Origin of the sequence: Bacillus cereus group sp. BceL220 (assembly GCF_051776965.1) — a bacterium.
Classification (GTDB): Bacteria; Bacillota; Bacilli; order Bacillales; family Bacillaceae_G; genus Bacillus_A; species Bacillus_A cereus.
Genome location: NZ_JBPWBC010000005.1, coordinates 172140 through 229810, shown reverse-complemented (window position 1 = coordinate 229810; position 57671 = coordinate 172140). Strand labels below are relative to the sequence as shown.

The window sequence follows — 57671 nt, the reverse complement described above, 5'->3', positions numbered from 1 at the left end:
AAAAGAGCGTATTAATTTATTGAAAGCATACGGAGCAGAAGTAGTTTTAACACCAGCAGAACAAAGAATGCCAGGAGCAATTGCGAAGGCGTTAGAATTGCAAAAGCAAATACCGAATAGTTTTATTCCGCAACAATTTGAAAACCCAGCTAATCCGAATATTCACCGTTATACGACTGCGCTTGAAATTTACGAACAAATGGATGGAGAGCTTGATGCTTTTGTTGCAACGGCAGGAACAGGCGGAACGATTACAGGGACTGGTGAAACGTTAAAAGAGAAATTGCCAAACTTATATATTGCAGTAGTGGAACCGAAAGGATCTCCCGTTTTATCCGGTGGTGTACCAGGTCCTCATAAACTAGTAGGAACAAGCCCAGGATTTATTCCGAAAAACTTAAATACAGAAGTGTATAACGAAATTATTCAAATTGCAGATGAAGAGGCTTTAACGACAATGAGAAACTTAGCTAGACAAGAAGGATTATTAGTTGGGCCATCTTCTGGAGCATCTGTTTACGCTGCAATCATGATAGCGAAACGCCTAGGCGTTGGTAAAAAAGTTTTATGTATTGCGCCTGATACAGGTGAACGTTATTTGAGCATGGGGTTATTTGAATAAAAAGGATAGAAACACCTTAATAGTGAATAGCTGCTATTAAGGTGTTTGTTTTATGGAATGAAGAGGGGGAGAAGAACAATGAAACTATTAAAACCAATCCATGAATATAGTGAGCATATTACGGCGTATAGACAAGCGTTTTTACACTCAGGGGAACAACCACATGGAAGTAGTTCTTTACAAAACTTTGATTCTCTTGATGAATGGTTTGAAAAAGTGAGTAAACAAGAACTAGGAGAAAATTTACTAGCTAATCGAGTGCCATCTAGTCAGTTTTTAAGTTTTGAAAAAGGGAAACTTATAGGTTTTGTGAATATTAGACATAGATTAAATCCAGAATTATTACGGGAAAGCGGTCATATTGGATATAGTGTCCATCCGAATAAACGTCGCCACGGTTACGCTACGAAACAACTACAACTTGCATTAGCTGAAGCGCAAAAATTAGGATTGCAGAAAGTATTAATAACTTGCGATAAATCCAATATCGGTTCTGCTAAAACGATTCAAAAGGTTGGAGGTGTGTTAGAAAATGAAGTAGTTTCTTCTCGTACTGGTGAAGTTATTCAGCGCTATTGGATAGAAATATGATTAAGTAGGAATTTGAAAAGGTAATGCAAGCTGTAATATCGAAATAGATAAATGAAATATAGGGGATTACTGCAATTTTAGGGGGGAAATGAAATGGGATTAAAAGAGAAAGCGATAGAGATGTCAGAGATTTATAGGAAAAATCCGAAAGTAGAAGCTATTATTTTAGCGGGTTCAGTAGCTAGAAAGCTTGAAGATGAACATTCAGATATAGAATTACATATTTTATGGTCAACACCGCCGGAAGATGAGGATCGTAGGGCCCCTATTTATCATATTGATGGGAAAATATTATCGTATCATCCGTATGAGGAAGAAGAATGGTCGGAAACGTATTTAACGAAAGAGGGAATTAAATTAGAGATTAGTAACTTTTTAACAGAGACAGTAGAGAAAGTGATTTCGGATGTGGTGGATCAATATGATATAAGTTATGAAAAACAATGTGTTGTATCATCCATTCATGATGGTGTTAGTTTGTATGGAGAAGGGAAAGTGAATGAATTAAAAGAAAAAGTAGCGGCATATCCAGATGAACTAGCAAAACGGATGATTTCAGAAAATCTATGGTTAAGTAATCGTTGGCACAATCGAAAGGCGCTTTTAAAACGGAAAGATTGGCTTATGCTTTATGACGTTATTTGCGAAGTACAAAGGAACGTATTCGGTGTTTTATTTGGTTTGAATAAAATGTACGTACATCATCCAGCGTTTAAATGGATGCCTAATAATGTGGAACGAATGACTATTAAACCTGAAAAATTATATGAACGTATGGCGGACACATTAATAGGGAATCCAGAAAAAAGTGTGCAGGAGTTAGAGTTGCTAATAGAAGAAGTGTTGCAACAAGTTCATACATACGCGCCAGGAGTAAATGTGGATGAGCAAGAAAAATCTATTTTTTATTTTGTGAAATAGAAAATAGTAATAAGGGGGAAGTTATGGGTTTTTTTAATAGGTTTTTTAAAAAAGTTGAAAAAGTAAATGAGCAAGAAGCTACTCTTCATGAATTAAGTGAAGAATTGTATGTTGAATCACCGGTAGAGGAAGCGACTAGTTACTGGGTATCAATGGCACAAAATATAATTGTTAATGCTGTAAAAGCGGCTGACAATGATGTGGAACGTGCCTTCGTGTTATTGAATTTGAAGAAAGGTGAGGCTTCATTTGATATTTTTTATCAAATAAATGGGCAATTGTATTTCTGGGATCAGCTAGAAAATGAGACGATAAGAAATAGAATTCAGAACGAGTTGTTACCGCAAGCTCCAGAAGTTTCAAATGCAGTAAATGAGCAATTTCGTGGAGCTGATCACCCTATAATTTCGTTCGCACAATTGCAGTTTGAATGGGAAACGAAAGCCTGGTTCTCACATATAATTTGGGAAGATAGCCTTGCTGCTCAATTGCCCAAAACTCAAATTCTAAATGAATGGTTTCGTGTAATTAAAGAAGAAACGAAAAATAGACCACTGGATAGTGATGCGAAATTTTCTTGGTATCCATCAAACTCTTAAAAAATGAATACAGAGAGACAGGTTATGTTTCTAGATGATTTGTATTATTGAATAAGTATCAATAATACGTAATTCTTTTTCTATTGCCTGTTAGAATTCGTTATGTACTAAGCTACTTGTTTTCTAAACTAAAACTTATATTTCGAATTTTTAAATAGATTGTAATACATAAAAATTCAAAATATAAGTTGACACTATTTTTAATGTGTGATAAAAATGATAGTAATCAATTCGGAAAATAATATTTGGGCAATGAAAGGGTATAGTAGTGAATATCTCCCTATTTCAGAGAGCTGATGGTTGGTGTGAATCAGTATATAGATTATTCATGAAGTTCGTCCTGGAGCATCTTTCATAAATCTCGCATTATGAGGAAATGAAAGACGGTAGTTTATACCGTTATCAAATAAAGTGGTGAAGATTTTTTCACAACTAGGGTGGTACCGCGATATTTATCGTCCCTACGTATTTACGTAGGGACGTTTTTTATTTAGGTCCTAACTTTGGTGTGTCTTCATAACTAGGGTGGTACCGCGATATTTTATCGTCCCTACGTTTTTGCGTAGGGGCGTTTTTATTTAGGTGGTTTCTTAGTGTTCTTCACAACTAGGGTGGTACCGCGATATTTTTGTCGTCCCTACGTATTTACGTAGGGACGTTTTTTTATTAGGGAGGAAGTGAACGTATTAGAAAAGAGTATTGATAGAACAATATAAATACCGAATTGTAACAAAGAAAAAGAGATAGAGAGGAGATTAACAAATGAATTCACAGCAATGGACATCGAAATTAGGTTTCGTATTAGCTGCAGCAGGTTCGGCAATTGGTCTTGGGGCGATTTGGAAATTCCCATATATGGCCGGCATTGGAGGAGGCGGAGCGTTCTTCCTAATTTTCATCGGTTTCACATTATTAATTGGTTTACCGCTATTATTAGCTGAATTTGTTATTGGAAGAAGTACACAAAAAGAGGCTGTCGATGCATATAGAGAGATTGCTCCTAAAACGTTATGGCCTTGGTTAGGTAAATTAGGAATTGTAACATGTTTCATATTACTTTCTTTCTACAGTGTTGTAGGAGGCTGGATTTTATTATATTTATGGAATGCAATTACAGGTAGACTATGGGAAGGAAATGGAGCATACGAAGCTACGTTTGGTGAAATCATTTCCAATCCATATTTAGCAGTTGGATCACAGCTATTATTCATCCTTATTACTATTTTCATCGTAAGTAAAGGTGTACAAAATGGTGTTGAAAAAGTAAATAAATATTTCATGCCAGCATTATTCGTTTTATTCTTTGTATTAATCGTTCGTGCACTTACATTAGATGGTGCTGGAGAAGGCGTTCGTTTCTTCTTACAACCTGATTTCTCACATGTAACATCAGAAGTTATATTATACGCAATGGGGCAATCGTTCTTCTCATTATCTGTCGGGGTAGCCGTTATGGTAACGTATAGCTCATACTTACCGAAAGAAGAAAGCTTACCACGTTCAGCATTTTCTATCGTAGCCTTAACTCTTGTTATTACATTACTTGCAGGACTTGCAATTTTCCCAGTTGTGTTCGCATTCGGAATGGAACCATCTCAAGGACCAGGACTATTATTTATCGTATTGCCAGCTATTTTCAGTAAAATGGCGTTCGGAAAATTATTCTTCATCGTTTTCTTATTACTATTCTTCTTCGCTACGATTACATCAGCAATTTCGATGTTAGAAATTAGTGTTGCGTCGTTAACATCAAAAGGTAAAGGGAAACGTGAAAAAATGGCCTTAATCGTAGGGTTATTAATCTTCGTTGTTGGGGTACCATCAGCATTATCATTCGGTATATTAAGTGATCTGAAGATTTTCGGAAAGACAGTCTTTGATTTAGCGGACTATGCAGTAAGTAACGTATTAATGCCACTTGGTGTATTATTAGTTTCTATCTTTGTTCCTTTAAAAATGAAGAAAGATGTATTAATGAAAGAGCTAGGTGTAAGTAAAAATAAAGGTTATAAACTATTCGTATTATGGTTATTCTTACTTCGCTTTATCGCACCAATTGCGATTATTATCGTATTCTTAAATGTACTTGGCATTATATAAAAAGAAAGGTGGCGTATCATACAAAGATACGCTACCTTTCTTTTTATTTTGCTCTTTTTTGCAATTCATTTACTGTTACGAACTGATAGCCCTTCTTAGATAAAGAATCTAAAATACCTTCAATCGTTTTTAAATTGTCATCAGACTCATCATACATAGAATGCAGTAAAATGATAGAACCTGGTTTTACATTTTTATTAACATATTTAATTTTATCAGCCGCAGATTTATAAAAAGTATCGGGCTCAAGATCCCATATAATCGTTTCAATATTATTTTTATTTAAATAATAGGGTAGTCCAATTAATTTTTTTCCGTTAGGCGGTCTAAAATCAATTTCGTCTGTAAATCCTGTTTGGCGGATTAATGAATTCGTTTTTTCTATTTCATCTTTAATAAAAGAAGGTGTTTTGAAAATCATTCTTTTATGAGAATATGTATGGTTTCCAAGCTGGTGCCCAGATTGCGCGATAGCTTCTCCTAATGATAGACTTTGCTCTAATTCATTTCCAATTAAAAAGAAAGTAGCTTTAGCGTTGTATTTATCTAGTAGCGGTAATATTTGTTTTACATTGTTAGTAGGGCCATCATCAAAAGTTAAAGCAATCACTTTTTCATTTGTTTCTACGCGTTGTGTTAAATCTCCAAATAATTGAAAGCTTCTTGCGTTCATCAATTTGTATGTTCCGAATAATGCCGTGATAATAAAGAATAGTGTAACGATTGTAATGATAATTTTTTTCTTCATAATGTAACCTCACAATGATTTTTAATTCAGTTAAAAAGTATTATATCAAACTAAGTAATTTCGTGCTTTAAGAAGGGTGTGGATGCAAGGAGAAGGAATTTATCATATAATAAAATGCAAAAGGTATATTAGGAGGTGTTTATATGGCGATTATAATTCAATTGCCAGACACTGCAACGTCTCATGCAAAGCCAAGTATGGAAATGGCGATACTTTGCGTGAGGTAGACAAGTAATATACAATCGCCTATATGAGCTCGTATCATTTTTTATATTTGGCTTTGCACCTTATTGAAATGGACCATAAAAAATAAGGGGCGAGCAGAAATGAAATACGTAAAAGCTAATGCTGTTTTACCAGAGAGTTTAATTACTGAAATTCAAAAGTATATACAAGGTGAAACAATTTACATTCCGAAACAAGAAACGAAACATTATAAATGGGGTACACGATCTGGCGGAAGAAAACAACTAGATGAAAGAAATAAAGCAATTAAAGAAGCTTTTAAAAGTGGGATTGCTATTCATCAACTTGCAGAAGAATATTTTCTTTCTGGGGAAACGATTAAAAAGATTGTGTATTCTAAATGAGCATAAAAGAGTCTAGTTCAAATATTATTTTGAACTAGACTCTTTTTGCTTTGTATGTATTGGATATATAGGGTGTGAATGGGCATGATAATAGAAAAAATGAATCGCAATAGTATTGTATAGAAATGTGAATAGGAATAAAAACGTTATATTTCATATTACAGAAAGGTGAACACATATGAATCATCTTGGACAAATAACGATAGAACTTTTTGTTGGTTTTTTTGTTTTATTAATTGCTACTAAAATATTAGGGAAAACACAAATATCACAGCTAACCCCTTTTGATTTTATTTCTGCGATTGTAATCGGAGAACTAGTTGGAAACACTGTATATGATCCTGAGGTGAGAGTATGGTCTATTTTATACGCTGTGTTTGTATGGGTAATATTAATTTACGCAATAGAAGTAATAACACAAAAATTTAGAAGGACAAGAAAGTTCTTTGAAGGATACCCTTCTATTATCATTCGTAATGGGCATATTGATAGAGAACAATTAAAATCAAATCATTTGGACATTAACCAATTACAACAAATGTTAAGACAACAAAAAGATATATTTTCAATCCGAGAAGTTGAATATATGATATTGGAGCCTAACGGAAACATAAGCGTTCTGAAAAAAAGTAAATACGAATCTCCTACTATAAATGATTTAAGTTTAAAACATAAGCCTGTATACTTACCAATTTCATTAATTAGTGATGGAAAAGTAGTTAAGGATAATTTGAGGGAAGCGGGATTTGATGAAGGATGGCTTTATAAACAAATTAAGCAAAAAGGAATTACTAAATTTGAAGACGTATTATATGCGGAATGGAAAACAGATGATGGCTTCTTTTGTCAGGAAATGCAGCGGTAGAGAATAAGTGATATATGTAATGTTTGTTTCTAAGTTATCTTTTACATATCAAAAAACGTAATCATTGTATACAATAAAACTAGATCAACAATTTGTATGGAGTGATAAAGATGGAAGCGTTTATTAGAAGTGATCAATATAATTTTATAAAATCACAAGCTTATATTTTAGCAAACGGGCATGCAACGGCAAACGATAGAGGTGTAATTCAAGCGTTAAAATCACTTGCGATTGAAAAGATAATACATGTATTTGAGAATTTAACCGATGAACAGAAAGAGTTAATTGATACGGTATTAACAGTTCAAAATAGAGAAGATGCAGAATCATTTTTAATGAAAATAAATCCGTATGTAATTCCGTTTCAAGAAGTTACAGCACAAACATTAAAAAAATTATTTCCTAAAGCAAAAAAGCTAAAACTTCCCGATATGGAAGAACTGGATATGAAAGAATTATCTTATTTAAGCTGGATTGACAAAGGATCAAGCAGGAAATTTATTATAGCGAAAAATGATAAAAATAAGTTTGTTGGTCTGCAAGGAACGTTCCAAAGTTTAAATAAAAAAAGTATTTGTTCATTATGTCATGGGCATGAAGAAGTAGGGATGTTTTTAGTTGAAATTAAAGGTGATGTACCAGGAACTTTCGTTAAAAAGGGAAACTACATTTGCAAAGATGGTGTAGCTTGCAATCTGAATATGAAATCGCTAGATAAATTGAACGATTTTATTGACCGCTTGAAGAAATAACGAGAAAACCTCTAGTATTTAAACTGGAGGTTTTTATTTTTTGAAGAAGTAAAATGAGCTTTCTTTGTAAATGTAGATTTATAATGAAATTTGATAAAAATATCTATTATGATACAGTTGCTTATATGCAAGGAGGTAAAACATGGATTACATTTTACCGAAAGAAAAATTGAAGCGATGGCCAAAAGATACGATAGCGGCGGGGCGTGGTCATACTGTTGGTCTTAAATCGGATGGCACGGTAGTAGCGGTGGGCCGGAGTAAAGAAGGAGAATGCAATGTATGTGGCTGGCGAGATATTGAAGCAGTTGCAGCAGGCAATGTTCATATGGCGACGAACACAGGTAATGCTCATACAATCGGTCTTACATGTGACAATACTGCGATAGCAGTGGGTTGGAATAAGCATGAACAATGTGATGTAAACGATTGGCATAATATTGTAGCGGTTGCGGCAGGGTGGCGTCGTACTATTGGTCTTAAATCGGATGGCACGGTAGTAGCGGTGGGCCGAAATAAAGAAGGAGAATGCAATGTAAGCAGTTGGCAAGGTATTGTGGCAGTCACAGCGGGTGACTGGCATACAGTCGGTCTTAAATTGGACGGCACATTGACGACTGTGGGGAATAATCGATATGGTCAATGCAATGTAAGTAGCTGGCGAGGTATTGTAGCGGTCAAGGCTGGGTATCTTCATACTGTTGGTCTTAAACGAGACGGTACGGTGACAGCAGTGGGGAATGATAAACATAACCAGTGTGATGTAAGTGGCTGGCGAGATATTGTAGCAATAGCGGCTGGTACGAATCATACAATCGGACTTAAATCAAACGGTACCGTGGTGGCAGTGGGTTGGAATGAGTATGGTCAATGTAACGTAAGTGATTGGAGAGATATTGTAGCGATAGCGGCTGGTTGTGCACATACAGTCGGACTAAAATCAGACGGCACGGTGATCGCGGTAGGTAATAATGAATTTGGCCAATGCGATGTAGGTAGCTGGCGCGACATTCGGTTGCCTGGCAAATAGTCAATTTACAATAAATCATTAGTAATATTATTCTATTTTAGGAGTAATTATGGAATAGGATATGTAGAAAATAATTAAACTTAAATCTGCTGAATAAGAATCTCTTTTGAAAAGGGATTCTTATTATTTTTCATAAAATGAGGGTATAAATGGAATTTTTGAACAAATTTTATTTTAAAATTACAGTAGAAGATATAAATTAAAAAGTATAGAGGAGATAAAGGAATGCTTAAAAGGTTTTTACTTTCTTTACCGGATGTTTTACTTATATGTATCGTTCTCTACATAATGTACACAAATTCTTTTAGTTTTGGACAGATGCTAGTAATTTCCATTGCAATCGGAATTATTGGTGGTCTTGCTATTAGAATTTGTAAGGATGTATTCACGTATATAAGATGGACAATTAAACAAAGAAAAAATTGAATATGTTTAATAGTTATTAGGAGGGAATGAAATGACTAAGAAAAAGAATAGAGTGAAAAACGAGATAGTACTTTGGTCACTAACAGCAATTGTTCTATTAATTGTATGGTACTTTTATCAAAAATAAAAACGCATCGTACTCAAAAAGCACGATGCGTTTTTATTATTTTTTTTGCCAATTTTCTTTTATAAAGTCTTCACGACCAGATTCCTTTTGCTCAGTAGCATATTTCTCTGGATTCTTTTTATAGAAATGTTGGTGGTATTCCTCTGCTTCGTAAAAAGGTGCAGCAGGACGAATTTCAGTCACGATTGGATCTTTAAACATACCGCTTTCTGCAAGAGCTTGTTTTGATTTTTCAGCAAGCCCTTTTTGTGTTTCGTTATGATAAAAAATAGCGGTACGATAAGATGGACCACGGTCAAAAAATTGTCCGCCATCATCAGTTGGATCGATTTGTGGCCAATATAAGTCTAGTAATTTTTGATAAGGAAAAATAGAAGGATCGAATGTAATTTGAACAACTTCTAAATGTCCAGATGTTCCAGCTTTTACTTGTTCATATGTTGGGTTTTCTACATGACCTCCTGCATAGCCAGAAAGTACTTTATGAATACCAGGAAGTTCATCAAATGGTTTTACCATGCACCAAAAGCAACCACCTGCGAAGGTTGCGAGTTCGTATGTTTTTTCGGACATTGCTGTAATCCTCCTAAATGTATATGTTTTATATAGTATTATATAAATTGTTTTATTGCGCAATAAAAAAGATTTGAAAATATATGTTTTTTATAAACAAGATCCTCCGCTCACATCAATTAATTGTCCAGTAACCCAGCGGCTGTCTGGAGAAGCAAGAAATGCAGCAGTATCGGCAATGTCTTCTACTTCACCTAAGCGATTGAAAGCGGAAATAGTAGTAGCGTACTGCTTCATCATCGGGTCGCTCAAGAGTTCTGCATTCATATCTGTTTTAATAAATCCTGGAAGTATTGCATTCACCGTTATTCCTCGTGCTCCAAGCTGTTTTGCTAGCGTAAAAGTCATTGTATTAATAGCGCCTTTCGTCATACTATATGCAACAAAATCAGGTAAAGAAATGCGGGTCGCAGCGGATGAAATATTAATAATTCGGCTATTGTCACGTAAACGTGGCAGTGCTTGTTGAATGATAAAGAATGGTGCTTTTGCATTTACTGAAACCATTCTATCAAAAAATTGTTCAGTCGTTTCTTCAATAAAAGCACCAGGACCAATGCCAGCATTGTTTATTAAAATATCAAATTGTGTTTCACCAGTGCGCTTTTGTAATTCAGTATCTAAAGCTTTATAAAGGTTTTCTACACCGTGTAAGGATTCTAAATTTGCGCCGATAGAAAAAGCTTGGCCACCATTTGATTGAATTTCATGAACAGTTTCTTCAGCGTCATCTTTTCGATTACCGTAATGAACAGCAACCAATGCACCGTCATTTGCTAAACGTTTAGCGATTGCTCGTCCAATTCCTCGGCTTGCTCCTGTAACTAACGCTACTTTCCCTTTTAACATAGTTTCCTCATCTCCTCATAAACTTTATAAGTTTTTCTTTATGTAGTAATGCAAACATACTTAAGTAATATATGAGTGTATGTAAGTAATGCATTCCAATTTTGATTTGAGAAAAAATAAATAGAATGAATTTTGATTTTTTTGAAAAAACATGTTGACAAGGAAAAGAACAACGTCCTATAATACGTGTAACAAATAAAAGTTAATTAAGAATTTTCTAACTTTATATGTTGTATATGCAAAGAAGAGGAAAGTAGATGATTATGATCGTTTCAGAGAGCTACTCCAAGGCTGTGAGGGTAGTAACAATCGAATCATTGAAGATCACCTCGGAGCATCGCTTGCGAAAGGGAAACTGAGTAGAGGGCGGCGGCATCGTCTCCGGTAAAAGGACGGAGGTCTGATTGGACCTACAAAGCTTATATTTCGTGAGAAGTATAAGGAAGCTGAGTGGTAACGCGAAACTCTCGCCTCAGCAATCAAAGCTACTAAATTGTAGTAGTTGATTGCTGAGGCGAGAGTTTTTATTTTTAAAAATAGAAGAAGAGAATGCGTAGAAGAGGAGAGTAAATGATAAAGATTGTTTCAGAGAGCTGCCCCGAGGCTGTGAGGGTGGTAACAATTCACTCATTGAAAATCACCTTGGAGCACTACTTTTGAAAACTAGTAAAAAGTAGCGGGGTTGTTCCCGATAGAAAAACAAAAGTCTAATTGGACTTGCAGAGCTTATATTTCGTGAGAAGTATAAGGAAGCTGAGTGGTACCACGATTCCCTCGTCTCAGCAATGGATTGCTACAAGTATGTAAGTAATCGATTGTTGAGCCGAGTATATTTTTAAGGTTTATATACTGAATATTCTGTTAAAAATACTCATCTCAGCAATCGATGTAGAAATAGATTGCAAAAAATAGAGAAAAAAAGAGGAGCGATGTGAGATGGGAAACCAGTACATTTACATGAATGGGGAATTTGTAGAAAAAGAAAAGGCAGTTGTTTCAGTATATGATCACGGTTTTTTATACGGAGACGGTGTATTTGAAGGGATTCGTAGTTACGGAGGAAATGTATTTTGTTTAAAAGAACATGTGAAACGATTGTATGAATCAGCGAAATCTATTTTACTAACAATTCCAATGACGGTAGAAGAAATGGAAGAAGCAGTTTTACATACACTCCAAAAAAACGAATATACTGATGCTTACATTCGCTTAATTGTCTCAAGAGGAAAAGGTGACTTAGGGCTCGATCCGAGAAGTTGTGTGAAGCCGAGCGTAATTATCATTGCAGAACAATTAAAGTTATTCCCACAAGAATTTTATGATAATGGGCTAAGCGTTGTATCGGTTGCATCAAGACGTAATACGCCAGATGCGTTAGATCCACGTATTAAGTCAATGAATTATTTAAATAACGTACTTGTAAAAATTGAAGCAGCACAAGCAGGAGTGTTAGAGGCTCTTATGTTAAATCAACAAGGATATGTTTGTGAAGGTTCTGGTGATAATGTTTTCGTTGTGAAAGATGGAAAAGTATTAACCCCGCCATCCTATTTAGGAGCATTAGAAGGTATTACGAGAAATAGTGTTATCGAGCTATGTGAGCGACTGAGTATTCCGTGTGAGGAAAGACCATTCACTCGCCATGATGTATATGTAGCGGATGAAGTATTTTTAACAGGAACAGCAGCGGAGTTAATTCCAGTTGTAAAAGTTGATTCCAGAGAAATTGGAGATGGGAAACCAGGAAGTGTAACGAAACAATTGACCGAAGAATTTAAAAAATTAACGAGAGAAAGAGGAGTACGTGTTCCCGGGCTGACGGAAAGCTTAGCGTAAATAAGGAGAGGAGTTAATGGAAATGAAGCAGCAGTATACAGCGTATGAGAAATTACAGTATGAAGAAATGACAGGCGCTGGGCACGTGATTCAATGTTTGAAGAAATTGGGTGTAACGACCGTTTTCGGCTATCCAGGCGGAGCGATTTTACCAGTATACGATGCGTTATACGAAAGTGGTTTGAAACATGTTTTAACTCGTCATGAACAAGCTGCCATTCATGCGGCTGAAGGATATGCGAGAGCTTCTGGAAAGGTTGGGGTAGTCTTTGCTACCTCTGGCCCAGGGGCGACAAATTTAGTTACGGGTTTAGCAGACGCTTATATGGATTCGATTCCTTTAGTTGTCATTACCGGGCAAGTTGCAACGCCTTTAATTGGTAAAGATGGATTTCAAGAAGCGGATGTTGTCGGAATTACAGTACCTGTTACGAAGCATAATTACCAGGTTCGTGATGTGAATCATGTATCACGAATTGTGCAAGAAGCTTTTTATATCGCCAAAAGCGGGCGCCCGGGACCAGTATTAATTGATATTCCAAAAGATGTTCAAAATGCAAAAGTCACCAGTTTCTTTAATGAAGAAGTTGATATTCCGGGGTACAAACCAGAACTTGTACCAGACAGCATGAAACTTAGAGAGGTGGCTAAAGCAATTTCAAAATCTAAGCGTCCACTTCTTTATATTGGAGGAGGTGTCATTCATTCAGGTGGATCCGATGAACTCTTCGAATTCGCAAGGGAGAACCGTATTCCAGTCGTTTCAACTTTAATGGGACTTGGTGCATATCCACCGGATGATCCATTGTTTCTAGGGATGCTTGGTATGCATGGGACATACGCTGCTAATATGGCGGTAACAGAATGTGATTTACTACTTGCATTAGGTGTTCGCTTCGATGATCGTGTAACAGGAAAATTAGAACTTTTTTCTCCGCACTCGAAAAAAGTACATATTGATATTGATTCTTCTGAGTTTCATAAAAATGTAACTGTAGAACATCCGATTGTTGGTGATGTAAAAAAAGCGTTACACATGCTGTTACATATGTCTATTTATACACAAACAGACGAATGGCTTCAGAAAGTAAAGATATGGAAGGAAGAATATCCACTTTCTTATAAGCAAAAAGAATCTGAGTTAAAACCACAGCATGTGATCAACTTAGTAAGTGAATTAACGAATGGTGAAGCGATTGTCACAACAGAAGTAGGTCAGCATCAAATGTGGGCTGCTCACTTCTATAAAGCAAGAAAACCTCGGACGTTCCTTACCTCTGGAGGATTAGGAACAATGGGGTTTGGTTTTCCAGCGGCAATTGGTGCTCAGCTAGCTAAAAAAGAAGAACTTGTCATTTGTATTGCAGGTGACGCTTCTTTTCAAATGAACATTCAAGAACTACAAACAATTGCTGAAAATAACATCCCTGTAAAAGTATTTATCATAAATAACAAATTTTTAGGGATGGTAAGGCAATGGCAAGAAATGTTTTATGAAAATCGTTTATCAGAATCAAAAATTGGATCACCAGATTTTGTGAAAGTAGCAGAAGCTTATGGAGTAAAGGGATTAAGAGCAACAAATTCAACCGAGGCAAAACAAGTGATGTTAGAAGCATTTGCTCACGAAGGTCCTGTCGTAGTTGATTTTTGTGTAGAAGAAGGTGAAAACGTATTTCCGATGGTTCCGCCAAACAAAGGGAATAACGAAATGATTATGAAGAGGTGGGAAGAATGAGTCATACTTTTTCACTCGTTATTCATAACGAGCCAAGCGTCTTATTACGTATAAGTGGGATTTTTGCTCGGCGTGGTTATTATATTTCTTCTTTACATTTAAAAGAAAGAGATACTAGTGGTGTTTCTGAAATGAAACTCACAGCAGTTTGTACTGAAAATGAAGCGACATTACTTGTTAGTCAGTTGAAAAAATTAATTGATGTTCTGCAAGTAAATAAATTATAAGGAGTGTATGGAATATGAAAACATATTATGAAAAAGATGCAAATGTAGAGTTATTACAAGGAAAAACTGTTGCAGTAGTTGGTTATGGATCACAAGGTCATGCGCAAGCACAAAATTTACGTGATTCTGGTGTAGAGGTTGTAGTTGGTGTTCGTCCTGGTAAGTCGTATGAAGTAGCGAAAGCGGATGGATTTGAAGTAATGTCTGTTTCAGAAGCGGTTCGAACCGCACAAGTTGTACAAATGTTATTGCCAGATGAACAGCAAGCTCATGTGTATAAAGCAGAGGTAGAAGAGAATCTTCGTGAAGGACAAATGTTACTTTTCTCACATGGATTTAACATTCACTTCGGACAAATTAATCCGCCAAGTTACGTAGATGTAGCGATGGTCGCACCAAAAAGTCCAGGACATCTCGTTCGCCGTGTATTCCAAGAAGGAAATGGTGTTCCGGCATTAGTCGCAGTACATCAAGATGCTACGGGCACGGCATTAAGCGTAGCACTTGCGTATGCAAAAGGTGCAGGTTGTACACGTGCAGGTGTAATTGAAACGACATTCCAAGAAGAAACAGAAACAGATTTATTCGGAGAGCAAGCTGTACTTTGTGGCGGGGTAACTGCACTTGTGAAAGCTGGTTTTGAAACATTAACAGAAGGCGGATATCGTCCTGAAATTGCATACTTTGAATGTTTGCATGAATTAAAGCTAATTGTTGACTTAATGTACGAAGGTGGATTAACGACTATGCGCCATTCTATTTCAGATACGGCAGAGTTTGGAGATTATGTAACAGGATCGAGAATTGTTACAGATGAAACGAAGAAGGAAATGAAGCGTGTTCTTACAGAAATTCAGCAAGGTGAATTTGCGAAGAAATGGATTTTAGAAAATCAAGCAGGGCGTCCGACGTATAATGCAATGAAAAAAGCAGAGCAAAATCATCAATTAGAAAAAGTAGGAGCAGAGCTTCGTGAAATGATGAGCTGGATTCATGCACCGAAAGAATTAGTAAAGAAATAGAGTAAGAGAGTATAAATGAAAAATATGTAAGAGGGGATTTGACAAGATGAGAAGTGACATGATTAAAAAAGGTTTTGATAAAGCGCCGCACCGTAGTTTATTAAAAGCAACTGGTTTGAAAGATGAAGATTTTGATAAACCTTTCATAGCAATTTGTAATTCTTTTATTGAAATTATTCCAGGGCATAAACACTTGAACGAGTTTGGGAAACTTGTAAAAGAAGCCGTTCGCGCGGCAGGTATGGTACCATTCGAATTCAATACAATTGGAGTTGACGATGGTATTGCGATGGGACATATCGGTATGCGTTATTCTCTGCCGAGTCGTGAAATTATTGCAGATTCAGTAGAAACGGTTGTAAATGCACACTGGTTTGACGGCATGATTTGTATCCCAAACTGTGACAAAATTACACCAGGTATGATGATGGCTGCACTTCGTATTAACATTCCGACTGTGTTTGTTTCAGGCGGCCCGATGGCGGCTGGAAAAACGTCAAAAGGAGAAGTTGTTGATTTAAGCTCTGTTTTTGAAGGGGTAGGAGCTTATCAATCTGGGAAAATTTCAGAAGAAGAATTAAAAGATATTGAAGATCATGGCTGTCCATCTTGTGGCTCTTGTTCGGGTATGTTTACCGCGAACTCTATGAATTGTTTATGTGAAGTGTTAGGTTTAGCTCTTCCTGGTAACGGGAGTATTTTAGCAATTGATCCAAGACGCGAAGAGTTAATTAAACAAGCAGCAGAGAAATTGAAAATTTTAATTGAAAGAGATATTAAGCCGCGTGATATTGTAACAGAAGAAGCAATTGACGATGCTTTTGCACTTGATATGGCGATGGGTGGATCAACGAATACAGTATTACATACGCTAGCACTCGCACAAGAGGCAGGACTAGATTATGATATGAATCGTATTGATGCAGTTTCAAGACGTGTACCCCATTTATGTAAAGTAAGTCCAGCCTCAAATTGGCATATGGAAGATATTGATCGTGCGGGCGGGATTAGTGCAATTTTGAAAGAGATGAGCCGGAAAGAAGGAGTACTTCATCTTGATCGAATAACTGCTACTGGGCAAACATTAAGAGAAAATATTGCTGAGGCAGAGATTAAAGATAAGGAAGTTATTCACTCTCTCGAAAACCCTCATAGTGAGGAAGGAGGATTGCGTATATTAAAAGGCAACCTTGCGAAAGATGGAGCAGTTATTAAAAGCGGTGCAACAGAGGTAAAGCGTTTTGAAGGACCTTGTGTTATTTTTAATTCACAAGATGAGGCACTTGCTGGCATTATGCTTGGGAAAGTGAAAAAAGGAGATGTAGTTGTCATTCGTTATGAAGGACCAAGAGGTGGCCCTGGTATGCCAGAAATGTTAGCACCAACATCAGCAATTGCTGGAATGGGATTAGGTGCTGAGGTTGCATTATTAACGGATGGACGTTTCTCTGGAGCTTCACGTGGAATTTCAGTAGGACATATTTCACCAGAAGCAGCAGCTGGCGGGATGATTGCACTTCTTGAACAAGGGGATATTGTATGTATTGATGTTGAAGAACGCTTACTAGAAGTAAGAGTGAGTGATGAGGAATTAGAAAAGCGTAAAAAAGAATGGAAACGACCAGAACCGAAAGTAAAAACTGGCTGGCTCGGACGTTATGCACAAATGGTAACATCGGCGAATACAGGGGCTGTCCTGAAAATCCCACATTTTGATTGAGCCAATTTAAAAGAGATAAGGATGATATATAATGGTGCAAAAGGTAAAGGAGAGAGTGAAAATTGAAGATATCTTAATGGCTCATAATTGCATGAAAGATATCGTTATTAAAACACCGTTACAACGTGATACAGTTTTATCTGAGAAATATGATTGTGACGTTTATGTAAAACGAGAAGACTTACAATTAATTCGCTCTTTCAAAATTCGTGGTGCATACAATTTGATTCAAAGTTTACCGAAAGAAAAGTTACAAAACGGTGTTGTTTGTGCAAGTGCTGGTAATCATGCGCAAGGAGTTGCTTATACGTGTAATTTATTGAAGATTCCGTCAAAAATATTTATGCCCACAACAACACCGAAACAAAAAGTATCACAAGTACAATTTTTCGGTGGTGATTTCGCAGAGATTGTATTAGTTGGTGATACATTCGATAGCTCTTTCCAAGAAGCACAGTGTTATTGTGAAGAAAATAGAATGACATTTGTTCATCCGTTTGATGATCCGTATGTAGTTGCTGGTCAAGGGACAGTGGCAGTTGAAATTATGCATGATATGGAGAAACCGGTTGATTATATCTTTACAGCAATCGGTGGTGGTGGATTAGCATCAGGAGTTGGTACATATGTAAAAGGTGTTAGTCCTACTACAAAGGTTATTGGTGTAGAGCCAATGGGAGCTGCATCTATGAAAGAGGCTTTTCTTCAAAATGAAAATGTAGCATTGGAGAAAATAGATAGCTTTGTTGATGGGGCAGCTGTTAAAAAAGTAGGAAAGTTAACATTTGAAACTTGTAAAGATGTAATTGACGATATTATTTTAGTACCAGAGGGGAAAGTTTGTACGACGATTTTAGAACTGTATAAGAAAAATGCGATTGTAGCTGAACCGGCTGGTGCACTCTCTATTGCAGCGCTTGATTTATATAGAGATGAAATAAAAGGTACAACAGTTGTATGTACGCTAAGTGGTGGAAATAATGATATTGATAGAATGCAAGAAATGAAAGAGCGTTCGCTCATTTATGAAGGACTGAAACATTACTTTATCATTGAATTTCCGCAGCGTTCAGGTGCGCTAAGAGAATTTCTTGATAAAGGATTAGGACCAGAAGATGACATTACGCGCTTTGAGTATATTAAGAAACATAATAAAGAAAATGGTCCAGCATTAGTCGGCGTAGAATTAAAACATAAAGAAGATTATGAGCAATTAATTACTCGCTTTAAAGAAAATAATATTCAATTTATGGAACTTAATAAAAACCCTGTTTTGTTTGATTTGCTTATTTAATAGAAGGAAAGAGTTAGAATGTAAATAAAAAAGATAGATACAAGCGAGGGAATATAGTGCTTGTTCTATCTTTTTTATAGTTAAACTAGGTACTCATTAAATTCAAGAAGAATAAAGCTAGCTAACCAAAAGAGTATCGCAATACGAATGATTACATACATTGTAAATTCAAAAGGAGTAAGATTTCTCACTCGCTTTATTTTTTTAAATAGTCTCACAGAATAAAAGGAACATAAAAGTAGAACTGCTATAGACATTTTATAAACGTTCTCTAACAAACTTACATTTTCTAATAAGTCTTTCAGCATGTTTATCACCTATTCTGTAAAGTATATTACAGAGAAATAGATCTTGAGCTGTCTAGTTTCGTTTGTTTTTTATTTTCCCTGTATCATCAATTTCTACATCAGTTGAAATTGTTTGTAAATATTGAAGAGCTTTTTTCTTTTCTCCCTCATTTACAGGGGAAACTTGGTTGTTGCGAATGATATAAGGATTGAATGACATTTGGACATCCTTTCCTTTAAAAGTTAAAGTTAATACGCCAGTTTCAGCGCTTTTCCCATTCACATAACTCGGGAATAAAAAGTTACCTAATGAGTAAGCGATAGGAACTTTATTATAATACTCAAACCCTTGTAACCAATGTGGATGGCTTCCGACAATTGCGTTAGCTCCTGCTTCAACCATTTTAGGTACATATTGCTTTTGGTATTCTACCGGACGATTTGATTTTTCAACGCCCCAATGCATATAGACGATTAAATAGTCTGCATCTTGTTTTTGTTCTTTAATTGTTTTTGTTACAAGATTTAAATCATAGCCATTCGCAACGCCAGGTTTATTCTCACCAGCTACCCAATTAGAATCAGGCATAAATCGAACGAAGGAAAGAAATTTAAACTTTTTCCCTTTTACGGTCATTTCTCGTGCTGTATATGCATCTTTCGCATTTTTTCCGGCTCCAATGTAAGGGAACTTTAATTTTTCTACGTGAGAAATCGTATCTAATAATCCATCTTGCCCATAATCAAGTGTGTGGTTATTCCCAATATTTACGATGTCATATCCAGTGTTTTTAATAGCTTGTAGTGTAGATGGATCACTTTTAATCCAAAACAGTTGCCCAGGTGCTTTCTTTTCTTTCGTTGTAAATGCCGACTCTAAATTCACAAAAGAAATATCAGCTTTTTTTATTTCTTCTTTTACATGTTGGAATGGGTAATCAGCCCCATTTTTTTCGATTATAGGACGTAATTGCCAATCGAACATTGTATCACCAGAGAAGGTGAGTGTGATTTCTTGGTCTTCTATTTTCTTTTCGCTTTTTGAAGCGGTTTTACTAGATTTGTTTTGCAAATCGGGTTTGTCTTTTGCTTTTGAAATAAAAGAGTAATTGATTAATAAAACAATCGGTGTAATGAAAAAGGCTATTAACAAAAATCGTTTTAGTAAAGTTTTCATATATACCTTCCCTTTTAATATTATCCCGCAATTAAATTAACACTGAATCTATTAAAGGTAATTAAAGTTACAAAAAATAGCGGGTTATGTAGTGGAAAACATTTGTTAATATTCTCAATATTAAGTTAACATATAGATAACCTGTAAATCAATGTATAAACCAAAATATAGAAATAAAGAATTCGAAGGGTGAAGAATGAGAAATGGTTATATTAGGAGCAGTTGTAAATGGGATTTGTATTATATTTGGTACTTTACTTGGTAAATTATTTAGTAGGATTCCAGAAAGTATGAAAGGGACGATAATGCACGCAATCGGTTTAGCGGTTACTGTGCTTGGGCTTCAAATGGCATTAAAAAGTGAAAACTTTCTTGTTGTCATACTGAGTTTAGTGATTGGTACGGTAATTGGAGAATGGTTACAATTAGAAGAAAAGTTAAAACATTTAGGGGATTGGCTAGAAAATAAAGTTGGATCGAAAGGGAAAGGTAGCATATCAGAAGGTTTTGTAACAGCTACTTTAATTTTTGCAATTGGCGCGATGGGGATACTTGGTGCACTTGACAGTGGGATTCGCGGAAATCATGATATTTTATTTACAAAGGCGATTATCGATGGATTTATTTCTATTATATTAACGACAACTCTAGGAATTGGCGTAGTATTTTCGGCGATTCCAGTTGTTTTATATGAAGGTGGTATTGCAGTTTTTGCAACACAAATTAATAGTTTTGTCCCGAAAGAATTAATGAACCAATTTATAGTGGAGATGACGGCTACGGGCGGCATTATGATATCTGCTATTGGATTGAACTTGCTTAGTATTATTAAAATCAAGGTGGCAAATTTACTTCCAGGTATATTGGTAGTGGGTGTAATTGTTTCAATTATTTATGGTTACGGTTTGTTAGTAAATTAGTAGAGGATGGAAATACATATGGAGGAATTTCAATTTACAAAACGTGTGCATAAAATATTGGAGATTGCAGCAAAAGAGAGTGAGTGTAACATAATTCACCCGGTCCATCTGTTTATAGGTATGTGTAAAGAAGGTACAGGAGTTTGCGCTGAGTTATTTATGTATTTGTTTCATAAAGTGAGTCCAGATTTTTTAGAAAAACTTTCGTTACGAAAACGATTCGAGTTACATAATCAAGAATATAAAAAAATAGGGCAATATAAACTATCTTATAAAGCGATAGAAATTTTACAAATAGCGAAGAAACGTATGGAACGCTTTCAGCAAGTAGTAATTAATGAAGGACATATTATGTATGCATTATTTCGTATAGATACAGATATTGGTGAATTTATACATACACAAATGCAAGAAGATATATTACGTATTACAGCTGCCCCGAGAGACTTAGTGGTAGATTTAAATCGTTTTAAATCTATTTATAATACATTATTTTGTTATATAAGAAGAGCTAGTCCTTCTGATTTTGATAAGTTATCACGATTTGTAGCGGATGAATTTGGTGAACGGTGGTTACAGTCGGTTGTTTATGGATTTCGGACATATAACGAAAAGTTACCTATCTATATTGCACAGCAGGAGGAAGTAATAATTGGTTTCGCCTGTTACGATGTAGTGAGAGGAAAGAAAGGATTGTTTGGTCCGATGGGCATAGCGAAACAAAATCGTGTGAAAGGTGTAGGAAAAGAATTATTGCATCATTGTTTATATAATATGAAGCAAGATGGATATGAATATGCGATTATTGGACAAGCAGGTCCCATTGAGTTTTACGAGAGAAATTGTAATGCTCGTTTAATACCGATAGATAATAATTAACCAACTTCATTTAGGGGAGTTGGTTTTATTATGAAAATGATGTAGAGATGTAGTGGTTTTTACTGGAAAATAGCGGGTTTTGTAGTAAATCTTGCATATAAAGCAAATTACTAAACTTTTTACAAGAAAGGGTGTAGAATGGGTATCTAAAGAAAGAAGGTGTGAAAATGGCCAGCTGGAAACGGAATTTAATGATTTGTTGGCTAGGTTGTTTTACCACTGCAGCCGGTATGAGTTTAGTAATTCCTTTCTTATCTTTTTATATTGAGGAATTAGGAGTAACTGGCACTTCAAGCATTGCACAGTGGTCGGGACTTGCATTTGGTGTAACATTTTTAATGGGTGCGATCGTATCACCAATATGGGGGAAGCTTGGTGATATACATGGACGGAAATTGATGCTTATTCGTGCTAGCCTTGGTATGGCGATTATTATGACGCTTATGGGATTTGTAACGGATGTGTATCAACTAGTCGCACTAAGATTTTTAATGGGAGCAGTATCTGGTTTCCTTTCAACAGCGATGACATTTATTGCAGCAGAAACTCCGAAAGAACATTCAGGTTGGGCGATTTCCACAATTTCAACTGGTGGTGTGAGTGGTTCGTTACTTGGGCCGTTACTTGGAGGTTATTTGTCTGAGTTAATTGGAATGCGTCATGTCTTTCTTGTTACAGGAGCTTTTTTATTCCTTTCCTTTCTCATCGTTTTTTTCTTCCTGCATGAAGAAAATCACTCTGCTCAAGCAAAAAAAACACAGCCGAAAAAAGTATGGACGATGGTCCCAGCGAAGCATTTAATTATTAGTTTATTTGTAACAACATTTATTATTCAACTTGCTAATATGTCAGTTCAACCCATTGTTACATTGTACGTGAAAAATTTAGTAGGTCCTCATACTGCACATATTGAAACAATTGCGGGAGCAGTTATGTCAGCGACAGGATTAGCAGTTATTTTGGCAGCACCAAGACTAGGAAGATTATCAGATCATATCGGTCCTCAAAAAACGTTAGTTGTAGCGTTATTTGCAGCAGGAATTATTTTTATCCCGCAAGCATTTGTAACCTCAGCTTGGCAACTATTAATTCTTCGATTTTTATTAGGTATCGCCCAAGCAGGATTATTGCCTTCCGTACAAACTCTACTAAAACAACATACACCAACCCATGTTACGGGACGAATATTTGGATATAATCAGTCGTTTCAGTTTTTAGGAAATATGATTGGTCCAGTGCTCGGGGGACAAATTGCAGCGCATGCAGGCTTCCAATATGTTTTCCTCTCTACATCATCACTATTATTTATTGCGTGTATTTGGGTTTATTTTCATAATAAGAACGAAGAAGTATCAGAGAAACAACGTTTGGAAGTTAGTTAACTAAGTGAATGAAAAAGAAAAAGGATGAAGCAACATGTGCTTCATCCTTTTTCTTTAAAATCGAAGACAGAGATAACTTAATGTACCAAGCTCATAACTACGGTGAATGACTTCACCGCTATTCTCGCCACTTCCCATTGCAATAAACAAAGGAACAAAATGCTCTGCTCTTGGTACTGCTAATTGTGCATGAGGAGCATTATTCTCCCAATTAAACAATGCATCTTTATCGTTATTCTGCATATGTTTAATAATCCAATCATCAAATTCAATTGCCCATTTTTCAGGAGTAGTTTGATTCCATTTCAGTGCTCGTAAATTATGAACGGTAACGCCACTACCGATTACTAAAATATCTTCTTGTCCGAGTCCTTTAAGTGCTTCTCCAATTTCAAATTGTTCTTTTGCAGAAAGGAATGGATTTACTGATATTTGCACGACAGGAATATTTGCTTCTGGATACATGCGGTACAGGAGTGTCCATGAACCATGATCTAAACCTCTCGTCATATTATGATGGACTGGAATACCTTTGTTTCTAAATTTTATTTCTAACATAGATGCAATGCTAGAAGAGCCTTTCGCACGATATTTGATTTCGTATAACTCAGGGGGGAAACCTCCAAAATCATAAATTGTTTCATACTCGTTATCTGATGAGGAAATCGTTAATACTTCACTTTCCCAGTGAGCAGTGAAAATAACAATTGCTTTCGGTTTATATGTTTCTCCAAGTGTTTTTAAAAATCGTGTATAGTCTGTATCTTGAATAGCGAGCATAGGCGAACCATGTGCTAAAAATAGTGATGGCATCATAATAGTAGAAACCTCCTAAAAATTATATAATTACTTTATGTAAGTAACTATATAATTTTATTTTTGATTCGTCAAGAGATTAGTTTGAAAGCAAGTCTGAAAAATACATCATTTGTCATAATGAAAGCAATTACATATAATATAAAATAAGAAAAGTGAATGGATATTCATTTTTCTTAAAGGTATACATAATAAATTTGGGGGCTGACGAAATGAATGTACAGGAAAGTTTCGTTACGGCATTGGATGGATCGGAAATTTATTTGCGTAAATGGTTACCAGAAGGAGATCCGAGAGGAATTATTCAAATTGCACATGGCATGACAGAGCATGCAGGGGTGTATACAGAATTTGTAGATGCTTTATTGGAAGCAGGTTATGGTGTTTATGCGCATGATCATAAAGGACATGGGAAAACAGTAAAAAAAGAAGAAGATTATGGTCATTTTGAACCAAATATAGGGTGGAATCAAGTTGTATCGGATGTTATCTTTGTTTCAGAAAGGATAAAAGAAGAGCAGTCAAGTCCTTTGTTTTTACTTGGACATAGTATGGGTTCTTTTTTATCAAGACGTTCTGTACAACTTAGAGGCGAATTATATGATGGATTTCTGATTTCAGGAACAGGTGGAGATCCAGGGCTTTTAGGAGCCGTTGGTCATAAAGTAGCGACAATCGAAATGAAATTGCGCGGGGCAAAAACGAAAAGTCCAATGTTAAACTTTTTATCTTTCGGAAACTTCAATTCGAACTTTAAGCCAAATCGTACAAAATTTGATTGGTTATCTTCAGATAATAATCAAGTTGATAAATATATTGCGGATCCGTTATGTGGTTTCATTTGTACGACGAGTTTTTACCGAGAATTATTTTCTGGAGTATTAGAAGTAAATAAACTAGAAGAATACAAGAAGACGCCAAAGAATCTTCCAATACATATATTCTCTGGTGATCGTGATCCTGTTGGCGATATGGGGAAAGGTGTAAAAGAAGTATATGAAAACTATAAAAAATGTGGTGTGAAAGACGTGACACTACGTTTATATGAAAATGGTAGACATGAAATGTTTCATGAAGTAAATAAGGATGAAGTATTTAAAGATTTAATTTCGTGGTTAGATGCGCATAATAAATGAGAAAGATAATCCCAAACTGTTTGTAGTTTGGGATTATCTATTATACAGAAATAGGGGCAATAAATTCTTAAATTCACTTTACTTAATAAAAAATAAATCTTATTCTATATAATTAAACAGATAGCAAGCTCTGTGTAAGTAAGGAGATGAATGTATGAGATTTGGAATTATCGGTCCATCAGAAGATGAAATTACGCCTTTTATTGAAGAAATGTCTAATAAGGAAATAACGAATCTTGCGATGTTAACATTTCACAGTGGGAAATATGAGAATGTAGAAGTTGTTGCCTTATATTGTGGTGTATGTAAAGTTAATGCAGCTATTGCAACTCAAATATTAATCGATAAATTCAATGTAACGCATATTATTGTCACAGGTGTTGCAGGAGCAATCGACAAAGTATTGAAAATTGGAGATACAGTAATTTCAACAGAAATAGCATATCATGATGTTGATGAAGGGATATTAACTGAATATCATCCTTGGATGGAAAGTGTATATTTTAGAACGGATAGAAACCTGCTTGAATTAAGCAGAGAAGTGGTTGAGAACAATCAATTCGCTCAAAATGTTTATTTTGGAAAAGTTGTTACTGGAGAAGCGTTTATTAGTGAGAGTGGTCGTACAGAAATAATCTCTAAATACAATCCACTTTGTGTAGATATGGAAACTGCAAGTATAGCCCACGTCTGCTATGCAAATACGATTCCGTTTTTAGCAGTGAGATCAATAACAGATACAGAAGAAGCTTCTGGCATAGAAGTGTTCGAAGATAATTGTGTATCTGCTTCGCATAATTCAATTTATTTTGTTAAAAAGTTACTAGAGTCGTTAAAAAAATAAAGAAATATTGTATGAGAGGAAACCTCACTTTTCTGAAGTGAGGTTTTTTGTAGTAACGAAGTAATAGTGAATAAAACTAATTTTAAAAGTAACTTAAAATCAAACTTTTTATAAAGCAACAGATGCCTGTTCATAATAGTAGTATAATAGTGAATGAGGTGTTAATAGAATGGAAGATAGAACGTTAGGTTTATTACTAGATGTTGTTGGTGAATTATTTTCAGATGAAATTTCAATTGCTGTTTCGAATACGAAAGAATATATTTACTATCGGCCAAGTAAACGAATTGATTTAAAGATTAGTGTCGGGGATCCTATAAAGGAAGGAACGATTGCTCATAAATCGATGGTGATGAATCAAAAAACATCTGAGTTTATTAATCGGGATGTTTTTGGTATTCCTTATCATGGAATGGCTGTACCATTTTCAAACAATGGAAAGCTTGAAGGGTGCGTAACGGCAATTTATCCAGCTTTAACGGATGGAAAGTCAGTCGTTACTTTAAAAACAACAGACGGCTGGATTCCGGTTCCTTTTTCAAAGGTTATGTATTTAGAGGCTAAAGATAAAAAGACGTATGTGAATTCAGAAGAGTTATCAGGAACACATAAATACTCTCTACAAGAATTCGAATACTTGCTTCCGAAAGATTCATTTATTAGATGTCACCGTTCGTTTATTGTAAATGTTAATCATATTAAAGCGATTTATCCTGATACCCATTCTACTTTTGTACTTTCGATGGATAATGGTGAGAGGGTACCAGTTAGTCAATCATACGCTAGTTATTTTCGTAAGCTTCTAGGATTCTAAATTTTTCTGCTTTAGAACCTAGATTTGCTGTTCTGTCTGAATTTTCAGCATTGTATACTAAAATCCCTATTTTGATAGTGTTAATGTGTAAAATAATTATGAATATTCAATGAGAGAGGGATTACATATGGAGAACAATTTAGATAGAATCAGAGATCAACGCCTAAAAGATCGGGTAGTTACACCTGAAGAAGCAGCTTCCTGGATTCAAAGTGGAATGACTTTAGGCTTAAGTGGGTTTACACGTGCAGGTGATGTGAAAGCAGTCCCATTTGCGCTTGTAAACCGAGTTAAGAATGATGAATCTTTTAAAGTAAATGTTTATACTGGGGCTTCTTTAGGCTCGGATGTAGACAAATTATTTGCTGAGGCAGGAATTTTAGGGAAACGATTGCCTTTCCAAGCTGATGCGACAATGCGAAAAGGAATTAATAACGGAGACTTTTTATTTGTAGATCAGCACTTATCTCATACAGCAGAGTTACTTCGTGCTGACGTTCTAGATATAGATTTCGCTATTTTGGAAGCGGTTGCGATTACAGAGGACGGAATGATTATTCCAACCACTTCAATTGGAAATTCCTTAGCGTTTTCCTTAAATGCTAAGTCTATTATTATTGAAATGAATATGGCTCAATCCGCGCAATTAGAGGGGCTACATGATCTATATGAACCAGGTAAACAAGGAGAGAGGCTTCCAATTCCGCTTGTGAAAACGGATGACCGAATTGGAACAATCGGTATTCCAATTGATCCTGAAAAAGTAAAGGGAATTGTGTTTACGAATCAATTGGATTCGCCATCGACAATTGTTCCTCCGGATGAAGAAACTGTTATTATGGCACAGCATTTAATCGAATTCCTTCGAGAAGAAGTCAAAGTAGGCCGATTAACAAATCGTTTAGCGCCGTTACAATCAGGAATTGGTTCAGTTGCTAACGCAGTATTGCACGGAATGTTAGGTTCAGAATTTGAAGATTTAGAAGTATATTCCGAGGTTTTACAAGATGCAGTTTTTGATCTTATGGATGCTGGAAAAGTCAATTTTGCTTCTTGTTGTTCTATCACGCTTTCTGAAGAGAAAATGCAACAAGTATTTTCTAACTTTGAAAAATATTGTGACAAATTAATGATGCGTCCACAAGAGATTTCCAATCATCCTGAAATCATTCGTCGCCTTGGATTAATCTCAATTAATACTGCTTTAGAATTGGATATATATGGTAATGTTAACTCTACTCACGTTTTAGGTACAAAAATGATGAATGGTATTGGTGGGTCTGGTGATTTTGCAAGAAATGCCCGCCTAGCTATCTTTGTTACTAAATCGATTGCGAAGGGTGGGAACATTTCAAGCATCGTTCCTTTCGTTTCACATGTAGATCATACAGAACATGATGTAGATGTTATCGTCACTGAACAGGGGTATGCTGACTTAAGAGGGCTTGCGCCAAGAGAAAGAGTGGAACTTATTATTGAGAATTGCGCACATCCAATGTATCGTGATCAACTACGTGCTTATTACGAAGAAGCAAAAACAAGAGGTGGACAAACTCCTCATATTTTAGAAAAAGCTTTTTCTTGGCATACGAATTATGCTAAAAATGGAACAATGCTTGAAGCGGTAGTAGAAACTGTATAGGTTTGTATCGTACGAAATAGTAAAACGAATGAGTGAGTTTGAAGATTAAATTTTAGAAAAAGAGAACGCCAACTTTTAGGGATGGCGTTCTTTTTCTTAAAAAAATTTGTTGAAAATCGTACTGATTATAATAAAGAATTATAAAAGTAAGCTCTAATTTATGAAAATAAAAGGTTTTTTGAAGTGCTTTCCGAATCAATTTAGTAGTTTACATATCGAAAGTGAGGAGAAAGAATCATGAAGATAAGAGAAGCGTTATTAAGTGAAGCAAATGAATTAAGTGAACTCGCACTACAATCAAAAGCAACGTGGAATTATAGTGAAGAATTCATACTTGCTTGTAAGGAAGATTTAACAATTACAGAAGAATACATAAAAAATAATTTTGTATATGTTTTAGAAAACGATAATGCGAAGATTGGTTTTTTCTCATTTTTACGTAATGATAAAGCTCTCGATTTCTTGTACATTCATCCTGATTACAAAGGAAAAGGTTACGGGAAAATACTTTGGGAGTATGTAATAGAAAAAGCAAATGAACTAGGATTAAAAAGTTTTACAATTGATAGTGATCCGAATGCAAAAGGATATTACTTGAAAATGGGAGCACAGTTAATAGGAGAGATACCATCAACTGTCTTTAAGGGTCGTTTACTGCCTCTTTTGAAATATGATGTGTAAAACTATTAATAGTAGGGGAAGATTAGAATGGATGATGTAAAGGAAAAAAGAATATATGAAGCACTAATAAAATCGTGGTCAATTGAAACAAGTTCAAAGTGGACAATTGAAAATCCAGCAAAGGGACAATGTGGTGTTACAGCTCTTGTCGTTCAAGACATATACGGAGGAGAAATTAAAAAGACAAAAGTAAGAGAGGTATGGCACTTTTATAACTTTATAGATGGGCAGAGATTTGATTTTACAGAGACTCAATTCAATGGGAAATTGAATTATATGGATGAAAAGTCAAATCGGGAAGAAGCATTTGCAGATACAAATGAAAAGCAATATAACATTTTGAAGGAAAAAATAACGAAAGAATTCAAATTATCTTTTGACTCTTAATCTTTAATAAGTTACTATAATGGTGGTAACTTATTAAAGGGAACTTCATAGAGTTGAAAGGGGAAATACTTTTGAAAACAACTTATGTAAACGCTACAATCGTAACGATGAATGAACAAAACGAAGTGATAGAAAATGGATATATCATTGTAGAAAATGATCAAATTATAGATGTAAAGAGCGGAGAATTCGCTAATGATTTTGAAGTAGATGAAGTAATTGACATGAAAGGAAAGTGGGTTTTACCAGGGCTTGTAAACACACATACACACGTTGTAATGAGTCTCTTAAGAGGTATTGGCGATGATATGTTATTACAACCATGGCTGGAGACGAGAATTTGGCCACTTGAAAGTCAGTTTACTCCAGAGCTTGCGGTTGCTAGTACGGAATTAGGATTACTTGAAATGGTGAAAAGTGGTACAACATCATTTTCTGACATGTTTAATCCAATTGGAGTAGATCAAGATGCAATTATGGAAACGGTATCAAGGAGTGGAATGCGAGCTGCTGTTTCAAGAACTTTATTTAGCTTCGGAACGAAAGAGGATGAAAAGAAAGCAATTGAAGAAGCTGAGAAATATGTGAAGCGTTACTATAAAGAAAGTGGCATGTTAACTACGATGGTTGCACCGCATAGTCCATATACATGTTCTACAGAACTGTTAGAAGAATGCGCACGTATTGCAGTAGAAAATCAAACGATGGTCCATATTCATCTTTCGGAAACAGAGCGTGAAGTACGTGATATTGAAGCACAGTACGGAAAACGTCCAGTAGAATATGCAGCAAGTTGCGGGTTGTTTAAACGCCCAACAGTTATTGCACACGGTGTAGTATTAAATGAAAATGAGCGTGCATTTTTAGCAGAACATGATGTTCGAGTAGCACATAACCCAAATAGTAATTTAAAACTAGGTTCTGGTATAGCGAATGTAAAAGCGATGCTAGAAGCAGGAATAAAAGTAGGAATTGCAACAGATAGTGTTGCGTCTAACAATAATTTAGACATGTTTGAAGAACTGCGTATAGCAACTTTATTGCAAAAAGGTATACACCAAGATGCAACAGCATTACCAGTTGAAACAGCTCTTTCTCTTGCGACAAAAGGAGCTGCGGAAGTCATTGGGATGAAACAAACAGGGTCACTAGAAGCTGGTAAGTGTGCTGATTTTATTACGATTGACCCGTCTAATAAGCCGCATCTACAACCAGCGGATGAAGTGTTATCACACCTTGTATATGCTGCGAGTGGTAAAGATATAAGCGATGTAATTATTAACGGAAAACGTGTCGTTTGGAATGGTGAATGTAAAACGTTAGATGAAGAGCGTATTATATTTGAAGCAAGTCGATATAAACGAGGTCTGCAAAGATAGATATATTCAGGATGTGGAGAAACTTTTCTCCACATCCTGTTTTTGTGTCTGAAGAGTTAATTCCACAAAAATCATTTCCTTCGTGTGATTGAAATAACAATTCGTTTTGGTTTTATTAAGGAATTTTGAAAAAATTATGATACATTAGCGGGAATTAAAATGTAAAACTATCGAAATTTATAAAATAAAGTGCATTTAAAACAAAAACAGCCCCCAATTTTTAATGAGGAATTGGAGCTGTTTTTATGATGGGACATACTGTCTCTTTTAGGAACGGATATTTTTAAATGATAACCATTCATGAAATCATGATATGTCATAATTTTTATAATATATATGCAAAGAAGGGATGGAGTGAGCACACAAATTAAGGTAACACCGGAACAATTAGAAGAAGTTGCTAAAACAGTAAGAAATACGAGATCATCATTAGAATATATACATAAAGACTTATACTCTCAAACTGAATATATAGCTTCTCAGTGGAGCGGAGCAAGCAGTGATCGTTTCTATCAGATGTTTAATGAAGCAAAGCCAATGATGTTTAACATTTTGCAAGAATTAGATAAAATCGCAGTAGAATTAGAACGTGCAGCTGTTAAATTCCGAGAAGCGGATGAATTGTATGGCGAAAATTTAGTTGATTCTAATATTCAAGAAGGAGCCATGTGTGGAAAACTCCCTCCAAAATCAGAAGAGTCATTTTTGAATAAAAAGGATTTAAATGCTGCGTGGACTGGTATTTCTACTGGTTTTATAGATGGTGCTGTAGATGCATGGGAAGGATTTGTAGCTTTAGGAGATAAAGAAACCTGGTTAAATATGCGAGATGCGATTGTAAACTATAGGGAGACTCTTCCTGCTGCATGGAACACTGTATCAGATACATTTATGAATAATTTTTGGAATGGAGATCTTGAAAGCAGAGAACATTATGCAGCTTACGCAGTCACTACACTACTAACAGGCTTTGCTGGTAGCAAAGGTCTAGATAAAGTAGGACAAGCAGGTAAGGTAGCTGCTATTACAGGTTTTACTAAAGGAAAATCACTTGTAATTAATTCCCCGGCATATAGAAATGCATTACACATATTAAATAACTATGAATTTAAGGGTGGTAATCATCTTTCATATGCGGGAGTCGGAAGTATTCAACAGTACTTGCAGAAAGCAGCCCCATATACTTATGAGGGTCCAAATGGTCCGAAAACAATAAGGTTAAGATTGGGTGAGTTAGCGGGAAATAAACATCCAGTTACAGGAATTCCGTATGATTTAGATGGTTTCCCTATTTTTAAACCTGTTTCTGAAGTTAAATTAAAAGAAGCAGATTTTAAAAAATCTAGACCAACACATGATAGAATATGTAGTAAAGCATTATACGAACAAATAATGAAAGACCCTAAGTTAGCTGCAAAATTCACAGAAGAAGAAATAGAGTTATTTAAGCTAGGCGAGGTACCAGAGAATTATACATGGCATCATCATCAAGAAGCAGGACGAATGCAACTTGTTGATTATGAAACACATAGGAAAACAGGTCACACTGGTGGATATAAAATTTGGGGAAAAGACAGCGATAAGTAAGGAGGAGTATATATGAGCAACGTTACTTGGATTGGAGTAAATAAAAAAGAAATTACAGATGAAAACATTCAGAAAGTAGAACAATATTTCAATATTAAATTCCCTATGGATTTTATAGAATGTGTAAAAAAATATGATAGTGGCTATCCAAGACCCAAAATATTTGATGTACCCGGACAGGATGAGAATGTATTTAGCAAGCTTTTAACTTTTGATTTAGAAAGTAGAAATTCAATCATCCAAGTTTATGATGATATAAAAGATAGATTAGCAAATAAAGTATATCCCTTTGGTAAGGATTCATTTGGGAATCATCTGTGTTTTGATTACCGTAGCAATCCCGAATCACCAACAGTAGTATTTTGGGATTATGAAGAAGAAAACATAGAGGAAGCAATATATCCTGTTTGCTCAACATTTACAGAATTGCTTGCTAGTCTACGTGATTTCGAAGAAGAAGATTGAGGAAACTAAAAAACGGCCTAGAATTCTAGACCGTTTTTTTATGATTTACTAATTTTCCAACCATCATCCGTTTTCTCTAGTTCAATTACGATTACTTTTTTAGGATTACCTTTATATACAGCATTAACAGTTACTGTAGCAATTTCATTTTTCTCTTCACTTTTTTGGATTTTATAGTTTTTAAGATCTTTGCTAACTGATTTCATTAGATCTGTATTTCCCCCCACAAAAGCAACGGTTTTCTTCGCTTCAGGAGTGAATAACTCTCTGAAATCTTTTGCGTTTCCTTCGTTTTCATCTTCTTCAGGATCATGATTATTTTCACATGCTGTAAATACGCTGTGAGAAGATACACGAGTAATTAAAATTAAAGATGAATGGCCAGTTGGATATTTGGGGATTATAACCAAAAAATTCACCTTATTATTTTATATGTGTTTTTTGTTGAAAATCAAAAAGATTCCAAGATAGTCCGTACCCTTTTAAAAAAAACTTTTTTCTTGAACGAATAAATATTCAAAAGAATGTCGCATCTTTCTGTTAGTATTTCTGCTATAATATATTACGCTTTATAATATTTTATATTTAAGGAGAACAACTCATGAAGCGAAAAAAGAGCCATTTAATGGTAATGGCACTTGTTACATCTTTATTATTAACAGCTTGTAATAATAAAGCGGATAAAAGTGACATAGAGGTTAAAAAACAAGTGTTAAATGTAACAGTATCAGAAGAAATTCCTTCTCTGGACACTGTGAAAACAACAGATGGTACATCAGCACACATTATGCAGAATATATTTGAAGGGTTATATGTATTAAACGATCAAGATCAGCCTACTCCAGCCATAGCAAAATCGTTTAAAAGAAGTGAAGATGGTAAGAAATATACATTTGACTTGCGTAAAGATGCAAAATGGTCCAATGGGGATAATGTAACAGCAAATGATTTTATATTTGCTTGGAAACGTGCAATTAACCCTGAAACAGCCTCTCAATATGCGTCCATGCTCTTTTATGTAAAAAATGCGAAAGAGATCAATAAGGGAACAATGCCTCTTGATGCACTTGGGGTTAAAGCGATAAATAATTATACGTTAGAAGTTGAACTCGAACAGCCAGTTCCGTATTTTTTACAGTTGTTAGCACTACCTATATACTTACCACAGCATGAATCATTTTTGAAAGAACAAGGAAACAATTATGCATTGGAACCTAGTAATCTCATATATAACGGTCCATTTGTATTAGAAAAATGGAAGCATGAACAAGAGTTTCAATTAAAGAAAAATACTACATATTGGGATCGAAAGAAAGTGAAATTAGATGAAATAAACTTTCATATCCTAAAGGATACAATGACAGCTGTAAATTTATATGAAGCCGGAGATTTGGATCGAGTACCTATTAATTCGCAAGTTGTAGACAAGTATAAAGGGAATAAGGAATTACATATGTCGAGTGATCCTGGAATTGCTATGCTTCGTTTTAATGAAAAAAATAACGCGTTAGCAAATAAAAAGGTGCGTCAATCTATTTCATTAGCGTTAAATAAAGATGATTTCGTTGCTCACTTTATTAATAACGGAGCAAAACCTGCAAGTGGACTTGTACCAGTTGGTCATGTAAATGAAGTGACTGGTAAAGATTTTAGAAAAGAAAATGGAGATATTTCCTCATATGATTTGCAAAATGCGAAAAAACTTTGGGAAGAAGCGAAAAAAGAGCTTGAAGTAGAGCAAGTAAACCTCGAGTTTTTAACGTTTGAACAAGATAATGCAAAACGTATGGCAGAATATATAAAAGGTGATTTAGAAAAGAATTTGCAAGGACTCGCGATACAAATTAAACAACAGCCATTTAAGCAAAAATTACAGTTAGAACAAATAGGTGATTACGATATAACTATGGCAAATTGGGGACCTGACTATAAAGACCCAATTAGTTATTTAGAGTTATTTACGACAGGGAATCCGAATAATAAAATGAATTATTCTAATGTTCGTTACGATGAATTAATAAAGAAAGCGAAAACGGATTTTGTACTAGATACGGAAAATCGATGGAAAGCGTTGCGAGAAGCCGAACAGGTATTATTAGAAGATGCAGCTGTGGCACCGCTTTATCATATTGGCTCAGCATATGTACAAAAGGATTATGTAAAAGGAATTGAAAAGCATCAATTTGGTGGTATTTATACGTATAAGAATGCTTATATTGCTAATGAATAAATACAAAAAACCTTACTTTTTAAAAGTAAGGTTTTTTTTACAGGGGGCAGGGAAATCCTTTGGTGGTGTTCCCTGCAGATAAAGAAGATAAATGCAAAATTGTAGGTACACATTCATAAGAAGTCGCAACAAATAAGATTGAGCAGTTTGTTTAAGTAAAAAGAAGAATAGAAATATAGCATACAAGGAGTAAGGAAATGTAGTACAGATCAGCATACAAACATTCTCTTTCTGTAACTATGTTTGTTTTTAATTATATAAAAAAAATATTAGATTATATATTTTGTCCTTGATATACTTAAAAGGTAATTTGGGGTATTAAGATGAGTTGATAGAGGTGTTTGTGTGGAATTATTTGAGTATTATAAAAAAAGGGGACGGTTTAAGTGTTTAATTGGGACAGGGATTTTTCTCTTTGGATTATATTGTCTGTATAATAGTTGGAGTGATGTTAATTGGGGAGAAATAATATTTATGGTTATAGCTTCGTTTGTTCTTGGGGGAATTGGATTTTGGCAATTAAGAAAAGGGAATTTATTAAAAGAGAATATAGCTAAAAATGATTTGAAGTTTTGGGATATTGATACTTATGTTTTACTAGAATTACCTCAAAATAATAAACATTACGGTTTATATACTCCCGATGGCGCCTATATAGTAGGAACAACTATGGTTCCAACTGATATAATTTCTTCAAAATTACCTTTTTTAAAAAACAAGCAAGTTGTTGGATTGGAAGCAAAGGATGGGGAAATTCTTGCATATTTTCATAGTGAAGTTGAAAACTATGATTGGGCTATTTATGACTCAAATTATAATTGTGTAGGGATGTTTAAAGAAAATATGATACAAGGATTTGGAATGGTACGTGGTTCTTTAATGAATGAAAAAGAGATGAAAATTTCTGAAGTAGAAGTTGAATTTAATTTTTTCGAAACTTCTTTTCGTACAATGGATAACCGGATATTAATAAACTGTAAAAGAGGATATATGCCTTTGGAATGGAGCGAAAGATTCGGATTAAATGTACCTATTATTAAATTAGGTAATAATATTTCTAATGCTGAAAAGATATTTGGTTTAGGGGTTCTTTTCTACATTTTAGAAACAATTAAAGTAAGAAAAAGTAGGGTTTTTAATGATTAGGATTAAAAATTTGTGTGATGAAATTTTTTGAATGCGTTATTGGGATAGGGGGGATATCCATGGGGAATATACAAGTTAGACCGGAAGAATTGCAAAGAATTTTAAATATGCTAGTAATATAGAATCGAATCGTCATTCTAAAATTCAAGGGGAATTATTAAAGCTTCAAATGAGATGGGTTGGTGCTTCCAGTTTAAGTTTTTATAATGATCTACCTAGAATGAATAAAGCACATGAATCTTTTCTTAATATTATAAAGCAAATAGAAGATGAATTACTTCGTATATTCCCTCATGGTAATATTTCTTCAGAGTACAATTTCTTCTTGAATCATGAAGATATCTCTAGTGTGTTACATCTTGGTTTTATTAATGAAACAGAATTAGAGTTTCAAAAATTATTTAAAAAAGAAATTGAAGAAAAGCAGTGATTCTTTTTAGGTGTTGGTGTTTTTGAAATAGTTAAAGAATGAATTTTAATTCTCATATACATAAAAAAAGGGGAATTTCTATGAAATCATTACGTTTATTTATGATTCTCACTCTTGTTGTATTGTTAAGTGCGTGCAATACAGCAACACAAGTTACAAAGGTTCAAAAAAATGGCGAAACGACTTTGAAAATTGGTTCTCTGCAAGGGTATTACGATGTACAAGCGCTTAAAGCTGAAAAAGGAAATGTGGAAATCCCTTATGAAGCAGCTGTTGAAGAAGGTACAATTTTATTACAAGTTACAAAAGATGATAAGGTTATTTATGAAGAAGAAATCACTTCTCAAAAAGAAGGTTTGCTTTCTTTTGAAGCTCCAAAATCCGGATCATATGATTTAATTGTACGCGTGAAGGGTGAAAAAGAGAAAGCAAAAGAAATTCAAATACATACTAAGCTATGAAAAAATGGCAAGTGGAGTGCACCCGCTTGCCTTTTCCATTTTCAGTTGATTCTGTTAAAACAAATGAAGTTAAAATAAGAGCTGAACACAAGAATATGTTACAACCTTGGCATGTTAGTAACGAAATTGATACCTCTCTTTTACATGATAAAAAGACTGGGTTTGATGCATTTTTATTCGAAAGAGATGTAGATGGTAAAAAGCAAGTAGTAGTATTTAGGGGGAGGGACATAAGGTGATGCTCTTTTTGGAGAAGGTGTCCCAGACTTTACTACAGATATTGATTATATATGGAGGGAAATAAGTTGAAAAGCATTGAAGTTCTAAATACATACATTGAAGGGATTTCTGTTGCAATCCCTACGTGGTTAAAACATCTAATTGAGGCAGAGGAGATACATCAAAACTATGAGAATGTACAAGCACTTGGTGCATTAAAAACAGATGCAGTGTTGTACTATGTACACCGTACGCTGCAAGTGCTAGATGGATTGCCTTTAGCTGAAGAAGCGTATCATATTATCGAAAAGGTACTAACGTATAGTGAACTTGCAAAGGTAGGATCTTTAAAACAGCGGGAGCAATGGAAGAAAAAAGGGATTAATCTATTGGTACATAATGAGGGTTCTGCTGATATCTTTAGTGACATTCAGTTTATTGAACGTGTAGAGACAAACTTAAACGCTATTGAATATTTGTTTATTCGAGATTTAATTAGAACACATGGATTAATCGGGCAGTATATCCGCGGAGAGGCTCGTTTGGACTCCCATATTGATTTAATTAACACATATAAAGAAGAATACGGAGACGTTAGGTTAAAGGAGATTCTATACTATCTTAACCAATGCATTATTGAGGGCGTATCAAAAGCTTTGTGGAGTGAAGTGAAGAACGATGTGAAGATTACAATTGATGGTTTGTTTGATGGTTATATGGAGCCATTTACTTCTCGCATACATAGACTCACGCCAAAACATAAGGAGTCAGCATTTGAAAAAGATATAATTATGGGGAGCGAGAAGAGTGACGTTCAAACATTCTTATTTGATAAGGATTTATGGTATGTAGAACCGTCTATGCATGCTCTTAGCTTTGAGGATATTTGGACAGTTTTTGTTATGTTAAAGAATGAGATAGGCACTAGAAAAGTTCAGCATATACATTTCGAGAAATTGATGCAACAGCTGCATTATGATTTCAAAGGCGAAAAAAAGGACAACGTGTATCGTAAGCGGGTTATTGAGAAGTATCTACGGGAGTACCGTGAGAACGAGAAACCGAATACAACGCATGTTTCTTTTGAGGTTAAAGTCGATGAAGATATGAAGACTGCGTATGTGTCGTTTCAGTTTTCTGCTGTAGGTGAGGCGTTAATTACCTTCTGTGTAGAGGCAGAAAAGATAGATATGATGCATGCTCGGGCAAATGTGCTACTGTTTGATTTCTTCGGGTTACGAAAGGATGCATATGATAGATTCCATAACGAAGAAGTGTATTTGGAGCATATGAATAGTTCGGCTGATGATAAACGAATTATTCTTGATTATATAAAGGGAGATACGATTGTAGATGTCGGAGCTGGTGGTGGTGTCATGCTAGACATGATTGAAGAAGAGACCGAGAATAAACGAATCTACGGTATCGATATTTCTGAAAACGTGATTGATACGTTGAAAAAGAAGAAGCAGAACGAAGGGCGTTCTTGGGACGTCATTAAAGGAGATGCAATCAACTTAAGCAGCTCGTTTGAAAAAGAATCGGTTGATACGATTGTATATTCTTCTATCCTTCATGAGCTGTTCTCTTATATCGAGTATGAAGGTAAGAAATTCAATCATGAAGTTATTAAAAAGGGGCTGCAGAGTGCCTATAAGGTGTTAAAGCGAGGAGGTCGTATTATCATTCGTGATGGCATCATGACCGAAGATAAAAAGTTAATGCGGTTGATTCGTTTTAAAGATGCAGATGGAATGAAGTTCTTAGAGCAGTATGCCCATGAATTTAAGGGGCGTACAATCCAGTATGAAGTAATTGCAGAAAATACAGTCAAAATGCCTGTTAACGATGCAATGGAGTTCTTATATACATATACTTGGGGCGAGGACTCCTTCGTTCATGAAGTGCAGGAGCAGTTTGGAATCTTTACGCCAAACGATTATAAGGATTTTGTAAAGAGTATCTTTGGAGATAAAGTAAACATCGTTCAAGCTATGAACTATTTGCAGGATGGATATACAAACCATCTTAGCGAGAAAATCGAGTTTACAGATGAGTCTGGGAATGCGGTTGCACTACCAGATAGTACTTTCTTTATGGTTTTAGAAAAGAGGCAATGATGTTGAAAACCTTTAAAAATATAATTTTAAAAAACTTAATTTAATAATCTTCAGTTAAAGAGCGTGTTTTTAGAGTAATGAAAAATTCCTAATTTCTTAATTTTATACTGAGAAACATATCCAAATAAGGTATTGGTAATTAAAACCGGGAACATTAGAACAACATCGCTAGCTGAAATTTATCGAAACTCCCCTGTGTTTCAAAACCTTCGTAATCCAGATAAGGATAAGGGGAAGTGTGGTATTTTTGAGTTTCGGTATGTTTGTGGGGAATCTCGTTCTAGAGCATATGCGATGACGGGGAATTAAATGGAAAGTGAGCCTTTTGCGTACATATTCCAAAAGCATTGCGAAAACAGAAAAAGAACATAAAAAGGGGCATGAGTAAAAGTTTACTCATAGCCCTTTTTTAATGTTTTATAATGTATAGTACTTAGCATCCTTCATTAAAAATTCACTACCTATATCTAGTGTACTAAAACAAGTTTTTTACACATGAATTCTATTAAACCGATTTTAATAAAGCGTAAAAATTCGTATCATATGGGATATCATCTTGATACATATAATTTTTTAGAACACCTTCTTTTTCAAAGCCTAATTTTAATAGTACTTTATTGGAAGCTTCATTTTCAAGAAATACAATTGCTCCAATCCGCTTTAAATGAATCGTATGGAAACCGTATGATATAACCTCAGAAACAGCTTCAGTCGCATAGCCTTTTCCCCAGTGTTCAGGCAAAAAGGCATAACTTATATTGGCTCGTTTATGCTCAGAAGACCAATCGTGAAAACCAATGGTACCGATGAGTTCTTTCTTGTCTTTTAATTCGATTCCCCATTTTATACCGTTTCTTGCATTGTAACTCAACTTAAAGTTATGAATGATTTGTTTCACTTGATCAACATCTTGTAACGGTTTTTGGCCATAATAGCGCAGTACATTAGTATTAGAAAAGCATTGTAGTATACGCGGTGCATCTTCTTCGGTAAGTTCTCTTAAAATAAGTCTTTCAGTTTTTAATAAAGGAAACATATTTTCGCTCCTTTTCACATGAAAATAGAATGTATTTGTTATTATATAATTTAATCTGAAAATAAAGATTATTCAAGGCGTAAGGGTAGATTTGATTTATGATAAACTTAGATGTGGAATATATTTCAAAAAAGAGGTTTGGAAATGGAAAAAAATTCGATATTAATTGTAGATGACGATAAGGATATTATTCAATTTATTAATGTGAATTTAAAACAAGAAGGTTTTAAAGTTTTTAGTGCTCATAAAGGAGAAGAGGCTTTAGAAATAATAAATAATAACAGTATTCAACTTGCTATTTTGGATATTATGATGCCTCAAATGGATGGTATAGAACTTTGTAGAAGGATTAGAGAGAAACATAGTTTACCAATTATGTTTTTAAGCGCGAAATCATCGGATGTAGATAAGGTAATTGGATTTAGTACTGGGGCAGATGATTATATTGTGAAGCCGTTCAGTACAATTGAATTTATCGCAAGAGTGAAAGCTCAATTAAGAAGGTATACATATTTCAACCAAAATGCTGTTCAAGTAATGGAAAAGAAAATAAATATTAGAGGTTTAGAAATAGATGAAGTGTCGAGAACAGTAATGTTATATGGAGAAAGAATCAATCTTACGAAAACTGAATATGATATTTTACACTTAATGGCAGCTGCAAGGAATCGTGTGTTCACAATTGAAGAAATATATGAGAGCGTTTGGAACGAAAGAGCCTATGAAAATAATAATACAGTAATGGTTCATATTGCAAGATTGAGAAATAAAATTGAAGAGAATCCAAAAGAACCGAAGTTTATTCAAAATGTTTGGGGAGTCGGATATAAATTTGAAGATTAAATCATTACAAGGTATTAGAGCTAAGTTTTTTATCGCATTCATATGTAGCATCTTGTTAGCAACTGTAAGTATAATAGTGTTTCAAATTTTGGTTGGAAATATATATAGTCAGGTTAATGTTTTAGAGGAAAAATATTCATTTTTATATTTTATAGTTTTTTTGATTTTTACTACAACATACTTTGCATTAATGACAAAAACACTGATGAAAAGGTTGTCTCAAATTAACAAGAACGTGAAGGAAATAAGTGACGGTAATTTTGAAATACATATACCTATTTTGAAAAATGACGAGATTGGTGAACTAGCAGCAAATGTTAATAGAATGGCGAAAAGCTTAAAAGAGTCTATTGAAAATGAAAAAAAATCACAGGAAATGAAAAATGAAATGATTAGTAATATTTCTCATGACTTACGAACGCCAGTAACATCTTTAATCGGTTATGCGGACCTGTTAGGAAATAAACTCCATTCGAATGGAGAAGAATGTGAACAGTATGTAAGTATATTAAAGCGAAAAAGTTATGAATTAAAAAATCAAGTAGATGATTTATTAGAATACTGTCAAATAAATTATAGAGAGATTGAATTACATAAAGATGAAGTAGATATGAAAGCATTAATTGAACAAATCATGATTGACTTTGTACCACAATTAGATGATGCCAATATGAGCTTTTATATTAAAAGTGATGAAGTGCTACATGTAGAAGTTGATGTGACACTTATAGTGAGACTATTTGAAAATGTAATAGGTAATAGTATTATGTACGGGAGAGATGGAAAGGGAATTGCAATTGAAATTTTCAATAAAACAATGAATGTTGAAGTAGAAATTAAAAATTTTGGACAATGCATTCCGAAAGAGGACCTTCCTTACATTTTTGAGAAGTTTTATCGTAGTGAAAAATCACGTAGTTCTCATACGGGCGGGAAAGGAATAGGACTTGCAATTTCAAAAAGTATAGCCGATCTCCATCAAGGGGATATCACTGTACGTAGTAACGATAAAGAAACAGTTTTTACTGTGAAATTACCGCAGTATAAAAAAGTAAGAAAGTCGTAAGTATTTCTTTTATATGTCGTAATTTTTACTTTGTATCATTGAGAAGAAGGATATGAGAGTAGGGATGCGACATGTGGAAGAAATTTTTATTAGTAATTATAGTTTCTTTTTTAATTATAAGTTGGAGTTTAATTTATGTAGCTAATGGTGTTACATCAGTTTTTGTTTGGTGGAGTATTCAGGCTTTTAGTTTTATTTCAGTTTTCCTCTTGATAGGATCAGTAATAATATTTTTTTGGAAAGGCATTTTTAGAAAGCGGATAGATAGAACGCTATTTTTAATCATTCTGTTTTCTATCATTGGAGCTTGGCCTGTCGGTTGGTTTGCTAATATAGGTAGAATTGCTTATCCAGCAGATATACAATCTATGAGTCCTAAAACAGTAGTTCGTTTTCCTTTGAATGAACGGGTATTAATAGGTTGGGGTGGTGATCGGTTAGAAACGAACTATCACGTTATAAAACCAAATGAAAGGTGGGCATATGATATTCTCATTCCACCTGCTGAAGTGAAAAGTAGTAAGTTAGAGGATTACGGAATATATGGAGCGAAAGTAATGGCACCAGCTTCTGGGACGGTGGTATCAATTAATAATAATGAACAAGATTTAGTTCCGGGATCGGATAATTTTCAGTCAATGGCTGGGAATCATATTTATTTACGACTAGATGAAACAGGCACATTTTTAATTCTTGCCCATTTAAAGAAAGGGTCAATTAAAGTGAAAGAAGGACAACGTGTAAGAGAGGGAGAAGTTCTTGCTCAAGTTGGTAACTCAGGGAGTTCAAGTGAACCACATTTACATATCCATCATCAAAGGCAAGATCCGTCCAAGGTGAGTATGTTTTTTACGGAGGGATTACCACTTTATTTTCGAACTGAAAATGGTGTCATGATGCCGGAAAGAGGGGCATACATAAGTGGTAACTAGAAGAAAATCATTTCATCCAAAAAGGGTATTCCAAATAAAAATTGGAATACCCTTTTTTCATTACCCTACAAATGTTTGATACAGTAAGAAGATATTTAAAACGATAACGAGAGCAGCAATTATCCATGCGATAAATGTTGTTATGCGGTGGTTAACGAGTGCACCCATAATCTTTTTATTACTTGTAAACATAATAAGTGGTACAAGTGCAAATGCAATACCGAATGATAAGACAACTTGACTCATAACTAGAGCGTAAGTTGGATTTACACCTAAAGCAATAATAACTAGTGGTGGAATCATTGTAATAAATCGGCGTAAATATAACGGAATATGCATGCGAATGAATCCTTGCATAATAATATCGCCTGACATTGTACCGACAGAAGAGCTTGATAAACCGGCTGATAACAGACCAATTCCAAACAAAGCAGCTGATATAGGACCTACTAAGTTGGTAAATTGAGTGTAAGCAACATCTAAATCTTCAACGTGCATACCACTTTTAAAAAATAGTGCAGCTGCAACAATTAACATACTCGCATTAATTGCTCCAGCGATAACCATTGCAATAATAATATCGATAAATTCGAAACGAAAAATCTTTTTCTTTTGTTCGTCAGTTGTTCCGACCACACGGCGTTGTGTTAATGCAGAATGCAAGTATATTGCATGCGGCATAACTGTCGCACCTAAAATCCCTGCTGCAAGTAATATACTGTCTACACCTTGGAATTTTGGAATAAATAGTCCTGAAAGAAGGGGACTTAATTCTGGTTTTGCATAAAAAACTTGAATCCCAAAAGCAATTACTACAATGAAAATCATTCCTGTAATAATAGCTTCTAGTGGACGAAATCCTCTACGTTGAAATTCAAGGATAATAAATGATCCGGCTGCTGTAATTAAAGCGGCAGGTAGCATCGGGATTCCAAATAGTAAGTAAAGCCCCAAAGCAGCTCCAATAAATTCCGCTAAATCTGTAGCCATAATAACTAGTTCACCTTGTATCCATAAGCCGATAGACACAGGCTTTGGAAAGTTTTCACGAGCTATTTCGGGTAAATTGTTTCCTGTAGCAATTCCTAATTTAGCCGATAAAGTTTGGATTAATACAGCCATTAAGTTAGAAGCGAGTATAACCCATAATAGTAAATATCCATATTGTGAACCAGCTGCGATATTTGTAGCAAAGTTGCCAGGATCAATATAAGCAACGGACGCGATAAAAGCGGGTCCTAAAAATGGTAACAGTCTTTTCCAGCCTTTTGTTTCTCCACTTAAAGCTAAGTGAGCTGATTGTACAGTTGTACTTTCAGAAGGGAGATGTTTATCTTTTGTTATATCTTTATTCATAGTAGTTTTCCCCTTTAAAATGTTAACTTGATGAAATTATTGTATTTATTCTTACTCATTATTTCAATACATTTAAATATGTTATGTGATAATTTCATTTGAACACGAAAGTTTCCTTAATGCAAATTATATGCCTTTATGCAATGGATGGTGTGATAATGTAAAATGAATTGGGAGTTTATGGTGTGATGACATGGGGAAACATAGTGAATTAAAGGGCTGTTTTTGAAATTTATGTGAACATAAAGCTGATAATACAGCATATTAATTGATGGAATTGCAATTGTATGATATATAATATATTGGGATTACAACATAACCATAGTGTTATGATGTGTAATCTTGTTTTTTATTTTTGTTAACTGATAGAAAATAGTATAAAGAAAAGAAAATGGGATTCATTTTCTTATTATATATGTTTTGATATGAACGTTAACTTATACATGATTTTAAAAATTAGATAGGTGGTAGAAATACATTGGCAACTACAAAACCATACAGAGTATTACTATATTACATGTACACAACAATTGAAAACCCAGAAGAATTTGCTGCAGAGCATTTAGAATTTTGTAATTCACTTGAATTAAAAGGAAGAATTCTTGTAGCAAAAGAAGGTATTAACGGAACTTGTTCTGGAACTGTAGAGCAAACAGAGAAATACATGGAAGCAATGAATAATGATCCACGTTTTGATGGTATCGTATTTAAAATAGATGAAGAAGAAGGGCATGCATTCAAGAAAATGCACGTACGTCCTCGTCCAGAATTAGTTACACTTCGTCTAGAAGATGACATTAACCCACACGAAATAACTGGGAAGTATTTAGAGCCAAAAGATTTTTATGAGGCAATGAAACAAGAAGATACAGTTATCATTGATGCACGAAATGATTATGAGTTTGATTTAGGACACTTCAAAGGTGCGATTAAACCTGATATCGAATCATTCCGTGAATTACCAGATTGGATTAGAGAAAACAAAGAAACACTTGAAGGTAAAAAGATTTTAACTTACTGTACAGGTGGAATTCGTTGTGAGAAATTCTCTGGTTGGTTAGTTCGTGAAGGTTTTGAAGATGTAAGTCAGCTTCACGGCGGAATTGTAACGTACGGAAAAGATCCAGAAGTACAAGGTGAGCTTTGGGATGGACAATGTTACGTGTTTGATGAGCGTATCGCTGTTCCAGTAAACCAAAAAGAACATGTTATCGTTGGTAAAGATCACTTTACAGGTGAACCATGTGAGCGCTATGTAAACTGTTCAAATCCAGAATGTAATAAGAAAATTTTATGTTCTGAAGAAAACGAAGCGAAATATTTACGTGCATGTTCTCATGAATGTCGTGTAAGTCCACGTAACCGCTACGTAATACAGCATGAATTAACGGAAGAGCAAGTAGCTGCTGCATTAGAGAAAATCGAAGCTGGGAAGTAAGCTGAATTCGTATAATAAAAAAGGGTATTCCAAGTTTTAATTTGGAGTACCCTTTTTTTATTATCCAGTCCTGTCATTTGCCGTTTTTTGTCGGTAAGTCGATATATTTAAAAAATCACTGATATATCTTAAAAATCGCTGATAAAAATTTCACTTACTGCAGCACACCAAGAATTTGAAAATAACCTTCTTTAATTTTTATCCTCTTTCTCTTTAACGGCAGAAAGTACCGTTTGTTTTACCCAAGCTTTTCTTTGTTTATGCTGTAGACCCCATTGGTATAAACTTTGGGCTCCTAAAATAAGTGAAATGACAATGCCGCTAATCGCAATTAATAGAGCGAAAAATTCAAGAGGGGACGATATTTTGTTTGAATCGGTGTTTCTTAAAAGGTCAATCATAGTAAACCCTAACATTTGGCCCACTACAGAGTAGAGCGTTAAAATTAATAATAAAAGGCTATCTTTTTTAGAGGCGACATTTTCTTGATATTTAAACAAACTATCAAGATTTTGTTTCGCGTTCGAGTATAGAACCTCAATATTAAAAAGTTTTCTTAAGCGGAAGAAAATATCTTCACTTTGTGATTGGGATACTAATTCTAAAGAAAAATAATTAGCAGTGAACGAATTGATCGAATAAATTAATTTCTCTATTTCATTAGTATCTTGTTCAATGTTTAGCTCAGCATAGGCGTTTGCCATTTTTAATAAAACAATTTTATGGAATAGGTTTAATAATAAAGCGTAATAAAATTCTCCGTACATTTGACTAGCAAGTTTAGAGATTTCGCGTTCTCCTTCATTTGTTACACATGTAAAAATATGTTCTTCCATAATGAAATAACGATTTGGAGCCCATCTCTGGTAAGCGTGTTTTTTTAAATAGTCATGAATGTAAGGAAGGTTATTTGCACTTACATATGGTTTACCATCACTTGTTAATCCGGAAAGACTGGAAGTACGATAAACATCCACTTCATTAAGTTCCATACCTTCTTTTAGTGACAATAAAGTTTGAACGTACATTCTTTGGTCTTCAAAGAAAGGGAAGGTTTGAAAGTATGAACTTCTTAATCTCTTCTTTTCAAAGAAATCAGTTACGCCATGAAATAAATAACCAAAAATGAATTTTTCAACTTGGGAATACTTTTTTCCGTTACATTCAATACAAATAGACTCATTTGTATCAGTTTTAGTTTCAAGTACACGGAAGCGAGCAGCGAATTCGATTGCTTCAGATAAAGTCATGTTTGGAGCAGTGTTTACTTCTGTTCGAATTGTTAAGAAGCCAAGTTCATAAGGACAAAGTGTTACATCAATAGAGTGTATCTTGAATGGGATTGAAATAAGGTTTGTTGTTAAATGTCCAGTTAAGTTAAGGTCCTTTGAATAACGTTGCAAGCCCTTTTGATGCTCTGAGTGAGGAAAGAGAATTTTATTTGTAAATGAAAGATAGTATGCTTCCATATTTTGATGTGAAACTTTAAACTCCCCATAATATGTATTTTCATCATCGAGATGATCGAGCCGAAAAGGACGAAAATCGTTTTTTTGTAAGAAAGGGAACATATCTTGTTCATATCCAGCTTTAAACGAAAACGGGAACAAAAATTGAAATATAGCTGTTGCTACACCTTTTTCCTCAATTGCTTGTATTGCCTCCATCTACATTGTTTCCTTTCCATATATGCTATAGAAACAACATGCCCAAATTTATTTGAAAATAACCACTCTTTTATACTCAATTGAGAGTGAAAATTCAGCTTATTTAGTAGAGGACATGTATAATGTTATGTATACTAAAAGTTATAAAATTGTATTTTGAAAAGGGGCATGCTGTATGAGGATTTTAGTATTAGGCGCTGGTGGAGTCGGAGGATTTTTTGGTGGCAGATTAGTCGAGAAGGGAGAAGATGTCACGTTTCTTGTTCGTAGTAAACGGAAAAAACAATTAGAGGAAAGAGGACTTGTAATCCGAAGTGTTAACGGGGATTTTTCCTTCCAACCGAAATTAATAACGAAAGAAGAGAGAACTTCTCAATTTGATGTTATTTTATTTTCAACAAAAGCGTATCACTTAAACGAGGCTATTCAAGATTTGAAGCCGTTTGTTGGCGATAATACTGTAATCATTCCATTGTTAAATGGTATCGCTCATTTATCACTACTACAAAAAGAATTCGGCGAAGAAAAAGTAATTGGCGGTTTATGCTTTATCGAGACGACGTTAAACGATCAAGGAGAAATTGTACAAACTAGCGCTGCCAACAGACTTGTGTTTGGAGAAATTAAGTCTCAAAATTCAGAGAGAGTAAAGTATATTTCTAAAGCATTTTCAGGTACGAAGTCTAGTTTTGTTTTAAGTGAAAATATTACGCAAGATATGTGGCATAAATATTTATTTATTACTGTAATGTCAGGTGTGACAACGTTAATGCGTGCACCAATTGGACCAATCCGTGAAAGTGAAGGCGGCCGTGATTTTATCCGTAATGTGTTTGAGGAATCTGTACAAATCATGAGAGTATTAGGAGCTCCAGTAAAGGCTAATATTGCCCAGGAACATATGAAAACGATTGATAAAATTTCGTATGATATGAAGTCATCAATGCAACGTGATATGGAAAAGGGTTCGTTTATTGAAGGGAAGCACTTGCAAGGATATTTACTGGATGTAGCAGAGAAATTTTCTATAGCGGCACCATTATTAGAATCTATATATCAAAATTTAAAGGTGTATGAAGAGATGACCTTTAACAAATCTGTAATAGAATTAGATGTATGAAAAAATAAAAAAGATAGCAATATATAAGTGTATTGCTATCTTTTTTATTTTTTTGTATGACAAATTATTTATTTCTTTTCGTTCTATCTGTCAAATTTATTTCCTGTTCACGTTTACCATATAACTGATTAATTTCATTTGCTACTGCATCTAAATATGAATCGGAAAAAATAGGCTTCTTTTCTTTAGACATATGGGTCTCCTTTGCGGATTTTTAATATTCATTATGTATATTTCTCAGCGGATTATGCGCAATCATTTTAATTTTTTTCTTATTAAAAATTTTTGTTTACTTTTTGAAAATAAAGGAGTATTATAATCCACAGTTTCAATTTTCTAAATCGCTGAAACCGCATGGTACGGGGGACCCGTTTTTACGGATTAGTACATAATCCGATGGGGTGAATCCTTGAAAAAGGTAGGGCTACTCATAGGCCCGAATCCGACAGCTAACCTCGTAAGCGTTATATTGAGAAGGAAGGTGGAGCTTGTGCGACAAAAAAAATAATGTCTACAAGTCTATTTCGCTATGGCTTGTAGACATTTTTTGTTTTCTGAAGAAATAGTTTACTGGCTGTAACAAGCAGAAAAGTTCGTACAAAATTATTGGAGAGTGGACAGCATTGGTTTCATCTATTAAAAGATTTTTAATTGGAAGACCGTTAAAATCAACAGAGCTTGGAGAACAAAAGCTTAATAAAACGAAAGCTTTAGCTATTTTATCTTCTGACGCATTGTCATCAGTTGCTTACGGTCCAGAACAAATTTTAATTGCTTTAGCAGGTGTGGGAGCGATCGCTTATTGGTATTCCATTCCGATCGCTGTTGGGGTATTAGTATTATTGACAGCCCTTATTTTATCTTATCGTCAAATTATTTTTGCTTATCCGCATGGCGGGGGAGCGTATGTTGTATCAAAAGAAAATTTAGGGATGAATCCAGGCTTAATTGCTGGAGGATCTTTATTAGTCGACTATATTTTAACTGTTGCGGTAAGTGTATCTGCAGGTACAGATGCGCTAACATCTGCTTTTCCTAGTTTACATGCACATAATGTAATCATTGCGATTATATTTGTTATATTTATTACCATCTTAAATTTAAGAGGAGTAACGGAATCAGCTTCCGTTTTAGCATATCCTGTTTATTTATTTGTTTTAGCACTATTTATATTAATTGGTGTAGGCATATATAATATTTTGACTGGTCACGTTTCACCAACTTTACACACGCCGATCGGAACGCCGGTTGCGGGCATTAGTTTGTTTTTACTGTTAAGAGCATTTGCATCAGGTAGTTCTGCTTTAACAGGTGTTGAAGCAATTTCAAATGCAATTCCGAACTTTAAAGATCCTGCGCCAAACAATGCTGCAAAAACATTGCTTGCAATGGGTGCATTACTTGCTGTGTTATTTTCAGGAATTGTATTTTTAGCTTATTATTACGGAGTGACGCCGAGTAAAGAAGTAACAGTTGTTTCTCAAATTGCTGAACAAACATTTGGACGTAATTTCATGTACTATTTCATACAAGGTACAACAGCTTTAATATTAATTCTCGCAGCTAATACAGGCTATTCTGCATTTCCTTTATTAGCGGTTAACCTCGCAAAAGATAAATTCATACCGAGAATGTTTACGATTAGAGGAGACCGTCTAGGTTACTCAAACGGTATTATAATACTTGGAGTTGCTTCGATTATTTTAATTGTAGCTTTCCAAGGACAAACAGAACATTTAATTCCGTTATATGCAGTAGGTGTATTTATTCCATTTACACTTTCTCAAACAGGGATGGTATTAAAGTGGCTTCGTGAAAAACCTGAAGGATGGGCTTTAAAATTAACGGTTAATTTAATTGGTGCAGTTATTAGTTTTATCGTAATGAGCATGTTCTTTTTAACTAAATTTGCACAAGTTTGGTCGATTCTTATTTTCTTACCTGCTATTATCTTCTTGTTTCATCGAATTAAGAAGCATTATGATGCAGTGGGTGATCAATTAAGTTTAAAAACTTGTGAACCTCTTATTCCAATTGAGGGGAATGTAATTGTCGTTCCTGTAGCAGGTATGACGCATGTAGTAGAAAATTCATTGAACTATGCGAAATCTCTTTCTGCAGATCAAGTTATCGCTGTATATGTTGCTTTTGACAGAGAAGAGGAAAAGAAATTTGAAGAGAAATGGAAGGTGTGGCAACCTGAAGTAAGGCTTGTTACATTACATTCTCATTATAGAAGTATTATTCAGCCGCTAACGAAATTCATTGATACAGTGCAGTATAAGGCAAGTGAATCGAATTACCGCGTTACGGTCGTTATACCACAGTTCATTCCGAAAAAAGGTTGGCATAACATTCTTCATAATCAATCCAGTTTACTCATACGTGCGTATTTACTTTATAAAAGAAATGTTGTTATTACGACAGTTCCATATCATTTGAAAAAATAAGAAGATTTTTGAAGGATAGCTTCGTGAAAATGAAGCTATCCTTTTTGTGTATATGCTATGCATAATTGCATATGGGTTTAAAAATTATATAGATATAATTTTATCTATTATTTGCAAGTAGTGTTTTCTGTTGTGATATGTAGATATTTCAATCAATAAAGTGAATCGGATTATATTTTGAAATAAGGACATGAAAGCTTGAAAATAAAGGGAATGAAAATACTTCTTTACGTTATATAAACAGCTGTGTTTAAATGACCTTACAGTACAAAACATATATGAAAACAAAACGAAATTTCATATTTACGCATGTTGTTTAGTTAAAAATGAATAATATTTTTACGTAATATATTCACTGTGTGAATGTGGGAATTTCGATGAAATAGAAAATTTATACAATATTATTCATACTAAACACATATGAAAAATAATAAAATGTTTTGTGACGATAAGTAAGTACTGTAGCAATACGAGAGAGGTGGTTCATACATGGATCACGGTGAGAACGTTCTCTATTTTAATCATCTCAAATTATGGGCAAGAAAATAGAATAATAAAATGCGATAGTAATAGTTGCTAATACATAGGAGGAGTTAAAGTGAAAAAGACTTTAATTACAGGGTTATTGGTTACAGCAGTATCTACGAGTTGCTTCATTCCTGTAAGCGCTTACGCTAAGGAGGGGCAAACAGAAGTGAAAACAGTATATGCGCAAAATGTAATTGCTCCAAATACATTATCCAATTCAATTAGAATGTTAGGATCACAATCACCGCTTATTCAAGCATACGGATTAATTATTTTGCAACAGCCAGACATTAAGGTAAATGCGATGAGTAGCTTAACGAATCATCAAAAGTTTGCAAAGGCGAATGTACGAGAATGGATTGATGAATATAATCCGAAGCTAATTGACTTAAATCAAGAAATGATGAGATACAGCACTAGATTTAATAGCTATTATAGTAAGCTCTATGAACTAGCAGGAAACGTAAATGAAGATCAGCAAGCAAAAGCAGATTTTATGAGTGCATATGGAAAATTACAATTGCAAGTACAAAGCATCCAAGAGAGTATGGAGCAAGATTTATTAGAGTTAAATCGATTTAAAACAGTATTAGACAAAGATAGTAACAACTTATCAATTAAAGCCGATGAAGCAATAAAAACACTGCAAGGATCAAGTGGAGATATTGTGAAATTAAGAGAAGATATTAAAAGAATTCAAGGGGAAATTCAAGCTGAACTAACTACTATTTTGAATAGACCTCAAGAAATCATTAAAGGTTCTATTAATATCGGTAAACAAGTATTTACAATCACAAATCAAACTGCACAAACGAAAACAATCGATTTTGTTTCTATCGGTACTTTAAGTAATGAAATTGTAAATGCTGCAGATAGTCAAACGAGAGAAGCAGCTCTTCGCATTCAACAAAAGCAAAAAGAGTTATTGCCACTTATTCAAAAGTTATCACAAACTGAAGCAGAGGCGACTCAAATTACATTCGTTGAAGATCAAGTAAATAGCTTTACAGAATTAATTGATCGTCAAATTATAACTTTAGAAACGTTATTAACGGATTGGAAAGTTTTAAATAATAATATGATTCAAATTCAAACAAATGTTGAAGAAGGCACGTATACAGACAGTAGTTTACTTCAAAAACATTTCAATCAAATTAAAAAAGTAAGTGATGAAATGAATAAGCAAACAAATCAATTTGAAGATTACGTTACAAACGTTGAAGTACATTAAACAGAAAAATAATTAGCGATATAGGGAGAGAAGAAAAATGACAAAAAAACCTTATAAAGTAATGGCTCTATCAGCACTTATGGCAGTATTTGCAGCAGGAAATATTATGCCGGCTCATACGTATGCAGCTGAAAGTACAGTGAAACAAGCTCCAGTTCATGCGGTAGCAAAAGCTTATAATGACTATGAAGAATACTCATTAGGACCAGAAGGCTTAAAAGATGCAATGGAAAGAACAGGTTCAAATGCTTTAGTAATGGATCTGTACGCTTTAACAATTATTAAACAAGGTAATGTTAACTTTGGTAATGTATCATCTGTTGATGCGGCTTTAAAAGGAAAAGTCATTCAGCATCAAGATACAGCGAGAGGAAATGCGAAGCAATGGTTAGATGTATTAAAACCACAGCTTATTTCAACGAATCAAAATATCATTAACTACAATACGAAATTCCAAAACTATTATGATGCTTTAGTTGCTGCAGTTGATGCAAAGGATAAAGCAACTCTTACGAAAGGCTTAACTAGATTATCAAGTAGTATTAATGAAAATAAAGCGCAAGTGGATCAGTTAGTAGAAGACTTGAAGAAATTCCGAAATAAAATGACTTCGGATACGCAAAACTTCAAGGGTGATGCAAATCAAATTACATCTATATTAGCTAGTCAAGATGCAGGGATTCCACTATTACAAAATCAAATTACAACGTACAATGAAGCAATTAGTAAATATAATGCAATTATTATCGGTTCATCTGTTGCGACAGCTCTAGGACCAATTGCAATTATCGGTGGTGCAGTAGTTATTGCTACGGGCGCAGGAACACCGCTAGGAGTAGCATTAATTGCAGGTGGCGCAGCAGCTGTAGGCGGTGGTACAGCTGGAATCGTATTAGCGAAGAAAGAGCTTGATAATGCACAAGCAGAAATTCAAAAGATAACAGGACAAGTTACAACTGCGCAATTAGAAGTAGCAGGATTAACGAACATTAAAACACAAACAGAGTATTTAACAAATACAATTGATACTGCAATTACAGCGTTACAAAATATTTCAAACCAATGGTACACAATGGGATCAAAATACAATTCTTTACTTCAAAATGTAGATTCTATTAGTCCAAACGACCTAGTTTTCATTAAAGAAGATTTAAACATTGCGAAAGATAGCTGGAAAAACATTAAAGACTATGCAGAAAAGATTTATGCTGAAGATATTAAAGTAGTAGATACGAAAAAAGCATAATTGAATACGAATCGTTAGAGCGTTAAGTGTTGATGAATGATTTGAAGCTCCTGTTCAGTTGTGAGCAGGAGCTTTTGATATCCTTATAAGGAGAATAGGTGAAAAATATGCAGAAAAGTTTTTATAAAAAATGTCTTTTAGCGGTAATGATTGCTGGGGTGGCAACAAGTAACGCATTTCCTTTACATCCTTTTGCAGCAGAACAAAATGTAAAGGTGCTACAAGAAAATGTGAAAAACTATTCTCTTGGACCAGCTGGATTCCAAGATGTAATGGCACAAACGACATCAAGTATATTTGCAATGGATTCATATGCAAAATTAATTCAAAATCAACAAGAGACGGATTTAAGTAAAATAAGTTCGATTAATAGTGAATTTAAAGGGAATATGATTCAGCATCAAAGAGATGCAAAAGTTAATGCAGCATATTGGTTAAATAATATGAAGCCTCAAATTATGAAAACGGATCAAAATATTATTAATTACAATAATACTTTTCAATCGTATTATAATGACATGTTAATAGCGATTGATCAAAAGGATAGCGGAAAATTAAAAGCGGATTTAGAAAAGTTGTATGCGGATATTGTAAAGAATCAAAATGAGGTAGATGGATTATTAGGAAATTTGAAAGCTTTTCGCGATAGAATGGCGAAAGATACAAATAGTTTTAAAGAGGATACAAATCAGTTAACATCAATATTGGCAAGTACGAATGCTGGTATTCCAGCTCTAGAGCAACAAATAAATACATATAACGATTCGATTAAAAAGAGTAATGATATGGTCATTGCTGGTGGCGTACTTTGCGTAGCGCTAATAACATGTCTTGCTGGCGGGCCGATGATTGCGGTTGCGAAAAAAGATATCGCAAATGCAGAAAGAGAAATAGCTAATTTAAAAGATAGAATTTCAGGAGCACAAGCAGAAGTCGTAATTTTGACTGATATAAAAAATAAAACAACAAACATGACAGAAACAATTGATGCAGCAATTGCAGCACTGCAAAATATATCAAATCAATGGTATACAGTAGGTGCAAAATATAATAATTTACTACAAAACGTAAAAGGAATTAGTCCGGAAGAGTTTACGTTTATAAAAGAAGATTTACATACAGCGAAAGATAGCTGGAAAGATGTAAAGGATTATACAGAAAAATTACATGAAGGTGTGGCAAAGTAAACAGTGGACTAGTTCTGCTGTTTATTTTTTTATCCTGTTTTTTTGAGAAATAAATTTTTAAAGAATCATTATAGACTTTTACTTTATTAGTATTAAGTGAAACTTATTCACTTAATTTCCTATCAGAAATTATAAAGTGAAAACAGAACATGAAATACGCAAAAAATATCACAGGGCAGATTCTCAAAATATTTCAAAATCCACCCTGTGATCATATACTCATTTACAAGTGAAAATAATTAATACCCTAAAATATCTACTTCAGCTGCTGAAGCAAATCCATTCTGTCCTTTCGTTACTTCCACTTTTACATACTTTGCAGTAACTGGGGTAAATGTTGCCGTTTTCTTATCACTATTATTTTCCCATGTTCCTGATGATATTTTGTCATACGTAATGCCATCTACACTCGTATAAATATTGTAAGTTAAAATACGGCCATTTTCTGACCAATCTTGCCTTGGAAGATATGCCAATTGTGAAATGGTACGTGTATCACCAAGTTCTAGTGTCAAATTGTAAGGATATTGATTTGGTGTCCAAGTACTATGCCAAAATGTATCTGTTTTTCCATCTATTGCCTTACTAGCTGAGCCCGTTGATTCCTCACTATTTGCACTTGCCTTCATTATTTTTTTTGACAATACAGCAAGTGGTTTAACAGGTTTAGCATCCGTCGCTTCCCATATAGGTGCAATTAATGTTGGGTTGTTTAAAGCTTCTACTTTTTGTCTCGTTTCTTGTGTTGCTTTTAATCCCCATTTATCAAAGAATGGCAGTACATTTTGTTTTGCTATTTTCGATGTATTGTAAATAAATGCCTGTATTTTATCCTCGTCTGTTTTGGGAAGTTGATCTTCAGGTATCTCACGATATAATTTGTGGAGATTTGGATAAAAATCATCCCCATATGCCAAATGAAGTTGCCAAAGCATAACAAGTTTTACAAACAGGTCGTCAATATTTTTATATTCCTTATTTGTTTGTTTTAAATACGCAAAAGCTCTATTATAATCTCCCTCTGTATCTAAACGTGTTGGTATATTTGGGTATATTTTCTTGAATGCAGCTAAAGAATATAGATTATTAGTTACTTCACCCATACCTCTTAAATCATTCCACGTCCATGGATATTGTTGTCGTGCATGTCCCGCTTCATGCATTTGTCCCCACCCAAACTCATTGACATTTAAAGTGCTTTTGATAGCTTCACCAGCAGTCGTAAAGACGGCTCCATCCCAACTTGCATACATGCCCCAACTTTGTGCGTTAGGATTTTCTACAAAGGCCCAAATACGACGAGTTGAACGATGTAAAGGATTAGGATCTGTTTCAGATAGCCCTGCTAACTTGTCTTGCGCTCGAATCATTTCATCATATTTATTTAATAGGGGCACAGGATCTTGATTTACAATATATTTATTGGCACTATCACGAGTTACAGTTAGCACCGCTCGTTCTGATTTCAATTGTACTGCATGTGCATTTGGATAGTTGTTCATCATGGCAATCCAGTCTGCTTTTGTGTGTTTCCCTAATACAAAGAAAGGAATAGGGCTACCGCCTTGCGTTACTTGCACCTTAACTGTTCCTGTGCTTTGAAAATTATCTAACCCTAATACGCCGCCGTTTGGTGAAGAGATAGTATTAGAGCCCGGAGAAAGATCAATTTCTTTTCCCCATTCTTTATCATATTGATGTGTCCCAATAATGGCTCTAATCTTTTGCGTTCCTGATACTGTAATTGTAACCTGTTCATTAGGTTTCACATATATGCCTGTTGGCATATAATTTTTTTGCTCACTTCTTTTTTCTCTTTTTGCTTCATCCCAAAAACTTCCTGTACCTGGAAGGTCAAACTCTCTTTGTTCAAATTGAGTTGCAGTTTGTGCAGTTTCAGCATGTACATCTAAATTGTTTGACATAATAGGTGTAAATA

General features: G+C 34.6%; 54 protein-coding genes, 2 pseudogenes, 1 riboswitch and 2 other annotated features (2 of these 59 cut by a window edge). Of the genes and pseudogenes, 44 read left to right on the top strand and 12 right to left on the bottom strand.

Going from position 1 to position 57671, the window contains the following annotated elements; genetic code table 11:
• The 5 genes from cysK to ACS2FK_RS15945 form a co-directional block, all read left to right on the top strand.
• Window positions 1-622, top strand: the 3' portion of a protein-coding gene (gene cysK, locus ACS2FK_RS15965) for a cysteine synthase A (protein ID WP_000762273.1). Its footprint begins 296 nt before the window's first position; only the last 622 of its 918 coding nucleotides appear in the window; its start codon lies off the left edge, out of view; it ends in the stop codon at window positions 620-622.
• Window positions 623-700: 78 nt separating this feature from the next.
• On the top strand, window positions 701-1213 hold the full coding sequence (locus tag ACS2FK_RS15960) for a GNAT family N-acetyltransferase (protein ID WP_000771274.1): 513 nt from the start codon (window positions 701-703) through the stop codon (window positions 1211-1213).
• A 93-nt stretch (window positions 1214-1306) separates the two neighbouring features.
• Window positions 1307-2134: a DUF4037 domain-containing protein gene (locus ACS2FK_RS15955; protein WP_063547033.1), complete on the top strand. Its 828-nt coding sequence runs from the start codon at window positions 1307-1309 to the stop codon at window positions 2132-2134.
• Between the two features lie 23 nt (window positions 2135-2157).
• Window positions 2158-2733, top strand: a complete 576-nt coding sequence (locus tag ACS2FK_RS15950) for a hypothetical protein (RefSeq protein ID WP_000505545.1) — start codon at window positions 2158-2160, stop codon at window positions 2731-2733.
• Between the two features lie 243 nt (window positions 2734-2976).
• Window positions 2977-3199: a binding site (T-box leader), on the top strand.
• Between the two features lie 296 nt (window positions 3200-3495).
• Window positions 3496-4833: a sodium-dependent transporter gene (locus tag ACS2FK_RS15945; protein WP_001088185.1), complete on the top strand. Its 1338-nt coding sequence runs from the start codon at window positions 3496-3498 to the stop codon at window positions 4831-4833.
• 43 nt (window positions 4834-4876) lie between these two features.
• Here ACS2FK_RS15945 and ACS2FK_RS15940 read toward each other — a convergent pair whose 3' ends face one another.
• Window positions 4877-5581: a polysaccharide deacetylase family protein gene (locus ACS2FK_RS15940; protein ID WP_063547034.1), complete on the bottom strand. Its 705-nt coding sequence runs from the start codon at window positions 5579-5581 to the stop codon at window positions 4877-4879.
• A gap of 326 nt (window positions 5582-5907) precedes the next feature.
• Here ACS2FK_RS15940 and ACS2FK_RS15935 point away from each other — a divergent pair, with 326 nt between their 5' ends.
• The 5 genes from ACS2FK_RS15935 to ACS2FK_RS15915 all read left to right on the top strand — a co-directional run bounded on the left by ACS2FK_RS15935 (window position 5908) and on the right by ACS2FK_RS15915 (window position 9244).
• Complete coding sequence (locus tag ACS2FK_RS15935; protein ID WP_000878325.1) at window positions 5908-6171, top strand: CD3324 family protein; 264 nt, start codon at window positions 5908-5910, stop codon at window positions 6169-6171.
• Between the two features lie 178 nt (window positions 6172-6349).
• Window positions 6350-7036, top strand: a complete 687-nt coding sequence (locus ACS2FK_RS15930; protein WP_001015968.1) for a DUF421 domain-containing protein — start codon at window positions 6350-6352, stop codon at window positions 7034-7036.
• Between the two features lie 110 nt (window positions 7037-7146).
• The gene (locus ACS2FK_RS15925) at window positions 7147-7788 is read left to right on the top strand and encodes a FusB/FusC family EF-G-binding protein (protein ID WP_000387066.1); all 642 of its coding nucleotides are present in this window, start codon (window positions 7147-7149) and stop codon (window positions 7786-7788) included.
• A gap of 142 nt (window positions 7789-7930) precedes the next feature.
• Window positions 7931-8818: an RCC1 domain-containing protein gene (locus ACS2FK_RS15920; protein WP_063547035.1), complete on the top strand. Its 888-nt coding sequence runs from the start codon at window positions 7931-7933 to the stop codon at window positions 8816-8818.
• Window positions 8819-9043: 225 nt separating this feature from the next.
• A complete protein-coding gene (locus tag ACS2FK_RS15915; RefSeq protein ID WP_000919314.1) occupies window positions 9044-9244 on the top strand; it encodes a hypothetical protein in 201 nt (66 codons plus the stop codon).
• Between the two features lie 163 nt (window positions 9245-9407).
• Here ACS2FK_RS15915 and msrA read toward each other — a convergent pair whose 3' ends face one another.
• Window positions 9408-9944: a peptide-methionine (S)-S-oxide reductase MsrA gene (gene msrA, locus ACS2FK_RS15910; protein ID WP_001291883.1), complete on the bottom strand. Its 537-nt coding sequence runs from the start codon at window positions 9942-9944 to the stop codon at window positions 9408-9410.
• Window positions 9945-10034: 90 nt separating this feature from the next.
• Window positions 10035-10793, bottom strand: a complete 759-nt coding sequence (locus tag ACS2FK_RS15905; protein ID WP_063547036.1) for an SDR family oxidoreductase — start codon at window positions 10791-10793, stop codon at window positions 10035-10037.
• Window positions 10794-11338: 545 nt separating this feature from the next.
• Window positions 11339-11578, top strand: a binding site (T-box leader).
• A gap of 151 nt (window positions 11579-11729) precedes the next feature.
• Here ACS2FK_RS15905 and ilvE point away from each other — a divergent pair.
• Genes ilvE through ilvA form a run of 6 tightly spaced genes read left to right on the top strand, consistent with a single transcriptional unit; the run spans window position 11730 to window position 18630 of the window.
• Window positions 11730-12629, top strand: coding sequence for a branched-chain-amino-acid transaminase (gene ilvE, locus ACS2FK_RS15900; protein ID WP_000528161.1), 900 nt, complete (start codon window positions 11730-11732; stop codon window positions 12627-12629).
• 22 nt (window positions 12630-12651) lie between these two features.
• The gene (gene ilvB, locus ACS2FK_RS15895) at window positions 12652-14367 is read left to right on the top strand and encodes an acetolactate synthase large subunit (RefSeq protein ID WP_063549278.1); all 1716 of its coding nucleotides are present in this window, start codon (window positions 12652-12654) and stop codon (window positions 14365-14367) included.
• Window positions 14364-14594 carry an ACT domain-containing protein gene (locus ACS2FK_RS15890; RefSeq protein WP_000019909.1) on the top strand — a complete coding sequence of 77 codons (231 nt, stop codon included), beginning with the start codon at window positions 14364-14366 and terminating at the stop codon, window positions 14592-14594. Before ilvB ends, ACS2FK_RS15890 begins: the two co-directional genes overlap by 4 nt.
• Before the next feature lie 14 nt (window positions 14595-14608).
• Window positions 14609-15616 (top strand): ketol-acid reductoisomerase, encoded by a 1008-nt coding sequence (ilvC, locus tag ACS2FK_RS15885; protein ID WP_063547037.1) that lies wholly within the window; start codon window positions 14609-14611, stop codon window positions 15614-15616.
• A gap of 46 nt (window positions 15617-15662) precedes the next feature.
• Window positions 15663-17336, top strand: a complete 1674-nt coding sequence (ilvD, locus tag ACS2FK_RS15880; RefSeq protein WP_001255814.1) for a dihydroxy-acid dehydratase — start codon at window positions 15663-15665, stop codon at window positions 17334-17336.
• A 31-nt stretch (window positions 17337-17367) separates the two neighbouring features.
• The gene (ilvA, locus tag ACS2FK_RS15875; protein WP_063547038.1) at window positions 17368-18630 is read left to right on the top strand and encodes a threonine ammonia-lyase IlvA; all 1263 of its coding nucleotides are present in this window, start codon (window positions 17368-17370) and stop codon (window positions 18628-18630) included.
• 80 nt (window positions 18631-18710) lie between these two features.
• On the opposite strand, the gene ACS2FK_RS15870 is transcribed toward ilvA, so the two are convergent.
• Window positions 18711-18938: a hypothetical protein gene (locus tag ACS2FK_RS15870; protein ID WP_063547039.1), complete on the bottom strand. Its 228-nt coding sequence runs from the start codon at window positions 18936-18938 to the stop codon at window positions 18711-18713.
• 52 nt (window positions 18939-18990) lie between these two features.
• The gene (locus tag ACS2FK_RS15865; RefSeq protein ID WP_000854539.1) at window positions 18991-20094 is read right to left on the bottom strand and encodes a CapA family protein; all 1104 of its coding nucleotides are present in this window, start codon (window positions 20092-20094) and stop codon (window positions 18991-18993) included.
• Window positions 20095-20297: 203 nt separating this feature from the next.
• On the opposite strand from ACS2FK_RS15865, the gene ACS2FK_RS15860 reads away from it, so the two are divergent.
• The 3 genes from ACS2FK_RS15860 to ACS2FK_RS15850 all read left to right on the top strand — a co-directional run bounded on the left by ACS2FK_RS15860 (window position 20298) and on the right by ACS2FK_RS15850 (window position 23275).
• Window positions 20298-21014 (top strand): DUF554 domain-containing protein, encoded by a 717-nt coding sequence (locus ACS2FK_RS15860; RefSeq protein ID WP_000236030.1) that lies wholly within the window; start codon window positions 20298-20300, stop codon window positions 21012-21014.
• 18 nt (window positions 21015-21032) lie between these two features.
• Window positions 21033-21893, top strand: a complete 861-nt coding sequence (locus ACS2FK_RS15855) for a GNAT family N-acetyltransferase (RefSeq protein ID WP_063547040.1) — start codon at window positions 21033-21035, stop codon at window positions 21891-21893.
• Between the two features lie 167 nt (window positions 21894-22060).
• Window positions 22061-23275, top strand: coding sequence for a multidrug efflux MFS transporter (locus ACS2FK_RS15850; RefSeq protein ID WP_000179302.1), 1215 nt, complete (start codon window positions 22061-22063; stop codon window positions 23273-23275).
• 54 nt (window positions 23276-23329) lie between these two features.
• Here ACS2FK_RS15850 and ACS2FK_RS15845 read toward each other — a convergent pair whose 3' ends face one another.
• The gene (locus tag ACS2FK_RS15845) at window positions 23330-24091 is read right to left on the bottom strand and encodes a DODA-type extradiol aromatic ring-opening family dioxygenase (protein WP_063547041.1); all 762 of its coding nucleotides are present in this window, start codon (window positions 24089-24091) and stop codon (window positions 23330-23332) included.
• A gap of 212 nt (window positions 24092-24303) precedes the next feature.
• Between ACS2FK_RS15845 and ACS2FK_RS15840 the strand changes: the two genes are divergently transcribed.
• The 9 genes from ACS2FK_RS15840 to ACS2FK_RS15800 all read left to right on the top strand — a co-directional run bounded on the left by ACS2FK_RS15840 (window position 24304) and on the right by ACS2FK_RS15800 (window position 33026).
• Window positions 24304-25227, top strand: a complete 924-nt coding sequence (locus tag ACS2FK_RS15840) for an alpha/beta hydrolase (protein ID WP_063547042.1) — start codon at window positions 24304-24306, stop codon at window positions 25225-25227.
• A 154-nt stretch (window positions 25228-25381) separates the two neighbouring features.
• On the top strand, window positions 25382-26071 hold the full coding sequence (locus ACS2FK_RS15835; protein ID WP_016082075.1) for a 5'-methylthioadenosine/adenosylhomocysteine nucleosidase: 690 nt from the start codon (window positions 25382-25384) through the stop codon (window positions 26069-26071).
• A gap of 169 nt (window positions 26072-26240) precedes the next feature.
• Window positions 26241-26885, top strand: coding sequence for a LytTR family DNA-binding domain-containing protein (locus tag ACS2FK_RS15830; RefSeq protein WP_029441983.1), 645 nt, complete (start codon window positions 26241-26243; stop codon window positions 26883-26885).
• Window positions 26886-27012: 127 nt separating this feature from the next.
• Window positions 27013-28527 carry an acetyl-CoA hydrolase/transferase family protein gene (locus ACS2FK_RS15825; protein WP_063547043.1) on the top strand — a complete coding sequence of 505 codons (1515 nt, stop codon included), beginning with the start codon at window positions 27013-27015 and terminating at the stop codon, window positions 28525-28527.
• 237 nt (window positions 28528-28764) lie between these two features.
• Window positions 28765-29208: a GNAT family N-acetyltransferase gene (locus ACS2FK_RS15820; protein ID WP_063547044.1), complete on the top strand. Its 444-nt coding sequence runs from the start codon at window positions 28765-28767 to the stop codon at window positions 29206-29208.
• Between the two features lie 27 nt (window positions 29209-29235).
• Window positions 29236-29595 (top strand): YunG family protein, encoded by a 360-nt coding sequence (locus ACS2FK_RS15815; RefSeq protein ID WP_048565312.1) that lies wholly within the window; start codon window positions 29236-29238, stop codon window positions 29593-29595.
• Between the two features lie 53 nt (window positions 29596-29648).
• The gene (locus ACS2FK_RS15810) at window positions 29649-30974 is read left to right on the top strand and encodes a bifunctional S-methyl-5'-thioadenosine deaminase/S-adenosylhomocysteine deaminase (protein WP_141552646.1); all 1326 of its coding nucleotides are present in this window, start codon (window positions 29649-29651) and stop codon (window positions 30972-30974) included.
• A 354-nt stretch (window positions 30975-31328) separates the two neighbouring features.
• On the top strand, window positions 31329-32561 hold the full coding sequence (locus ACS2FK_RS15805) for a WXG100 family type VII secretion target (protein WP_063547046.1): 1233 nt from the start codon (window positions 31329-31331) through the stop codon (window positions 32559-32561).
• 12 nt (window positions 32562-32573) lie between these two features.
• Window positions 32574-33026 carry an SMI1/KNR4 family protein gene (locus ACS2FK_RS15800; RefSeq protein ID WP_063547047.1) on the top strand — a complete coding sequence of 151 codons (453 nt, stop codon included), beginning with the start codon at window positions 32574-32576 and terminating at the stop codon, window positions 33024-33026.
• Window positions 33027-33064: 38 nt separating this feature from the next.
• Here ACS2FK_RS15800 and ACS2FK_RS15795 read toward each other — a convergent pair whose 3' ends face one another.
• Window positions 33065-33394, bottom strand: a complete 330-nt coding sequence (locus ACS2FK_RS15795) for a DUF4878 domain-containing protein (RefSeq protein WP_063549280.1) — start codon at window positions 33392-33394, stop codon at window positions 33065-33067.
• A 233-nt stretch (window positions 33395-33627) separates the two neighbouring features.
• Here ACS2FK_RS15795 and ACS2FK_RS15790 point away from each other — a divergent pair, with 233 nt between their 5' ends.
• From ACS2FK_RS15790 to ACS2FK_RS15760, 7 genes and pseudogenes are all read left to right on the top strand, one after another.
• A complete protein-coding gene (locus tag ACS2FK_RS15790) occupies window positions 33628-35256 on the top strand; it encodes a peptide ABC transporter substrate-binding protein (protein WP_063547048.1) in 1629 nt (542 codons plus the stop codon).
• 345 nt (window positions 35257-35601) lie between these two features.
• A complete protein-coding gene (locus ACS2FK_RS15785; protein WP_063547049.1) occupies window positions 35602-36402 on the top strand; it encodes a hypothetical protein in 801 nt (266 codons plus the stop codon).
• 283 nt (window positions 36403-36685) lie between these two features.
• Window positions 36686-36832, top strand: a pseudogene (locus ACS2FK_RS15780) (DUF4176 domain-containing protein); the annotation flags it as partial.
• Between the two features lie 80 nt (window positions 36833-36912).
• On the top strand, window positions 36913-37293 hold the full coding sequence (locus tag ACS2FK_RS15775; RefSeq protein WP_063547051.1) for a BA_1872 family lipoprotein: 381 nt from the start codon (window positions 36913-36915) through the stop codon (window positions 37291-37293).
• Between the two features lie 26 nt (window positions 37294-37319).
• Window positions 37320-37532, top strand: coding sequence for a hypothetical protein (locus ACS2FK_RS15770; protein ID WP_141552647.1), 213 nt, complete (start codon window positions 37320-37322; stop codon window positions 37530-37532).
• Between the two features lie 66 nt (window positions 37533-37598).
• Window positions 37599-39632 (top strand): class I SAM-dependent methyltransferase, encoded by a 2034-nt coding sequence (locus tag ACS2FK_RS15765; protein ID WP_063547053.1) that lies wholly within the window; start codon window positions 37599-37601, stop codon window positions 39630-39632.
• Window positions 39633-39749: 117 nt separating this feature from the next.
• Window positions 39750-40045 (top strand): annotated as a pseudogene (locus tag ACS2FK_RS15760) (hypothetical protein); the annotation flags it as partial.
• A gap of 92 nt (window positions 40046-40137) precedes the next feature.
• On the opposite strand, the gene ACS2FK_RS15755 reads toward ACS2FK_RS15760, so the two are convergent.
• Entirely contained in the window at window positions 40138-40668 is a 531-nt protein-coding gene (locus tag ACS2FK_RS15755; RefSeq protein WP_000484220.1) for a GNAT family N-acetyltransferase, read from the bottom strand.
• A gap of 144 nt (window positions 40669-40812) precedes the next feature.
• Between ACS2FK_RS15755 and ACS2FK_RS15750 the strand changes: the two genes are divergently transcribed.
• From ACS2FK_RS15750 to ACS2FK_RS15740, 3 genes are all read left to right on the top strand, one after another.
• Window positions 40813-41511 carry a response regulator transcription factor gene (locus ACS2FK_RS15750; RefSeq protein ID WP_063547054.1) on the top strand — a complete coding sequence of 233 codons (699 nt, stop codon included), beginning with the start codon at window positions 40813-40815 and terminating at the stop codon, window positions 41509-41511.
• The gene (locus ACS2FK_RS15745) at window positions 41477-42577 is read left to right on the top strand and encodes a sensor histidine kinase (RefSeq protein WP_170954600.1); all 1101 of its coding nucleotides are present in this window, start codon (window positions 41477-41479) and stop codon (window positions 42575-42577) included. The genes ACS2FK_RS15750 and ACS2FK_RS15745 overlap by 35 nt, the downstream gene beginning before the upstream one ends.
• A 71-nt stretch (window positions 42578-42648) precedes the next feature.
• Complete coding sequence (locus tag ACS2FK_RS15740) at window positions 42649-43509, top strand: M23 family metallopeptidase (RefSeq protein ID WP_063547056.1); 861 nt, start codon at window positions 42649-42651, stop codon at window positions 43507-43509.
• Between the two features lie 60 nt (window positions 43510-43569).
• On the opposite strand, the gene ACS2FK_RS15735 is transcribed toward ACS2FK_RS15740, so the two are convergent.
• A complete protein-coding gene (locus ACS2FK_RS15735) occupies window positions 43570-44865 on the bottom strand; it encodes an Nramp family divalent metal transporter (protein WP_063547057.1) in 1296 nt (431 codons plus the stop codon).
• 478 nt (window positions 44866-45343) lie between these two features.
• Here ACS2FK_RS15735 and trhO point away from each other — a divergent pair, with 478 nt between their 5' ends.
• Window positions 45344-46303 (top strand): oxygen-dependent tRNA uridine(34) hydroxylase TrhO, encoded by a 960-nt coding sequence (gene trhO / locus ACS2FK_RS15730; protein WP_063547058.1) that lies wholly within the window; start codon window positions 45344-45346, stop codon window positions 46301-46303.
• A 191-nt stretch (window positions 46304-46494) separates the two neighbouring features.
• Here trhO and ACS2FK_RS15725 read toward each other — a convergent pair whose 3' ends face one another.
• Window positions 46495-47970: a hypothetical protein gene (locus ACS2FK_RS15725; RefSeq protein ID WP_063547059.1), complete on the bottom strand. Its 1476-nt coding sequence runs from the start codon at window positions 47968-47970 to the stop codon at window positions 46495-46497.
• A gap of 175 nt (window positions 47971-48145) precedes the next feature.
• Between ACS2FK_RS15725 and panE the strand changes: the two genes are divergently transcribed.
• Complete coding sequence (gene panE, locus ACS2FK_RS15720; protein ID WP_063547060.1) at window positions 48146-49090, top strand: 2-dehydropantoate 2-reductase; 945 nt, start codon at window positions 48146-48148, stop codon at window positions 49088-49090.
• Between the two features lie 64 nt (window positions 49091-49154).
• Here panE and ACS2FK_RS15715 read toward each other — a convergent pair whose 3' ends face one another.
• Entirely contained in the window at window positions 49155-49283 is a 129-nt protein-coding gene (locus ACS2FK_RS15715) for a hypothetical protein (protein ID WP_000031873.1), read from the bottom strand.
• Between the two features lie 139 nt (window positions 49284-49422).
• Window positions 49423-49569: riboswitch (cyclic di-AMP (ydaO/yuaA leader) on the top strand.
• Between the two features lie 144 nt (window positions 49570-49713).
• On the opposite strand from ACS2FK_RS15715, the gene ACS2FK_RS15710 reads away from it, so the two are divergent.
• The 4 genes from ACS2FK_RS15710 (at window position 49714) to nheC (ending at window position 55732) form a co-directional block, all read left to right on the top strand.
• Window positions 49714-51540 (top strand): APC family permease, encoded by a 1827-nt coding sequence (locus tag ACS2FK_RS15710; RefSeq protein ID WP_000254899.1) that lies wholly within the window; start codon window positions 49714-49716, stop codon window positions 51538-51540.
• Window positions 51541-52138: 598 nt separating this feature from the next.
• Window positions 52139-53299, top strand: coding sequence for a non-hemolytic enterotoxin NHE subunit A (nheA, locus tag ACS2FK_RS15705; RefSeq protein WP_023521684.1), 1161 nt, complete (start codon window positions 52139-52141; stop codon window positions 53297-53299).
• 37 nt (window positions 53300-53336) lie between these two features.
• Window positions 53337-54545, top strand: a complete 1209-nt coding sequence (gene nheB / locus ACS2FK_RS15700) for a non-hemolytic enterotoxin NHE subunit B (RefSeq protein ID WP_063547061.1) — start codon at window positions 53337-53339, stop codon at window positions 54543-54545.
• A gap of 107 nt (window positions 54546-54652) precedes the next feature.
• Complete coding sequence (gene nheC / locus ACS2FK_RS15695; RefSeq protein WP_063549282.1) at window positions 54653-55732, top strand: non-hemolytic enterotoxin subunit C; 1080 nt, start codon at window positions 54653-54655, stop codon at window positions 55730-55732.
• Between the two features lie 239 nt (window positions 55733-55971).
• Here nheC and ACS2FK_RS15690 read toward each other — a convergent pair whose 3' ends face one another.
• Window positions 55972-57671, bottom strand: the 3' portion of a protein-coding gene (locus ACS2FK_RS15690; RefSeq protein ID WP_001081793.1) for a M60 family metallopeptidase. Its footprint extends 76 nt past the window's final position; only the last 1700 of its 1776 coding nucleotides appear in the window; the start codon falls outside the window, past its right edge; its stop codon occupies window positions 55972-55974.

Bases quoted from the DNA above. Each gene is read 5' to 3' on its own strand.
- ACS2FK_RS15955 (WP_063547033.1), top strand. From the start codon at position 1,307: ATGGGATTAAAAGAGAAAGCGATAGAGATGTCAGAGATTTATAGGAAA.
- ACS2FK_RS15945 (WP_001088185.1), top strand. From the start codon at position 3,496: ATGAATTCACAGCAATGGACATCGAAATTAGGTTTCGTATTAGCTGCA.
- nheB (WP_063547061.1), top strand. From the start codon at position 53,337: ATGACAAAAAAACCTTATAAAGTAATGGCTCTATCAGCACTTATGGCA.
- ACS2FK_RS15820 (WP_063547044.1), top strand. From the start codon at position 28,765: ATGAAGATAAGAGAAGCGTTATTAAGTGAAGCAAATGAATTAAGTGAA.
- ACS2FK_RS15850 (WP_000179302.1), top strand. From the start codon at position 22,061: ATGGCCAGCTGGAAACGGAATTTAATGATTTGTTGGCTAGGTTGTTTT.
- ACS2FK_RS15855 (WP_063547040.1), top strand. From the start codon at position 21,033: ATGGAGGAATTTCAATTTACAAAACGTGTGCATAAAATATTGGAGATT.
- ACS2FK_RS15865 (WP_000854539.1), bottom strand. From the start codon at position 20,094: ATGAAAACTTTACTAAAACGATTTTTGTTAATAGCCTTTTTCATTACA.
- ACS2FK_RS15835 (WP_016082075.1), top strand. From the start codon at position 25,382: ATGAGATTTGGAATTATCGGTCCATCAGAAGATGAAATTACGCCTTTT.
- ilvC (WP_063547037.1), top strand. From the start codon at position 14,609: ATGAAAACATATTATGAAAAAGATGCAAATGTAGAGTTATTACAAGGA.
- ilvA (WP_063547038.1), top strand. From the start codon at position 17,368: ATGGTGCAAAAGGTAAAGGAGAGAGTGAAAATTGAAGATATCTTAATG.
- ACS2FK_RS15745 (WP_170954600.1), top strand. From the start codon at position 41,477: ATGTTTGGGGAGTCGGATATAAATTTGAAGATTAAATCATTACAAGGT.
- ACS2FK_RS15935 (WP_000878325.1), top strand. From the start codon at position 5,908: ATGAAATACGTAAAAGCTAATGCTGTTTTACCAGAGAGTTTAATTACT.
- ACS2FK_RS15740 (WP_063547056.1), top strand. From the start codon at position 42,649: ATGTGGAAGAAATTTTTATTAGTAATTATAGTTTCTTTTTTAATTATA.
- panE (WP_063547060.1), top strand. From the start codon at position 48,146: ATGAGGATTTTAGTATTAGGCGCTGGTGGAGTCGGAGGATTTTTTGGT.
- ACS2FK_RS15960 (WP_000771274.1), top strand. From the start codon at position 701: ATGAAACTATTAAAACCAATCCATGAATATAGTGAGCATATTACGGCG.
- ACS2FK_RS15925 (WP_000387066.1), top strand. From the start codon at position 7,147: ATGGAAGCGTTTATTAGAAGTGATCAATATAATTTTATAAAATCACAA.
- ACS2FK_RS15840 (WP_063547042.1), top strand. From the start codon at position 24,304: ATGAATGTACAGGAAAGTTTCGTTACGGCATTGGATGGATCGGAAATT.
- ACS2FK_RS15870 (WP_063547039.1), bottom strand. From the start codon at position 18,938: ATGCTGAAAGACTTATTAGAAAATGTAAGTTTGTTAGAGAACGTTTAT.
- ilvE (WP_000528161.1), top strand. From the start codon at position 11,730: ATGGGAAACCAGTACATTTACATGAATGGGGAATTTGTAGAAAAAGAA.
- ACS2FK_RS15755 (WP_000484220.1), bottom strand. From the start codon at position 40,668: ATGTTTCCTTTATTAAAAACTGAAAGACTTATTTTAAGAGAACTTACC.
- ACS2FK_RS15950 (WP_000505545.1), top strand. From the start codon at position 2,158: ATGGGTTTTTTTAATAGGTTTTTTAAAAAAGTTGAAAAAGTAAATGAG.
- ACS2FK_RS15915 (WP_000919314.1), top strand. From the start codon at position 9,044: ATGCTTAAAAGGTTTTTACTTTCTTTACCGGATGTTTTACTTATATGT.
- ACS2FK_RS15845 (WP_063547041.1), bottom strand. From the start codon at position 24,091: ATGATGCCATCACTATTTTTAGCACATGGTTCGCCTATGCTCGCTATT.
- ACS2FK_RS15860 (WP_000236030.1), top strand. From the start codon at position 20,298: ATGGTTATATTAGGAGCAGTTGTAAATGGGATTTGTATTATATTTGGT.
- ilvB (WP_063549278.1), top strand. From the start codon at position 12,652: ATGAAGCAGCAGTATACAGCGTATGAGAAATTACAGTATGAAGAAATG.
- msrA (WP_001291883.1), bottom strand. From the start codon at position 9,944: ATGTCCGAAAAAACATACGAACTCGCAACCTTCGCAGGTGGTTGCTTT.
- ACS2FK_RS15750 (WP_063547054.1), top strand. From the start codon at position 40,813: ATGGAAAAAAATTCGATATTAATTGTAGATGACGATAAGGATATTATT.
- ACS2FK_RS15800 (WP_063547047.1), top strand. From the start codon at position 32,574: ATGAGCAACGTTACTTGGATTGGAGTAAATAAAAAAGAAATTACAGAT.
- ACS2FK_RS15830 (WP_029441983.1), top strand. From the start codon at position 26,241: ATGGAAGATAGAACGTTAGGTTTATTACTAGATGTTGTTGGTGAATTA.
- ACS2FK_RS15930 (WP_001015968.1), top strand. From the start codon at position 6,350: ATGAATCATCTTGGACAAATAACGATAGAACTTTTTGTTGGTTTTTTT.
- ilvD (WP_001255814.1), top strand. From the start codon at position 15,663: ATGAGAAGTGACATGATTAAAAAAGGTTTTGATAAAGCGCCGCACCGT.
- ACS2FK_RS15940 (WP_063547034.1), bottom strand. From the start codon at position 5,581: ATGAAGAAAAAAATTATCATTACAATCGTTACACTATTCTTTATTATC.
- ACS2FK_RS15715 (WP_000031873.1), bottom strand. From the start codon at position 49,283: ATGTCTAAAGAAAAGAAGCCTATTTTTTCCGATTCATATTTAGATGCA.
- ACS2FK_RS15890 (WP_000019909.1), top strand. From the start codon at position 14,364: ATGAGTCATACTTTTTCACTCGTTATTCATAACGAGCCAAGCGTCTTA.
- ACS2FK_RS15775 (WP_063547051.1), top strand. From the start codon at position 36,913: ATGAAATCATTACGTTTATTTATGATTCTCACTCTTGTTGTATTGTTA.
- ACS2FK_RS15905 (WP_063547036.1), bottom strand. From the start codon at position 10,793: ATGTTAAAAGGGAAAGTAGCGTTAGTTACAGGAGCAAGCCGAGGAATT.
- ACS2FK_RS15825 (WP_063547043.1), top strand. From the start codon at position 27,013: ATGGAGAACAATTTAGATAGAATCAGAGATCAACGCCTAAAAGATCGG.
- nheC (WP_063549282.1), top strand. From the start codon at position 54,653: ATGCAGAAAAGTTTTTATAAAAAATGTCTTTTAGCGGTAATGATTGCT.
- ACS2FK_RS15790 (WP_063547048.1), top strand. From the start codon at position 33,628: ATGAAGCGAAAAAAGAGCCATTTAATGGTAATGGCACTTGTTACATCT.
- ACS2FK_RS15725 (WP_063547059.1), bottom strand. From the start codon at position 47,970: ATGGAGGCAATACAAGCAATTGAGGAAAAAGGTGTAGCAACAGCTATA.
- ACS2FK_RS15920 (WP_063547035.1), top strand. From the start codon at position 7,931: ATGGATTACATTTTACCGAAAGAAAAATTGAAGCGATGGCCAAAAGAT.
- ACS2FK_RS15815 (WP_048565312.1), top strand. From the start codon at position 29,236: ATGGATGATGTAAAGGAAAAAAGAATATATGAAGCACTAATAAAATCG.
- ACS2FK_RS15735 (WP_063547057.1), bottom strand. From the start codon at position 44,865: ATGAATAAAGATATAACAAAAGATAAACATCTCCCTTCTGAAAGTACA.